This window comes from Streptomyces sp. A0958, assembly GCF_004795035.1.
Taxonomy (GTDB): Bacteria; Actinomycetota; Actinomycetes; order Streptomycetales; family Streptomycetaceae; genus Streptomyces.
Genome location: NZ_SSBK01000037.1, coordinates 1 through 57,671 on the forward strand (window position 1 = coordinate 1; position 57,671 = coordinate 57,671).

Consider the following 57,671-nt stretch of genomic DNA (forward strand, 5'->3'; position numbering starts at 1 on the left):
CGGTCTCGTAGGACTTTCAAAGGAACCTCCAACCTGCCGAAGCAGGCCGGGGTATCAACATATCTGGCGTTGACTTTTGGCACGCTGTTGAGTTCTCAAGGAACGGACGCTTCCTTTGTACTCACCCCTGCGGGCTTTCCTCCGGGCGCTTCCCTTCGGTCTTGCGTTTCCGACTCTATCAGACTCTTTCGTGTCCGATTCCCGGTCGAAGCGGGCCCTGCTTTTTCGCCTTCCAGTTCTTCGCTTTCGCGTTTCCCTTTCCGGCGAGTCCGACTCTATCAGATCCTTTCGGGCCTGATTCCCAGTCAGTGGGGCTTGTCCTCGCGGCTGTTGGGCCGTTCCGACGTCCAAAACTCTAGCGGATTCTCCCGGCGACTCATAATCGAGCCTTCGAAATGAATTCCGGCATGCCGAAATTTACCCGAGTGGGAGATCGTGCTGAGTTTTGGTTGCCGCATCCGCGGCGGGATCGTTTGCCGCAGAACCGTTCGGGCTCCGTGGCAACCCGGAGAACCATACGGATACCGACGGGCCGTGTCAACCCCCTCCTGGTCAGTCCAGGTCGGTGAGGCGGCCGCCCGCGTCCGGCTGGGCGTGCTCCACCCGGCGCAGCAGGCGGGTCAGCATCTCGCCGAGCACTCCGCGCTCGTCGCTTCCGAGGTCCTGGAGCAGGTCCTCCTCGAAGTCGGTGGCCATCCGCATCGCCTCCAGCCACTTCGTACGGCCCTCGTCCGTGAGCTCGACGATGACGCGCACGCGGTTGTTCTCGTCGCGGTCGCGGGTCACCAGGCCCTCGCCGGCCATGCGGTCGATGCGGTGCGTCATCGCGGCCGGGGTGAGGCCGAGCCGTTTGGCCAGCTCGCCCGGGCCGAGCCGGTACGGCTCCCCGCCCAGGACGAGGGTCTTGAGGACCTCCCACTCCGCGTTGCTGATGCCGAGAGCGGCGAGCTGTCTTCCGTACGCCACGTTCATCCGGCGGTTCAGCCGGCCGAGGGCGGAGACGACCTGTTCCACCTGTGGGTCCAGGTCGCGGTACTCGCGCTGGTAGGCGGCGATCTGCTCGTCGAGGCTCGGCTCCTGGAGTCCGGGCTCGGTGGTGTCAGACATGGCGCGCAGTATGGCACGCCCCTCGTAGCTGTCGAAGTCCTTCGGCCTGTAGTGTTGAGCTCCTAAGTTTAGTGCTAAAGTCTTCGGGTTCGAGTCGTTCGATCCACGACGACGCGGGGCTTCGAGAGCTTGAGGTAGGTGAGTGTGACCAGGGAAATGGGCGCAGCGCTGCGGCGAATCCAGCTGGGGAGCGCGCTGAGCGCGTTCGGGCTCGGGTTCACCGTTCCGTATCTGTACGTCTACGTGGCGCAGGTGCGGGATCTGGGTGCCGGTACGGCGGGAATCGTGCTGGCGGTCTTCGCCATGGCGGCGCTCGCCGTGCTGCCGTTCACCGGCCGGGCCATCGACCGTCGCGGGCCGTTGCCCGTGCTGATCGTCGCCTCGGTCGTCGCCTCCCTGGGCGCAGTCGCGCTCGGTCTGTCCTCGCAGGTCACCGCTGCCGTGCTGTCGGCGGCGGTGCTCGGCGCGGGTACGGCCGTGATGCAGCCGGCGCTCGCCACGATGCTCGTCCGGTGCACCGGCGCGAGTACGCGGACGCGGGCGTTCGCCATGCAGTTCTTCCTGCAGAACCTGGGCCTCGGCATCGGCGGGCTGGTCGGCGGGCAGATCGTCGACACGAGCCGGCCGGCCTCGTTCACCCTGTTGTTCCTGATCGAAGCGGTGATGTTCCTGGTGCTCGGCGCCATCGCGGCGACCGTGCGGATGCCCCGTACCCCCGTGCCCGCGCCGGGCGCGGTGACGGCGGAGGCGGCTCCGCGTGGCGGGCTGCGGGCGCTGCTCTCGCACCGGGCCATGGTGCAGCTGTGCGTGCTGGGCTTCGTGGTGTTCTTCGCCTGCTACGGGCAGTTCGAGTCCGGGCTCGCGGCCTACGGCACCGAGGCGGCCGGGATCGAGCCCTCGACGCTCGGCATCGCCCTGGCCGCCAATACCGCCGTCATCGTCGTCGCCCAGTTCGTGGTGCTGCGTCTCGTGGAGCGCCGTCGGCGCACCCGGGTCATCGCCGCGGTCGGTCTGATCTGGGCGTTCGCCTGGATCGTGGCCGGTTACGCGGGCCTCGGGCACGGCAGCCAGACCATGGCGACGGCCGCGATGATCTCGACGTACGCGCTGTTCGGGCTCGGTGAGTCGATGCTGTCGCCGACGGTCGCGCCGCTGGTCGCGGACCTGGCGCCGGAGTCGATGGTCGGCCAGTACAACTCGGCGTTCGCCCTGTGCAAGCAGCTCGCGCTGGCGGTCGGTCCTGCCGTGGGCGGGCCGATGGGGGCCTCGCTGCACGGCCCGTACATCGTGACGTTCGTCCTGTTCTCTCTGGGCATCACCGCGCTGGCGCTGCGGCTCGGCCGGCGGCTCACCCCCGTACAGGACCAGCCCTCGCTCGCGAATGTGCCGTCGCGGGTGGTGGCCGTGTCGGTGCCGCAGGAGGCACCGGCCGAGGTGCCGGCTCCGGTTGCCGCCGTGCACTGACGGCGGGTACTACCGCGGCAGGGCGAATTCGCACCACACCGCCTTGCCGCCGTCCGGGGTGCGGCGGCTTCCCCATGAGGTGGCGATCGAGGCGACGATGGAGATGCCCCGGCCCGCCTCGTCCGCCGGGTCGGCGCGGCGGCGGCGCGGCAGGTGGTCGTCGCCGTCGGTCACCTCGATGATCAGCCGGCGGTCGGTGCGGCGCAGGCCCAGGCGCATGGGCGGGGTTCCGTGCTGCAGGGAGTTGGCGACCAGTTCGCCGGCGGCGAGGACGCCGAGATCGCACAGTTCCACCGGGAAACGCCATGACGTGAGCACGCCCGTCGCGAAGGCGCGGGCGCGGGGGGCCGCCTCGGTGCCGCCGAGCAGATCGAGCGAGGCGTTGTGGAAGAGCTCCGCGGCGGCGCCCACGCGGGCGGGGTGCTGCACGACCAGGACCGCCACGTCGTCATCGTGTTCGGCGGTGACGTTGAGGGAACGGATCAGGCGGTCGCAGACCACCTGCGGTGCGCCCTTCGCACCGGACAGCGCCCTCTCCAGCGCGGCCACGCCCTCGTCGATGTCCTCGCTGCGGCGCTCGACGAGCCCGTCCGTGTAGAGGACGGCGGTGGAACCGGGCGGCAGGGGAATCGTGCCCGAGGTGTGCATCCAGCCGCCGGTGCCGAGCGGCGGGCCGATCGGGTCCTCCGCGCGGTGGACCGTGCCCTCCTCGTCGCGCACCAGGATCGGCAGATGGCCGGCGGAGGCGTAGACGAGCAGTCCCTCGTTGGGGTCGTGGACGGCGTAGGCACAGGTGGCGATCTGGCTGGCGTCGATCTCGGCGGCGAGCCCGTCGAGCAGCTGGAGCACCTCGTGCGGCGGGAGGTCCAGACGGGCGTAGGCCCGTACGGCCGTGCGCAGCTGGCCCATGACGGCGGCGGCGCGCACTCCTCGGCCCATCACGTCCCCGATGACGAGCGCGGTGCGGCCCGCGCCAAGGGTGATGACGTCGTACCAGTCGCCGCCGACCGCGGCGTCCGTGCCACCCGGCTGGTAGGTGGCGGCGATCCGCAGGTCGTCCGGCTGCTCCAGCTCCTGCGGGAGCAGTGAGCGCTGGAGCGTGACGGCGGTTTCGCGGTGGCGGCCCTCGCTGGCGCGCAGCCGTTCGGCCGCTTCGGCGTGGTCGGTGACGTCGGCCGCGTAGACGAGGACTCCGCCGTCGCGCCCCTTCTCCACGTCCTGGCGCACAGGGGAGCAGGTCACGGTGTACGAGCGGCCGTCGGCGGCCTTGCGGGACTTGACCGTGCGCGGGGTGCCGCTGCGCAGGACCTGGTCCATGAGGGGGAGCAGGCTGAGGTCGGTGAGCTCGGGCATGGCCTCGGCGGCGGGGGCTCCGCAGGGGCGGGGGCCGAAGGCGGCGGTATAGGCGTCGTTGACGTACGCGATGCGGTGGTCGGGGCCGTGCACCAGGGCGACGAGGGCGGGCAGCCGGCCCAGGATGTCGCGGGCGGAGAGGTCCTCCAGATCGGGCGCCGAGGGCAGGGGGACGGCGCCGGGCCCGTCCTGCGGCGGGCCGGCCCCGGGCTCGGCCCGGGCGTACTCGGCGCGGGCCGCCGGTACGGAGCTGTGGTCCTCCCGGGCGGCGCGACGCTGCGTACCGGGGAGGCGGGCGCTCCAACGCGTGAAGTTCACGGAATTTCTGGCCTCGTGTGTCGGTCTGGTCCGCTCGGGCGGGCTGCTTCCTCTGCCGGGGCGTCCCACCTGTCGGGGGCGTTCGTCGCCCCTGGGACGGTCTTCGCTGGTCACTGTCGGTTGCGGCAGGCCGGGTCACTCTGTGCCGATGTGGGCCCACCCATGGTCACACGTCCAGTGTGTCGGACCCTACTGACAGTCGTCCCCGTCGGGCCGTGGGCGCCTGCCCGCGGCGAGTTCGAACTCGGCTCTGGGGTGTTCCAGGGAGCCCAGGGAGACGATTTCGCGTTTGAAGAGGCCGGCGAGGGTCCATTCGGCCAGGACGCGTGCCTTCCGGTTGAAGGTGGGAACCCGGCTCAGGTGGTACATGCGGTGTATCAGCCAGGCCGGGTAGCCCTTGAGCCTGCGTCCGTAGATGTGCGCGACGCCCTTGTGGAGGCCGAGCGAGGCGACGGAGCCCGCGTAGCTGTGGCGGTATTCGGTCAGCGGTCCGCCGTCGAGCGCGGCGGCGACGTTGTCCGCGAGGACCTTGGCCTGGCGGACCGCGTGCTGGGCGTTGGGGGCGGTCGTGCGGCCCGGTTCGGCGGCGGTGAGGTCGGGGACGGCTGCGGCGTCCCCCGCGGCCCAGGCGTGTTCGGTGCCCTCGACGGTGAGCCGGGCGGTGCAGAGGAGCCTGCCGCGTTCGTCGAGGGGCAGGCCGGTGGCGGCGAGGAGCGGGGCGGGTTTGACGCCGGCGGTCCACACGAGGGTGCGGGTGGGGAAGCGGGAGCCGTCGCTGAGCACGGCGATCCGGTCCTCGCAGGAGTCGAGCCGGGTGTCGAGGCGTACGTCGATGTTGCGGCCGCGCAGTTCCCGTACGGCGTACCGGCCCAGCGATTCACCGACCTCGGGCAGGATGCGGCCGGTGGCCTCGACGAGAATCCATTTCAGGTCCTCGGCCTTGATGTTGTGGTAATACCGCGAGGTGTAGCGGGCCATGTCCTCCAACTCGGCGAGCGCCTCCACGCCGGCGTAGCCACCGCCGACGAAGACGAAGGTCAGGGCGGCGTCGCGGACGGCGGGGTCGCGGGTGGCGGAGGCGATGTCCATCTGTTCGATGACGTGGTTGCGCAGTCCGATGGCCTCCTCGATCGTCTTGAAACCGACGCCATGGTCGGCGAGGCCGGGGACGGGCAGGGTGCGCGAGACGGAGCCGGGGGCGAGGACGAGTTCGTCGTACTCGATCTCCAGGGCGCCGGTGCCGTCCTCGCCGCTGGCGAGTGTGGTGACGGTGGCGGTGCGCTTGGTGTGGTCGATGCTCCGGGCCTCGCCGACGACGATGGTGCAGTGCGGCAGAACGCGGCGCAGCGGTACGACGACGTGGCGCGGTGAGATCGAGCCGGCGGCGGCTTCCGGGAGGAAGGGCTGATACGTCATATAGGGCTCGGGCGCGACGACGACGATCTCGGTGTCGCCGCTTCTCAGTCTCTGCTTCAGCTTCCGCTGGAGGCGCAGCGCTGTGTACATCCCGACGTAGCCTCCGCCGACGACGAGAATGCGCGTGCCCGGCGGGGGGCCGGGGGGTGTTCCCCCGGAAGTTGAAGCCATCACCACCCCATGACGCAACGTGCACCGGAGTTTGTCCACAGGCCCGGCAAATTGTGTGACCGGAGGTTCCGGGCGGGCCGGTGGTGCGGGTCGGTCGCGTGGTGGGCCAGTCCCGCAGGTCAGGCATTGCGGTGCGGGGCAGGGTGGGGGGCCAATCGGTGACCAACCGGTCCTTGCTCCGATCGGGGGGCGCTCCGGGCGGAACTGCCCCCTTCTGAATTGACCCTGGCTCAACTATGTTCGTATGTCGTCGGGGTGCCGGACGGTGACCATCGGTCCACCCTCGACTGACACGGCGGGAGTCTCCGGGGGGAGACGTCATAACCGGGGGAACTGTTATGGACATTCAGGAATCGCATTGGCCGGCTACTGCTGTCGCGCCTGAAGAAGCCGGGCGCATGGGGGCAGTTGGCACCCTCAGCGGGGTGGGGACCACCACGGCCGCCCCGCCTGCGTCGGCGGTGGGCGCGCTGGGCAGCGCGCTCGGCGCCGCCTCCGCACATGCCCGGTCGGCCCCGCTGAGGGTGGACGCGCAGCGCAATCTGGAGCACGTACTGCGGGCCGCGCGTGAGGTGTTCGGGGAGCTGGGGTACGGCGCCCCGATGGAGGACGTGGCACGCCGGGCCAGGGTCGGTGTCGGCACGGTGTACCGGCGCTTCCCGAGCAAGGACGTGCTGGTGCGCCGGATAGCCGAGGAGGAGACCTCCCGGCTGACCGATCAGGCTCGGTCCGCGCTGGGGCAGGAGGACGAGCCGTGGTCGGCGCTCTCGCGCTTCCTGCGGACCTCGGTGGCCTCGGGGGCGGGGCGGCTGCTGCCCCCGCAGATACTGCGGGTGGGCGTGGAGTCCGATGACTCGACGGTCGTCGGTGAGGCGGGCGCCGTTCCGGCGGCGGAGCCGGGGGATGCGCGGGACGAGCCCCGGGTGCCCCAGCAGCGGCAGGAAGCGGGCGCGTCCGCGCCGCGGGTGGCCGGTCCCCGGTCCGACCGGGAGGTCGGTGGCGAGGATCTGGGTGCCGGTGCGGCCGAGCTGCTGGAGGTCGTGGGCCGGCTGGTCGACCGGGCGCGGACCTCGGGCGAGCTGCGCCGCGATGTGACGGTGTCGGACGTGCTGCTGGTCATCGCGACGGCGGCTCCTGCGCTTCCGGACGCGGCTCAGCAGGCGGCGGCCTCTTCCCGGCTGCTGGACATCCTGCTGGAGGGGCTGCGCTCCCGGCCCGAGTGAGGGAGAGGGACGGGATGACCCGAGTGAGGCAGAGGGACGAGGTGAGGGCCCGGCGAGGGCTTCGGCCTTCGACCGGGTGGCCAGGGCTTCGGCCGTCGACCGGGTGAGGAGTGCCCTGCCCTCCTCGCTGTCGCGTCAACCCAGCCGGTTGTTTCTTCCCGATTGAGTGCCCGCTAGTGCTCATATTCGGGAGGAGGCCCCGGATGAGTGGTTGGCGGGGCTGAGAGCCCGCCGCCTCGGCGCTCTGTGGCACGCTTGCCCGGTATTGGGTCCGATGGCGCATACGGGGGCGTCCGCGATGAGCGGTGAAGGGCAGAGGGAAGAGCCGTCCGACGGTGTGTCCACCACGGGCGACGGTACGGAGCCGGGCGGATCGCCCGGGTACCAGGTGCCGAGCCAGGCCGCCCGCGGACACCAGGCCGCCGCCCCCGGGCACCAGGCCGTTCCCGGACACCAGGCCGCCCCCGGACATGAGGCCGTCTCCGAACATCAGGGCGTCTCCGAACATCAGGGCGTCGGTGAGGGCGGCGGTGGCGGAACGGTCCTGCCCGGTCCGTGGCCGCCCGTGCCGGACGAGAGCGCGGGCCCGGCCGGGGCGGCGGAGGCGGGGCCTTCGTGTGCGGAAGCGGTCGACGTGGCGGCTTCCGTCCCGATGCAGCGGGCGGGGCGGGGCTCGGGTACTGCGGAGGGCTCCGTGCCGGGGCCGTCCGACGCGCAGTTGATCGCGCGGATGCGTGAGGGCGACGACCTCGCCTACGACGAGCTGTTCCGCCGCCACTCGCAGGCCGTGCGCCGTTACGCCCGCACCTGTTGCCGGGACGGGCACACCGCCGACGACCTGACGGCCGAGGTCTTCGCCCGGACCCTGCAAGCAGTCCGGGGCGGCAAAGGACCGGAAGAGGCGGTGCGCGCCTACTTGATGACGGCGGTGCGGCATGTCGCCGCCGCGTGGACGAAGACCGCCAAGCGCGAGCAACTGGTGGACGACTTCGCCGCGTTCGCCGCTCAGGCCGCGCGCACGTCGGAGGTGTCGGACGCGGACACCCTCGACCTCGGCGCCGATGTGCTCGCGATGCACGAGGCCGAGCAGTCGATGGCGATGCAGGCCTTCCGCAGTCTCCCGGAGCGCTGGCAGGCCGTCCTGTGGCACACCACCGTCGAGGAGGAGTCACCCAGCGCCATCGCCCCGCTCTTCGGGCTGACCGCGAACGCCACGTCGGTCCTGGCCAGCCGGGCCCGCGAAGGCCTCAAGCAGGCGTACCTACAGGCCCATGTGAGCCAGGCGCTCACCTCCGGCGGCGACTGCGCGCGGTACGCCGACCGGCTCGGCGCCTACGCCCGGGGCGGGCTGCGGATGCGGGCCGAGCGCGGGCTGCGGGGGCACCTGGACGAGTGCGCGAAGTGCCGGGTCGCGGCGGGCGAGCTGGCCCACGTCAACGCCGGCATCCCCGCGCTGCTCCCGGTCGCGGTCATCGGCTGGTTCGCCGCCGGGTACGCCCTCAAGGCGGCCGGAATCGTGGCGGGCGGCGCCGCCGGTGCCGCCGGTGCGGGTGCTGCCGCCGCGGCGACCGGAGGGGGTTCGTCCGCAGGCTCGGCCGGTGGAGCGGTGGCCTCCGAGGGGCTCGGCGCGCCGGCGAAGGCGGGGATCGCGGCGGCGGTCGTCGTCGCGGCGGCCGCCGGGCTCGTCTGGGCGCTGGTGGGCGACGACCAGCCCCGGCCCGAGGCGAAGCCGGTCCCCAAGCCCCCGGCCGTGGCGCCCGCGGTGCCCTCGCCCACACCCCCGAAGCCCGAGCCGACGCCGCCGAAGCCCGCGCCGCCGGCCCCCACGCCGCCGACGCCCACTCCCACCCCGACCGCGTCGCCTACGCCTACGCCGAAACCCAGGCCTACCCCTACGCCGACTCTCCCACCGGCGCCGAAGCCCACACCGACCCACACGCCCACGCCTACTCACACCCCGACTCCCCCGCCGCCTCCGGCGCCTGAGGTCTACCGGGTCAGCGAGCTGGCTTACACCCTGTTCGGCGACCACAGCGTCCCCGAGGTGGTGCTCGGCGAGAGCAGCTGGGTCTGGCAGCGTTCCGGCATGTCGATCGGCGGCTCGCGGTACGCACACGGGGTGACCGTCCACAGCCGTTCCTCGGTGGTCATCCAGCTGAACCGCCAGTGCACCCGCTACGAGGCGATGGCCGGCGTCGACGACCTCACCATGGGGCTCGGCGCCGTGCGGTTCTCGGTGTTCAACGGGGACGGGGCGCGGTTGTGGCAGTCCCCGGTGATGCGCGGCGACGACCCCGCCGTGCCCGTCGGGGTGAACGTCGAGGGCCAGAAGCGGATTCGGCTCGTCGTGGAGCCGGAGCATCCGTTCGGCAGGGTGGCCCTCGCCGACTGGGCCGAGTCGCGGATCAGCTGCCGCTGAGAGGCGTTGCGGGGCGTTGCGAGGCGTTGCGGAGCGGCTGGTTGTCGGTTGTCGATGCCGCTGAGGGGCGTTGCGGAGGGTGGGCGTCGGGCGTCGCTGCCGGTGGGCCTTGGGGCGGGGCCCCGGGCCTTTTACAGCACCGGGAGGTCCGCGACGATGCCCTCCAGGAGGTCGATGACGTCGTCGAGGGTCAGCTCGTGGCCCGCGGCGCGCTCCTCCTCGTAGCGCCGGGCACCCAGCTCCTCGCGGCACAGCCGCTCGACCGCGTCGATCTCGGCCTGCTCCCCCTCGGTCCTCGGACTCGACAGGTGCCGCCAGTTGTCGGCGGCTGCGACGATGCGGACGGCCGTGGCGTGGTGGCCCAGCGCCGACACGACGGTGACCGCGCCATCGGCCAGGTGCCCCGTGACGATCTCGGCGCACTGCGCTTCCTTCGCCGCGACCAGGGACGCGGTCAGCCCGCGCGCCCCGGCGCCGAGACCGCCGTCGGGCCCGGGCTCGTACACGGTGATCCGGGCCGAGAGGCCGCTCATCGCCACGGTGAAGTGCGACGGCGGGCCGCCACGCCCCGCCTGCTCCTGGGCGACGGCGAGCAACCGCCGGGCGTCTGCGATGTCGCGTCGGTGGAACGCCATGGTGGCGCGCAGGTAGTGGGTGTAAGCGGTGGCGTCGTGCGCCTGTTGGCGTTCCGCCTCGGCCTCCGAGCTGTCCAGCCTCTGCTGGGCGGCGGTCAGGTCGCCCGTGCGGTAGGAGAGTTCGGCGAGCCGTGCCAGGAGGAACGGGGCCTCGGCGTGTGCGCCGACCTCGCGGGCGAGCAGCAGCGCCTCCTCGTAGGCGGTACTCGCCTCGTCGTAGCGTCCGCGCATCATGCCCGCCTCGGCTGCGGCGCTCGCGACCTGGGCGCGCATCCACCGGTCGCCGACGCGGCGGCTCAGGGCGCGCAGCTCGGCGAGGTCGTCATCGATGCCGGGCATGCCGCCCGGCATGTCGACCAGCATGTGCGCGCGGAACATCAGGATGACGCCGTACTCCCAGGCGCCACCGTGTTTGCGGGCGTTGTCGACTGCCGCGTCGATCTTCGCCCGGGTGCCCTCCGTGGTCCCCGTGAGGTACGAGGTCATCGGCCAGAGCAGCCCGGGGAAGCGGACGCTCTGTGAGCTGGAGGCGGCGAAGGCGTCGGCCACCCGGTGCACGAGCGCATGGAGCTCGGCGTCGTCATGGGCCATCCCGGACTGCCCGCTCTCCGCCGCGAAGAAGAACCACAGCAGGTGGAGGTTCATCCGGGGCCAGTACCGGGGGTCCGACTCGTCGGTAGGTTCGGGGCCGAACGAGCGGGCCTTCCGGGTCCAGGCCAGGCCCTCCGAGCGGTAGTTGCGCAGCCACCAGAACCAGCCCATGCCCAGCACCAGGCGTGCCGCCTCCGGCTCGGAGGGATCGGAGGGCGCGGTGGTGCGCTGGAGGGCGGCGCGAATGTTGTCGAGGTCCGTCTCCAGGCGCTGAATCCAGGGGAGCTGGTCGCCGGAGCGCAGGCGCGGTTCGGCCTCCTCCACGAGCGCGAGGAAGTACGCGGTGTGCGCGCTCTCTGCGGCGGCGCGCACCTGCGGGGTCTCGGCACACCGCTCGACGGCGTACTCGTGGATCGTCTCCAGGAGGCGGTAGCGCATCTCACCGTCCACGGCCGGCGCGGCGACGACCAGGGACTTGTCGACCAGCGCGCCGAGCAGGTCGGCAGTGTCGGCGGCGGGGCGGCCGTCGCCGGCCGGTGTCCTGATGACGGCCTCGGCGGCGTTCAGGTCCCAGCCGCCCGCGAACACGGAGACCTGCCGCAGGGCGGTGCGTTCGTCCTCGTCGAGGAGGTCCCAGGACCAGTCGACAACGGCCCGCAGGGTCTGCTGCCGAGGCAACACCGTCCGGCTGCCGCCCGTCAGCAGACGGAACCGGTCGTCCAGCCGGTCCGCGATCTGACGTGGTCCGAGCAGACGCAGCCGGGCGGCGGCCAGCTCGATGGCGAGCGGCAGCCCGTCCAACCGGCGGCAGATCTCCGCGACGGCGTCAGGATCGTGCGCGGGCTCATGGTCGGGGTCGAATCCCGGGCGTACGGCCCTGGCGCGTTCGGTGAACAGGCGGTGGGCGGGGTCGGCGGGCAGCGGGTCGACCGGTCGTACGGACTCGCCGGGGACAGCGAGGGGTTCCCGGCTGGTGGCGAGGATACGCAGCTGCGGGCAGCGGGTGAGCAGGGTCTCGGCCAGCTCTGCGGCGGCACCGATGACGTGCTCGCAGTTGTCGAGGATGAGGAGCACGGGCGTGGAGCGTGAACCGTGGCCCAGGCGGTCGACGAGCAGATCGACCGGGTCGGTGCGCGGGAGGGTTCCGTCGAGGCTGTTGTCCCGCAGCAGCGCGGTCTCGCGTAGCCCGAGCGCGGAGAGCACGGCGCCCGGGACGGCGTCGGGGACCTCCACGGGGGCGAGTTCGGCGATCCAGACGTCCGGCGGAGTGGTGCCGGCGGGGTCCTGGCGTCCTGCGGACTCCTCGGCGAGGCGGGTCTTCCCGGAGCCGCCGGGGCCGGTGAGGGTGACCAGCCGTGACCGGGTCAGGTCGTCGTGGATGGCGCGGAGTTCGGGCTCGCGCCCTACGAAGGAGGTGAGCCGGGGGCGCAGGTTGCCCCGGGCGGGTTTCACGTGAAACAAGCTGGTTTCAGCGGGTGCTGGAGGTGCGGGGGCGAGGAGTTCGCGATGCAGGGCGGTCAGTTCGGGGCCGGGGTCGGTGCCGAGCCCGTCGGCGAGGGCGCGGCGCGCGTCCTCGTACGCGGCGAGCGCGTCGGCCTGCCGGCCGTCGGCGCGCAGGGCCCGTATGAGCTGGGCCCGGAAGCGTTCGTCGTAGGGGTGGGCGGCGGTCAGCTCCGTCAGCTCGGCAACGAGCGCGGCGGGGCGCGGGGCGGTAGGCGTGGCGTCCCCGTTGGGGGTGGTGCCCCCGTTGGGGGTGGCGTGGGCGTTGGCGGTGGCGTGGGCGTTGGCGGTGGCGTGCGCGTTGCTGGGCGCCCCACCCGGACTCGGGTCAGCCCCGGCCGCCGCCACGGACGCGCCCGTAAGGTGCGCATCGCCGGAAACGGCAGCGCCAGTGGGGTATCCAGCACCCCAAGCGCCACCGCCCGTCGGGCGCGCAACCCCGGAAACGGCACCGCCCGCGGGGCTCGCACCGCCAGAAACACCACCGCCTTCGGGGCGCCCAGCACCAGAACCGCCAGCGCCCAGGGGATGCCCAGCACCAGAAACGGCAGCACCCCTGGGATACTCACCGCCGAAAGCGGCCTCGCCCGCGGCCCCCTCCGGGCCGCCTCGTCTCTCCCCCGCCCCCGCCCCCGTCGCGCGGCGCAGGTCGGCCTCGATGCGGCGTTCCAGGGCGGCCAGGCGGTGGGCTTCGGGGCGGAGGGCGTGGCCGTGGTCGCGGTCGGGCAGGTCGGCCAGGGCGGGGCCGCGCCACAGGGCGAGGGCGGTCCGCAGGGTGCGGGCGGCCGCGTCCGGGGTGCCGGCGTCCAGCTCGGCCCCGCCCTGCCGGGCCAGCCGCTCGAACACGTACAGGTCGACGTCGTCCGGGTCGGCGGTGAGGCGGTAGCCGCCCGGGGTGCTGGCCAGCGCGTCCCTGCCGAGCACCCGGCGCAGCCGACCGACGAGGGCCTGGAGCGCGGCGGGGGCGTCGGCGGGTGGGTCGTCCGCCCAGACGTCGTCGATGAGCTCGGCGACGGTGACGGGGCGCCCCGGCCGCAGAGCGAGGGCGGCGAGAAGGGCCCGCAGCCGACTGCCGCCGAGGGGCAGCGTGCCGCCGTTCTCGTCTCGCGCCTCGGTGGCGCCCAGGATCAGATACCGCACGCCACCATTGTGTCCCGCCCGCCCCCCGGTGAGCAGCGGCCGGGCGGACCGGACCGTCTCCTTACGGCCCCGCCGGTTCCGCAGGGCCCCGCCGGTTCCGCAGGGCGTACGGCGGGACAGTGCAGGCAGGTCCAGGACCCGGCGGGACAGTGCGAGCAGGCCCATGACTCGGCGGGACCGGGCGGACGAGGGCCTGGCTACCTGTCCACCCCCGCTCCGCCGGTCACGCGCCCGGTGGGTCAGCCCTGGAGGGAGCGGCGCGCCGGGACGACCCCGCCGGCGACCGCGCGCTGGCGGGGGGCCGCCGTGCCTGTCCAGCAGGTGCCGCGCCGCGAGACGAGGCGGCGCAGCCACAGTTCGGTGGAGGCGAGGTCGGCGAGCCCGTCCAGGGGGAGCGGCTCGCCCTCGGAGGCCGCGCGCAGGGCCTTGCGTACGACGCGGGCCTCGACCAGGCCCGCGTCGGCGAGCAGCGGGGCGTCGAAGAGGGCGATCAGCTCGGGAAGGGCGGCGCCCAGACCGGTCCGGGTGACCTCGGTCGAGCCGGCCTGGGAGGGGGCGCCCCAGCCGGGCGGCAGCTCGTGGATGCCCGCACCGGCCAGGACGCGGCGCAGGATCGCCGCGCGGGCTCCCGGCTGGACCCGCAGGGACTCGGGAAGCGCGCGGGCGGCGCGTACGACCTGGTTGTCGAGGAAGGGGGCGTGCAGCCGCTGGCTGCGGATCTCGGCGGCCTGCTCCAGGACGCGGTGGTCGGCGGCACTGCGGGCGAGGGCGGCTCTGGCGCGGGCCTCGCCGGGGCGCTGGACGGAGGAGGGGCGGATCGCCGCCTCCTGGAGGCGAACCGATACTTCAGCGAGTGCCTCTCCTGTGAGCCACCGGGCGGCGGGCCCCGGCCTGGACCAGGCGAGCGCGGCGAGCGAGGCGTCGGCCGGGGTGTCGAGGCCGGGCGCGAGACGGTTGGCATCGGGCAGCCGGACCGCCGCCGTTTCGAGGCCGGTGCGGTAGGAGGTACGGGCGAGCCGCCGGGCCGCCCGGTAGACGGTCAGCGGGACGAACAGGGAGTGGGCGGAGGGTCCTTCGGCCTTGGCGAGAGCGGCGACCGGGCGCAGCAGGTGGCGTCGGCGCCGGTCCATCAGCAGGTCGGCGAGACGGGCCGGGTGGGCGTCGAGCACCTGCCGGGCGCCGGCCCCGACGAAGTGGTCGGCGCTGCCCGCGGAGAGCCGGCGCCGGTGGCGTTCGGCGAGGACGAGGGAGGGGGCCGGTTCGTCGGTGAGCGCACCGGCGCCCAGTTCGGCGTAGGGCAGGGCCTCTTCGCCCGCTGCGACGACGACGTGGTGCAGGCGGGGGTTGGCCGCGATGGCACGGGCACGTTCGAGTTCGGCCTCATGGGCGCGGGTCGTCAGGTCGTTGAAGGTGACGGCGAGCAGCCGCTCCCCCGCGCCGGTGCCGTGGCCCAGGATCGTGCCGGGCAGCCCGGGGAGGCCGGCGGCCAGCAGGGCGAGGGTCGCCGACGCGCTGCCGCCGGAGAGGTCGGCGCCGATGCCGGGCACGGGCGCGCCCCGGGCGGCGCGGCGTTCGGCCGGGCCCATGCCGGGGACCGGGCCCGGGTCGGGCGGCAGGGTCTCCGGGGCGTGGCGCGGGGCCAGCAGCCGGGCGCGCACCGCTTCGACCAGGGCGTCGCGCACGCCTTCGACTGCGCTCACCGGGTCGAGCTCGGGCGCGGCCACGGCGAGGGAGGCCACGGCCTCGTACCCGGTGATCTCCCGCGAGCCCTCGCGGAGGATCAGGGCGTGGCCGGGCGGGATGCGCTTCACGCCCGCGTAAGGGGTGCCGTCGCGCAGCGCCTCCGGGGTCTCGGGGCAGGCGAGCAGCGCGGCCAGGTGGCCGATGTCCAGCTGCGCCTCGATGAGGTCGGCGAGGGGGAGGGCGGCGGTGGCGTAGGCCGTGCCGCCGGCCCAGGGCGTGTAGAAGACGGGGCGGGCTCCGGCGAGGTCGCCGACGACGGTGATCCGGCGGCCGATCTGGACGACTGCCGTGTAGCTGCCGGTCCATGCGGTGAGGTGGCGCAGGGCTCCGCCACGGGCGGCGAGCAGGCCGACGCGGAGCTGTTCGTCGGTGGCGCCGCAGCAGCCGAGCACGGCGAGCCGGACGGTGGGGGCGCCCTCCACGGTGTCCACCCGGACGATGCGGATCTCGTCGGGCCGCCAGTCGCCGACCGCCCAGAGCGGATCGGGGTCTGCCCAAAGGAGTTGGGAGCCCACGGGGTGCATCGTGCGCCCGTCGTCACTGCCGCCCACCGCCCCGGCCGTGCCGAAGCTCGCGGCGATACTGCTCCAACCCACCAACCAACGCATCGCCGCCTCCACAGGCTGTGGACAAAAACGGCGCGGCAGGGAAGCACCCGGAGAACTCCGGTGACGGTCGGCGCCGTTGCGGACATGCTGCCACGACAAGGGCGCACAGGAGTGACTACGGACGGCGCACGTCGTGAGCGCATGCGCCCCTGGCAAAGGCCACAGGGCGGCCGCCGGAACAACCGGGCCGCGAACGGCCCGCGCGCGTCGGGCGCGCCGTCAACGGAGTTTCGGATTCCGGGCGTTGCGTTCCCCGCACCCACTGCGCGCGAACGGCCCGGTTCCGGCCACCTCCCGCAGCCGGCGTCGGCGGTCGCGGAGATGTCCGCGCACCCCTCGGCTCAACCGCGACCGACCGTCGACATCCGGCCAATCTTTGAAGGGGAGGGAACCGACGGGGAGGCGGCGAGTCGCCCCGTTCATCCGTATATCTCCATATTCGTGTGACGCTTTGCCGGGCGGCGCCCCCGATCCCCCGCACGCCCGGCAAACGCCTGTGGAACGTCCCCGCGGAACCCGGAACACACGGCCCGGGAGGCGGGCTTCGCCCCCCGGACCGGTCCACCGCCCGCGGGGAATGGGGCGGTGATATCCCCCAGCCCCTGTGTCCTGCACAGCGGGCCGATCCACGCAGCACCCATGCAAGCGCCGGCTCCGGGGCCGGGCCAGAGCGCACGTACGGGCGCACGGCCACACACCGGGGTGCACGCGCGGGCACCCCCGGACCGGCCTCGGCAAAGCGGCCCGGAGCGCCGGGAACACGGCCTCGCCCGTACGCCCCCGATGCCCGTCCGCGCTGGTCGGCGGGCAGGACGCAGCCGGGCTTCCGGACCTCGGCGGCCACCGAAGGCCGGGCTTCCGGACCTCGGCGGCCACCGAGGGACCGCCGCACGCGCCACCAGCGGCCCCAGATGGGCAGGCCGGCGCGCCGACCCGGAAACCTCCACTCGCCCTCCCCCTCACCCCCGCAATTCCCCCGCCCCTCCTCCGCCCTTCCTCCGCCTCGCGTTCGCCCCTGCCACCCCGTACGCCTCTCGCGTGCTCATCCGCCACATGACTCCCCGCGAGCGGCCGCGACGGACAACAATCCCGCCATACGGACGTCCAGCCCTTAACGGTAGGGATGCGACGAACTACGCTGGGTTTACTGATGTTCTCAGCAGGGCGGCATATTCCCCGGGGCACGGCCAAATGCGTGTGCGGGCGGAGTGACGGGGTTCGTCCCTGGGGAGAACACGGTACGAATGCCGCGCGCCGTGACGGTGACGCGGCTGCCGTCTGTGTGTCGAGGGGTGGCCCATGTCCAGGGAGCAACGCGGACCGAACGAGAAGCTCGGCACCGTTCTCGCCCTCGCGGGAATCAGCAACGCCGGGCTCGCCCGGCGTGTCAACGACCTCGGGGCGCAGCGCGGTCTGACCCTCCGGTACGACAAGACGTCGGTCGCCCGGTGGGTCTCCAAGGGCATGGTGCCGCAGGGCGCCGCGCCCCATCTCATCGCCGCGGCGATCGGTGCCAAGCTCGGCCGGCCCGTTCCGCTGCACGAGATCGGGCTCGCCGACGCCGACCCGGCGCCGGAGGTCGGGCTCGCCTTCCCGCGCAACGTGAGTGAGGCGGTGCGGTCGGCCACGGAGCTGTACCGGCTGGATCTGGCCGGACGGCGCGCGGGCGGCGGCGGGATCTGGCAGTCGCTGGCGGGCTCGTTCTCCGTGAGCGCGTACGCCACCCCCGCGTCCCGCTGGCTGATATCCCCCGCCGACGCGTCGGTGGCACGCACGTCCGCGACCGTCGCGGAGCCGCCGCCCGGCACACAGGGCGCGCGGGGCGCATCGGGGGCGCACGGCGCATCGGCGACGGCCGGGGCGCAGGGCCAGCAGGGCCTGCCCGGCGCGGCCCTCGCCCCGCCGGCACCACCCGCCCAGGGCGGCGGCACGCTGTCGGCCCCCGGACGCAGTCTGATGATCCCGGCCCAGCCCGGTCCCGAGTCCGGGCCCGACGCCTCCTCGCTGCGCGTCGGCCACAGCGATGTGTCCAAGCTGCGCGAGGCCGCCCAGGACGCGCGCCGCTGGGACTCCAAATACGGCGGCGGGGACTGGCGTTCGTCGATGGTTCCGGAGTGCTTACGCGTCGACGCGGCACCGCTGCTGCTCGGTTCGTACAGCGACGAGGTCGGCCGGGCGCTGTTCGGCGCGGCCGCCGAGCTGACCCGGCTCGCCGGCTGGATGGCCTTCGACACCGGTCAGCAGGAGGCGGCCCAGCGGTACTACATCCAGGCGCTGCGCCTGGCGCGGGCGGCGGCCGACGTGCCGCTCGGCGGTTACGTACTGGCGTCGATGTCGCTGCAGGCGACGTACCGCGGCTTCGCCGACGAGGGCGTCGACCTCGCGCAGGCCGCCGTCGAGCGCAACCGTGGCCTCGCGACGGCCCGCACGATGAGCTTCTTCCGCCTGGTGGAGGCCCGGGCCCACGCGAAGGCGAACGACGCGCCGGCTGCGGGGGCCGCGCTCAAGGCGTCCGAGAGCTGGCTGGAACGTTCCCGTGACGGCGACGCGGACCCCGCGTGGCTGGGCTTCTACTCGTACGACAGATTCGCGGCCGACGCCGCGGAGTGCCACCTCGACCTGAAGGCACCCCGCCAGGTGCGGCGCTTCACCGAGCAGGCGCTGTCCCGGCCCACCGAGGAGTTCGTCCGCTCGCACGGGCTGCGGCTCGTGGTGTCGGCGGTCGCCGAGCTGGAGTCGGGCAATCTGGACGCGGCCTGCGCGGCGGGCACCCGGGCCGTGGAGGTGGCGGGCCGCATCTCGTCGGCGCGGACCACCGAGTACGTGCGCGACCTGCTGCACCGGCTGGAGCCGTACGGGGACGAGCCGCGCGTCGTCGAGCTGCGCGAGCGGGCCCGCCCCCTGCTGGTCGCCCCGGCGTAGACCTCCCGCCCCTCGGGGAGCGCCGCGCTCGCCCGCACTGGTTTGAAGGCGTTGTCAGTGGGTCAGTGCACTATCGGGGTGGGAGGTGGCGTGATGATGACGCACGCGGCGTACGACTGCGATGTGCTGGTGATCGGCGGCGGGATCGTCGGCCTGTCGACCGCGTACGCGCTCACGCGGACCGCACCGGGCACGCGGGTGACCGTGCTGGAGAAGGAGCGGGCTCCGGCGCGCCACCAGACGGGCCGCAACAGCGGGGTGATCCACAGCGGGATCTACTACCCGCCGGGCTCCCTCAAGGCCCGGTACGCGCTCCGCGGCGCCGCCGAGATTGTCGACTTCTGCCGGGAACACGACATCGCGCACGCGGTGACCGGCAAGCTGATCGTCGCGACGGACCGCGCCGAGCTGCCCCGGCTGCACGCCCTGGTTCAGCGCGGCCGCGAGCACGGCCTGCCGGTGCGCGAGCTGGGGCCCGCGCAGATCGCCGAGTACGAGCCGAGAGTGCGGGGCCTCGCCGCGATCCGGGTGGGCACGACGGGGGTGTGCGACTTCCGGGCGGTGGCCGGGCGGCTCGCCGAAGAGGTGCGCGGCGCGGGCGGCCTGATCCGGCTCGGTGCCGAGGTCACCGCGATAGACCGGCGCCCTTGGGGCGTGGCCGTGCGCACGGCCGACGGCCTGGTGGTGCGGGCCCGGGTGCTGGTCAACTGCGCGGGGCTGCACTGCGACCGCATCGCGCGGCTTGCCGGCGACGATCCGGGGATGCGGATCGTGCCGTTCCGGGGGGAGTACTACGAGCTGGCCCGACCGGAGCTGGTGCGCGGCCTGGTCTATCCGGTGCCCGACCCGGCGTTCCCGTTCCTCGGTGTGCACCTGACCCGCGGCCACGACGGCGGCGTCCACGTCGGGCCCAACGCGGTTCCGGCGGCGGCCCGCGAGGGATACGGCTGGCCCGTCGTCCACCCCCGCGAGCTGCTGTCCACGCTGAGCTGGCCGGGCTCCTGGCGGATCGCCCGAAACCACTGGCGGTACGGGGTGGGCGAGGTGCACCGCTCGTTGTCGAAGCGCGCGTTCACCCAGGCCGTGCGGCGGCTCCTGCCCGAGGTGACGGAGGACGACCTGCGCCCCTCGCCGGCCGGCGTCCGGGCCCAGGCCGTGCTGCGGGACGGCACCCTCGTGGACGACTTCCTGATCCGCGAGGCCCCGCACACCGTGCACGTGCTGAACGCCCCGTCGCCCGCCGCCACCGCGTCCCTGCCCATCGGCCGGGAGGTGGCCCGCCGGGCGCTGCTCCGGGCCGGGGCGGCGGGGTGGAAGCCGCCCGCACCGGCGGCCGTCGAATAGCCGAGTAGGGGCGCTGGAGGCCGCCGGACAAGGAGCGCCGGAGCCCATGGGGAGTCCCGTGCCCGTGGTCGCCGAGTGACCCGTGCCGGAGCCCGTGGGGGCCCCGGGCCCGTGGTCGCCGAGTGACCCACGCGCGGGCGGCCCCGTAGAATCAGGGCATTGTGTCTGAGCCCTTGAACCCCTCCCGCCCGACGCCCGGCGACGCCGCCGCGCCGGACGGCACCGCGTCCACCACCGCCGGAATCCCGGACGATCTGCGTGCCGCGTCCCTGGACCGCGCGCGCCGGCTGCGCCAGGAGCCCCGCTTCCCCGGCGGCCCCGCCGCCGACCCGGCCGGCTCGCACCACGAGCGCCGCATCCGCAGCTTCCAGCCGCGCCGCAGCCGGGTCACGCCCGGCCAGCAGGACGCCCTGGAGCGGCTGTGGCCGAAGTGGGGCCTGGACATCGACGGGCTGCGCGTCCTCGACCTGCCCACCATGTTCGACGGGCTCCCGGTGGTCCTGGAGATCGGCTTCGGCATGGGTGAGGCCACCGCGCAGATGGCGGCCGACGACCCCGGCACCGGCATCCTCGCCGTCGACGTGCACACGCCCGGCCAGGGCAACCTGCTCGGTCTCGCCGACCGGAACGGGTCGTCCAACATCCGGGTCGCCAACGGGGACGCGATCATCCTGCTGCGCGAGATGCTGGAGCCGGACTCGCTGGACGGGCTGCGGGTGTACTTCCCCGACCCGTGGCCCAAGACCCGCCACCACAAGCGCCGGCTGATCCAGCCGGAGTTCCTCGACCTGGTGGCGGGGCGGCTGAAGCCGGCGGCGGTCCTGCACTGCGCGACCGACTGGGAGCCGTACGCCGAGCAGATGCTGGAGGTGCTGACCGCGCACCCCCGCTTCGAGAACACCGCGGCCGACGGCGGCTACGCCCCGCGTCCCGCGTTCCGGCCGCTGACCCGGTTCGAGGGGCAGGGCCTGGACAAGGGCCATGTGGTGCACGACCTGCTCTTCGCCCGCCGCTGATCCGGGCACCTCGCACGCCCCGGGCCGCGTCCCGCGCCATGGCCGTTGTCAGTCGCGCTCGTTAGGGTCATGGGGTGTCCGACGGGTCTGTTCAGCGACAACGGCAGGATCAGCCGGCCGTCCCGGTGCTCGAGGAGCAGCGGGTCGGCGAGATCCTGGCCGCCGTGCCGGAGCGGGGCCAGTGGCGTTACCGGCCCCGCCGCGTCGGCGTGCTGTGGCGGAATCGGACGTTCCGCGTGTTCGCCGTCTTCACGCTGCTGGCGCTCTGCGGTGCGGTGATCCTGGCCCTGGTCCGCGACGAGACCGGGACCGAGGGGTTCCTCGTCGGTCTGGGGCTGGCCGTGCTGCCGGTCCCGGTGCTGATGACGGCCTTCCGCTGGCTGGACCGGGTCGACCCCGCTCCGTGGCGCAACCTGCTGTTCGCCTTCGCGTGGGGCGCGTGCGCGGCGGCCCTGGTCGCGATCCTCGCCAACTCCTTCGCGACCCAGTGGATCGCCACCGCCGACCCGGGCAACGCGGACACCCTGGGCGCCACCGTCATAGCCCCCGTGGTCGAGGAGAGCGCCAAGGCGGCGGCGGTCCTGCTGCTCTTTCTGTTCCGCAGACGGCAGTTCACCGGGATCGTCAGCGGCATGGTCGCCGCCGGTTTCACCGCGACGGGTTTCGCCTTCACCGAGAACATCCTCTATCTGGGCAACGCCTTCGGCGAGGACCAGCAGCTGGGCTCCGGCTTCGCGTCGGTGACCGTGATGACGTTCCTCGTACGGGCGGTGATGACGCCGTTCGCGCACCCGCTGTTCACCATCCTGACCGGCATAGGCCTCGGGATCGCCGCGAGCAGCGCGCCGCGCCAACGGGTCAGGCGCATCGCGGCCCCGCTGCTGGGCCTGCTCCTCGCGATGGGCATGCACGCCCTGTGGAACGGCTCGGCGACCTTCGGCCGGTACGGCTTCTACGTGGTGTACGGGGTCTTCATGGTCCCGGTCTTCGGCCTGGTGACCTGGCTGGCCGTCTGGTCGCGCCGCAGCGAGCTGCGCACCCTCGCCGTGGAACTCCCGGTGTACGCGGAGGCCGGCTGGCTGTCCGCCGCCGAACCCCTCACCCTCGCCTCGATGCGGGCCCGCGCCCTGGCCAGGAACGCGGCGCGCCGACGGTACGAGGCGGCGCCCGGCCCGTACGGCCGGTACCACCCGGCGCACGCCTCCTCGTACACACGGGCCGGGTCCAGGGAACACGGCAGGGCGGCGGCCCGTACGGTCGCCGAGTACGAGGCGTTCGCGACGTCCCTGGCCTTTCTGCGCCGGCAGGTCCGCCGGGGCACGGCCGACCCGGACTTCGCCGTCCGCGAGCTGGAGCTGCTGCACCACCTGTGGCAGCGCAGGGACGTCGCGGGCCCCGCCCTGGCCTACGCGGCCCAGGTCACGCACCGGGTACGCGCCCACCGCGTCGCTCCGCCGCCGGGCCCGTACCCGTGGTACGGGACGCGCGGACCAACCGGCCCGTACGGCCCCTCGCCGTACGCATACCCCTCGCCGTACGCACACCCCGCACAGCCGCATACCGCCCGGACGACCTACGGCCAACAGCCCTACGGCCAACAGCCCTACGGGCACCAGCCGCCAGCACACCAGCAGCCGTACGCGCAGCCGCCGTACACCGCCCCGCAGCAGACCGGCAGCCCTGACGTCGGGGGGTGAGCGTCAGGACTGCCGGGGCTCGGGAGGTGGAGGAGGAGGTTGTCAGACGGTCAGGCCGCGGGCTCGCAGCCAGGCCATCGGGTCGATGCCGGTGCCGTCCGGGGTGTGGACCTCCAGGTGGAGGTGCGGGCCGGTGACGTTGCCGGTCGCGCCGACGCGGCCGATGGTGTCGCCGGTGGTGACCTTCTGGCCGACGGTGACGCCGATCGAGGACTGGTGGCAGAACCACAGCTCCGTACCGTCCTCCAGCTCCAGCACCGTGCGGTAGCCATAGGCGCCGGACCAGCCGGCCGACTTGATGGTGCCGGTGTGGATGGCCTTGATCGGGGTACCGGTCGGCGCCGCGAAGTCGAGGCCCGTGTGGTAGCCGGAGGACCACATCGAACCGGCCTCGCCGAACGTCGAGGTGATCGTGTACGAGGAGGTCGGAATGGCGTAGCTGGCGGCGAGCTTGGCGAGGCGCAGGGCCTCGGCCTTCTTCTTCGCCTCCTCCTCCGCCTTCTTCTTCTCGGCGGCGGCCTTGGCCTCGGCCTCGTCCTGCTGTTTCTTCGCCTCGGCGGCGGCCTTCTCGGCGGCGGCCTTCTCCTCGGCCGCCTTGGCCTCGGCGTCGGCGGCGCCCTGCTGCTGCTCGGCCTGCTGGAGGATGCGGGCGCGCAGTGCCTCACCGGCGTCCGTGGTGCCCTGTTCGGCCTCGGCCGCGGTGATGCCGGCGGTCGTCAGCGGGGCGGCAGCGGTCGCGGTGGCCGGGGTTTCGGCCTCGGCCTTTCCGGAGAACAACGGGCCCACACCGGGGAGGGACTTGGCGTCGGGGAGATTGTCCGCGATGGAATCGGGAAGAGAGATGGAGACCGGCGGTTTGCTCTGTGCGGTGGCCATGCCTCCCGCGCCGACGGCCGCGATGACACCGACGCCGAGGACGGTGGAACTACGGGCCAGACCATTGCGCTGCTTGGCGACACGGTGCTTGCCGCGGACGGGGCGGACGGACTCCTCGGTGGGGTTCCATTCCTCCCAGGCCCGGTCGGAGTCGGCCTCATCGGCGCGGAAGCCGGTGCCGAAATCAGAGCCGGAGCCGTTCGCGAAGTCGGCGCCGTTCGCGAAGTCAGCACCGGACACAAAGCCGGTGCCGTTGGCGAAGCCGGTGCCCCGATCGGTCGCGTAGCCCGCGTAGTCGCTTCCCTGCTCCGGGACGTACGCGGTGCCGGGAGCAGATCCGAAGTCGGGGCCGTACTCGGGCACGAACCGGGAAGGGGATTCGGGGGCAGGCTTGTTGGACGCCACGCGGGCGCACTCCTTTCCTTCCTTCTCGCCTACCGGGTTAGCTGACGGGTTCGGAGCAGGAAGGTCTCCTACGGGTTCCTCCGCCTCTCGTGAAGACAGAGATGCCCGATTCACCCCATGTAGGTGGTTCCCCGGTTCCCTTGCGGAATTCGGCGCTCGCGCACGGTGCCGCCACTGACGGCGGCTGGGACAACCGCGCTGCGTTATCGAACGTTAATAGACAGACGGGTCCGATTCCAAGCTGTTCCCACTGATCGTTCACGTCCTTGGCCTGGACTTTACGGGACACAACCGGGTGGAATCGGGCGAGTTGATCGGCGCTCCGCCACTACCCGTTTTCTGACGTTGCGTCAAATGTTATGCGGAACGAGGCCCTTCAGTCACGCAGGGTGGTGCCGCGCCTGACGATCCTGACCGTCCTGCGCCGACCGGGCTGCCCCTTCGCCGGCCGCATGACCGCGAGCAGCGCCATGTCGTCGGTCGACTTGCCCCCCGTATACAGCCGTACGTCGTCGCTGAGCGCGGACAGCAGCTCCTCGGGCTCCGGGAAGAGCCGTCCGCGCAGCCGTTCCACCGGGTCGTAGAAGACACCTTCGGCGTTACGGGCCTCCGACAGGCCGTCCGTGTAGAACAGGAGCGTCCCCCCGTCCGGCAGCTCCCACTCGTCCGCCCGGTCCGGACGCACGCCCAGCTCCATGCCCAGCGGCAACGCGGCCTCCGAGGGCGTCAGTGTCTCCACCGCCCCGTCCCCGTGCAGCAGCAGCGGGTCCGGGTGCCCCCGGTTCACGATCCGGACCAGCTGTCCGCCCGGCGGGATCTCCGCGAGCACGGCGGTGACGAACTCCTCGAACGCGTCGAAGCTGCCGCCCCGGGTCGACTCGCGCGCCAGCGCTCGTTCCAGCCGCTGCGCCACCCCCTCCAGCGACTTCTCCTGCTCGGCCGCCTCCCGGAACGCGCCGATCACCACCGCGACGGCGGCCACCGCGCCCAGCCCCTTCCCGCGCACGTCCCCGAGCACCAGCCGCACGCCGTACGGGGTGTCGACCGCCGAGAACAGGTCGCCCCCGACGAACTCGTCCGCCTGGGCCGCCTCGTAGCGCGCGGCCACGTGCAGCCCGCCGATCCGGTCGGCCGGCGTCGGCAGCACGGCCCGCATCGCGGTCTCCGCGATGACCCGGGCGGAGGCCAGCCGCTCGTTGCTCCGCTGCACGACCCGGTTGATCGCGCACGCCTGGACGGCGACCGTGAGCACGGTGAGCAGTTCGATGAACGGGACGACGCCCGGCAGCGTCCCCCTGTACAGCCGCATCCCGACGATGGCGAGCATCGCGGCGACCCCGATCCGGATGGTCCCGCGCAGACTGAAGAAGGGTGCGGCGAGCAGCGGGGCGGCCGCGAACATCGGGACGGCCGTGAAGGCGGGCGGGGTGTAGAAGTCGAACACCACCCCCACGACGATCATCGCGGCGGGCAGCGCACGGACGAACCGGCGGCTCCGCACGCCGCTGCCGCTCCCCCGCAACCGTCGCTCCCACTTCCGCACCTGCGGTCTCCTGCCCGGCGCCACCACGGCCGCGGACGGTACCGCGCACCACTCACAGCCTCGCTGGTGGCCGCCCCCGGGGCGACTCCTCGTCGGCCGATGGGGCTAAGGACACCCGGGAAACGCATCAGGCCCGGCACGCTGCATGCGTGCCGGGCCTGATCCTTCAGTAGCGGGGACAGGATTTGAACCTGCGACCTCTGGGTTATGAGCCCAGCGAGCTACCGAGCTGCTCCACCCCGCGTCGGTAAACACAACTCTACGCCATGTTCGCGGCCCTCATGACCACCCGACGACCGCTCCGCCTCCGTACGCCGTTCCAGCGGCCCGCATCGACAAGCAATGGGGTGAATGCGGTGATATGACTGTCCTGAATACAGCCATTCGGTGCGGCTCCGGGAGCAGACGATAAACGACTATCCGGCACATCCATGGGCAAGCGCGATGTCCAGGAGGAGAAGAATCGCGAGGAGGCGTTCAAGGCGTACGTGAGAGAGGCAGCCGGTACGGGCGGCCAAGACGGCACCCGCAGGGGCAGCCGCGTCGACGACCTGTCGAAGCTCTGCGACCTCCCGGACAAGGGCGCGCTCACGGAGGAGGAGTACCAGCGGGCGAAGTCGAGGCTCCTGGTATGACGCCCGGCCGCCGCACGGCGCGCACGGCCGACGCCCACTCCTCCCGCCCCGGGCCGTCGAACCCGGGGATGACGTCCGGGAGGCCCGCCGGCCAGACCGTCGGCCGGGGGCACTGTGCGTTCCCGTACGGGCGGACTGTCGGTGGCCTCCGCTGCCGTTGATGCGCAACACGGCGTTGAGGGGGACCGCAGCAGAGCGCCCCGACCGGCAGAAACCGATCGGGGCGCTCCGCCGCAGGTCAGAGGGTCGCCCCTCCCCTGCGGCCGGTAGGCCGTGTGGGACTCGAACCCACAACCAACGGATTAAAAGTCCGCTGCTCTGACCAATTGAGCTAACGGCCCTCGGCGAATCACCCCCGAGCATAGCCCGCCCCGGCCGTGCAGCCGATCGGGTATCGGCTGCACGGCCCCGTCACCGGGGTGGGGGCGGGCTCAGGGGCTCAGAAGATGCCCCTTCTACGTCTGCCGGCCGGTGGCGATCTGCGTGCGGGCTCCGAAGCCCCCTTGCTGTTGCCGTTGTTGCGGAGCAGCTTGCCCGCCTTGTCGCGTACGACGGTGGTCGCCACGGTGGCCGGGGCTGGGCCAGCGGCCGTCGCCGCCACGGCGGGCCGGGGCGAGGACGGTCGCCCTCGCCCCCGCGCCCACGGGCGGCGTCAGAAGAGGTACTGGTACATCTGCCAGCTGCCGCCGACCTTCACCCGCGCGGCCAGGGCGCCCTTGCCGTCGCCGCGGTAGCTCCACAGCACCCCGGACGTGTCGCGCGCGAGCAGGTCCGCCATGCCGTCGCCGTTCAGGTCGCCGGAGCCGACCATCGTGTCGTACATGGACCAGCCGTAACCGACCTTGACGCGGGCACCGAGCGTGCCCTTGCCGGTGGACGGGTAGCGCCAGACCACGTCCGAGCGGTCCCGGGCCAGCAGGTCGCCGTTGCCGTCGCCGTCGAGGTCGCCCATGCCGGCCAGGAGGTATCCCTGCCAGCTGTAGCCGATCTTCACCCGGGGCTCGAAGAGGCCGTTGCCCTTGCCGCGGTAGAAGTACAGGTCGCCCGCGGGCGTCCGGCCGAGCAGGTCCGCGCGGCCGTCGCCCGTCATGTCGCCGGGCGAGGTCAGGGCGTCGAACATGTTCCAGCCGGTGCCGATCTTCGTGTACGGCGTGGAGGGCTTGAGCGCGGCGCCGCAGGCCGGCTTGTACGCGCGCAGCTCGCCGGCCTTCGTACGGACCAGCACGTCGTTGCAGCGGTCGCCGTCGACGTCCTCGAACGGCACGGCGGCGGTCACGGTGTCGTCGCCCGTCCAGCCGGTGGCCGACACCTTGTCCTCGACCCGCCCGGCCCCGGTCCCCGTGCCGGCCCGCCAGTCGGCCTTGCCGGCCGAGGTGAAGGCGAGGAGGTCACCGAACCCGTCGTTCCCGACGAAGTCCCGCGCCACGGCTGCCCCACCGGTCACCTCGACGGTCCCGGAGGTGGTCAGGGCGGCGCCCACGCCGTCGGCGGGCTCGGCGGTGAGCGTCCAGGTGTAGGCCCCGTTGGGGGCGTACGCGCCGGTGGCGGTCCTGCCGTCCCACGACGCCGTCACCAGGCCGCGCGCCTCACCGCCGGAGAGCGTGCGCACGGTGGCTCCCGACGCCTTGTTCTTCACCGTCAACTGCCAGGAGGCGGCGGGCTTGGACAGCCACCACGAGCCCTGCCAGTTCGGAGCGGACGCCCGCAGATCGAGCGAGCCACCCGGTGCCTCGGTATCGATCACGGTCAGGGCCGAGGCCGGGATGCCCGTGGGAACGATACGCACCCGCCGGTCGTCCCCGGTGTACGCGACGTGGCCGCCGAAGCGGTCCACGGTCCAGCCGGAACGGCGCACGGTGTTCCGGCCCAGGTCCGCCGCGTCCACCAGTGTCCGCTGAGGCAGATCGGCGTACGTCCCGCTCGCCGGCAGGCCGTTGTGCAGGTCGAAGAGGGTGAGTCCGGCACCGTCGGTGTGCGTGACGAAGTAGCCGTCGGCGAGGAGGGTCTTGGCGTCCGGCGCGGTCATGAATCGACCGGTCTGCCGGTCGTAGACGCCATCACCCATGGGCCGGCTGTAGCCCCGGCATGCCCAGTGGACCCAGCGGCCCACGGCCTGCAGCTCGGTGGGGACGCACTTGTTCGGGGTGGTGAAGGACGTACCGGCCGCGCCTGTCGTCAGGGACTTCGAGGTCACGGTGGGCGAGTCGGGAAGGTTGCTCCACAGCGTGTCGCCCCACAGGGCCGCAGCCGCCTGCGACCGGCTCTCCAGCACCTTGCCGGAGTCGTTGGACTCCTGGAACTCGACGACCTTCTTGAAGTCGCCCGACGCCTCGTTCACCACCGCGAACCGGCCCGACACGTCGACGAGCTGAGGTGATGCCAGGCCCGTGGTGAGCTGTGGGCCCCACTCCTCCGCGCCGTTGCGGAAGAGCATCGTCTGACCGCGCTCGGTGCCTTCCTTGCGGCCGTGGAACCCGTCGCCGCTCGCGAACATGGTCACGCAGTACGGCTCGTCGCCGCCCCAGCCGCAGTCCGCGTCCCGCCCGCTGGTGAGGCCGTCCACGCTCGTGCGGACCTCGTCGGGGCGGCCGGACGTCTTGAGCCACGTACTCCGGTACGCGCCGATGTACGTGGCCGGCTGGAACAGGCGGGAGTCGTCCGCCGTGGTGAGGATGCCGCTGCCCAGGGAGATGCCCGCGGGCTGGGCGGGCATGTCCTCGATGTCCGCGACGCGCGTGTGCTTCACGGTTCCGTCTGCGGCTTCCGTGAACCGGTAGTAGCCCCAGTCGAGGGCGCCCTCGTAGGTGCGGGTCTCGGCGCCCGCGACCAGGAGGGAGCCGTCCGGCGTCCGGACCATGTCGGTGTGGGCGACGGCCAGCAGTTCTCCGGTGGTCCTGCCGTCGGCGGAGATACGGATCAGGTTGTCGCCGCGGTATTCGTTGTTGCCCCCGCTCACGGGCGCGACTCCGACGAGGGTGTTCCCGAGCATCCGGTAGCTCGTGTCGTGCCCGTACCTCCGCAGGTCGAACGACCGGGGTTCGGCCGACAGATCGTCGCGGTCGAACAGCTGGGCGGCGTAGGAGCCCACTTGCAGCACGGTGTCCGTGCCCAGAGTGACGTCCGAGGCGTGCTCGTCCAGGGTCTGGAGCTTCCCGCTCGCCAGGTCCACGAGCCACCAGCCCTGCGTCATGGTGGTGTCTTCCCAGAGGATTCCCCGGACGACGATCGAACGGGCGTCACCGTCGGAGACCGACAGGTTCCAGCCATCGGGAAGACCCTCCAGCTGCTGGTCCTCGACCTGGCCGCCCACCGCCCGCAGCAGGTGAAGACTGGTCACGGCCCTCTCGGCGCCGGTGCGGGTGACGACGGTCGTCCCGTACGTCCCGACATAGGTCTGGCCCTGCGGGATCGCGATGCTGGTGGTCGGCCCGCCCCCCGCGCGCTGCTGCAACGTCACGTGCGGGCTCGGGCTCTCCGCGTAGACGGCCACGGTGTCGGAGCCGTGCCCGAATCCGGTGGGCCAGTCGCCACGGGGGCGGACTTCCTCGGGGTCGTACTCGGGCGGCTTCGCGAGCCGGTCGGGCAGCACGGTGGCCGCTCCGGTCTCGTAGTCGATCCAGCGCAGGCGGTCGTCGCCCTCACGCGCCGTCAGGAAGCCCGTCTCGCCGGCGTTCAGCACGCTCGTCTCGCGCGGCACGAAGCGGGCGCCCGGCTTCACGATCACGGTCTCCGCGGCCGTGGCGGCTGCCGTACCGGCGACGGCCGTGCCCGTGGTCGCCGCCCCTGCCCCGGCGGTCACCGCCAAGGTGACCAGAAGAGCGATGCGTCCGGACGCGCGTCGGCGTCTCCACCCGCCGGATGAGTGGGTCACTTGAAGGTCCCTCCCCAGGAACTAGGCGCGGGGAGAGGCCGACAGACAACCCATACGGCCTTCGCGGTGCGGCGGTTGCCGCTCGCACCCACCCCCGAGCAGATGCGGCGACCATAGCAGCAGTCGCGGACACGCCAACGCGCATTTCGAACTCGTTCAAAGAGGCGGACCGCGCAGGTCGGCGAACCCTTTCCCGGCCCATGCGAAAGCGAGTTCCCGGCCCATGCGAAAGCGGGCCCGTCCATGGAGGACGGGCCCGCTCCCAGCAGACCTTCAGCAGGTCTTCGACTCACTCAGCCGTTGCGCTTCCAGCGCGGCTTGTCGTCACGGCGGCCGAAGGAGCCGGTGCTCGTGCCGGTGGAGCGGTGGTCGTCGCGGCGGCCGGTCGGGCGGTCGCTGCCACCGGAGCGGAAGCCGCCGGAGGGGCGGTCGTCGCGACGGTCGCGGTTGAACGGACGGTCGCCGCCGCCGGAGCGGAAGCCGCCCGAGGGACGGTCGTCACGACGGTCACGGTTGAACGACGGACGGTCGTCGCGACGCTCGAAGGAACGGCCGCCACGGTCGTCACGACGGTCACCGCCGCCCGAGCGGAAGCCGCCCGAGGGACGGTCGTCACGACGGTCGCCGCTGCTGCGGAACGAAGGACGGTCGCTGCTGCCCCGGTAGCCGCTCTGGCCGGCGGGACGGCCGCTGCGCTCGCCGACACGGTCGTCGCGGCGGTCGTTGCCCCGGTAGCCACCGCGGTTGTCACGGCGCTCGTAGTTGCCCCGCTCGTCGCGGCGCTCCTCGCGCGCGGCCGGCTGCTCCGGCACGGCGGCGGCCGCGAGGGCGGCCTCGGCCTCGGCAGTGACCTCGGCCACGGCGGCCTCGGGGTCGTCGCCCCGCTCGCGCGCGGCACGGGCGACCAGGCGGCCGGCCTCCTCGCGGAGCTCCACTGCGCGGCGCTGGACGCGCTCCAGCTGCTTGCTCAGCTCGGCGGCCTCGCGCTCGGCCTGCTTGGCGGCGTTGTTCGCGGAGTCGGCCTGGACCTCGGTGAGCGAGCGGGCGCCGGTGATCTCGGCGACCTCCGGCTCGAAGACGCCCGCGCCCTGCACGATGTGGCGCGAGGCGTCGACGCCCGCGTCCTCCATCAGGCGGAAGATCTGGCGGCGCTGGTGCGGCAGGGCCAGCGAGACGACGACACCGGACTTGCCGGCCCGGGCGGTACGGCCCGAGCGGTGCAGGTAGTCCTTGTGGTCACCGGCCGGGTCCACGTTCAGGACCAGGTCGATGCCGTCGACGTGGATACCGCGCGCGGCGACGTCGGTCGCGACGAGCGCGTTGACGTAGCCCTTCTTGAAGTCCTCCAGGACGCGGGTGCGCGCGCCCTGGGTCATGCCGCCGTGCAGCGCGTCCGCCTTGACGCCCGCGTCGACGAGCTGCTCGGCGATGCGGTCGGCGCCCAGCTGGGTGCGGACGAAGATGATGGTGCGGCCCTTGCGGGCGGCGATGGCGGAGGTGACCGGCGCCTTGTCCTTCGGCTTCACGACGAGGACGTGGTGCGACATGGTCGAGACGTTGCCCTGGGCGGAGTCGACCTCGTGGGTGACCGGGTTGGTCAGATAGCGCTTGACCAGGGTGCCGATCTCGTTCTCCATGGTGGCGGAGAAGAGCATGCGCTGGCCGCCGCCGGGGATCTGGTCCAGCAGCTCGGTGACCTCGGGCAGGAAGCCCAGGTCGGACATCTGGTCGGCCTCGTCGAGGACGGCGACCTGGACGTTCTCCAGGGAGCAGGCGCCCCGGTTGATGACGTCGCGCAGCCGGCCCGGGGTGGCGACGAGGACGTCGACGCCGCGCTCCAGCGCGTAGATCTGGTTGCCCATCGACGTACCGCCGCAGACGACCTTCATCTTCAGGCCGAGCACGTCGCCGTACGGCTGCAGCGCGTCCGCGACCTGCATCGCGAGCTCGCGGGTCGGGGTGAGGATGATCGCGCGGGGCTTCTTCTTCTCGGTGTGCCCGCCGGCCAGGGCGGCAAGGGCCGGCAGACCGAAGGAGAGGGTCTTGCCGGAGCCGGTACGGCCGCGGCCGAGGATGTCCTTGCCGGCCAGGGCGTCCGGGATGGTCGCCGCCTGGATCGGGAAGGGCGCGGTCACACCGTTCTGCGCGAGCTTGCGGACGATGCCCTCGGGCAGGCCCAGGTCGGCGAAGGTGATGGTCGGCTCGGCGTCCGCCGCTTCGGCGGACTCGACGACGGCCTCCGCGACTGCGGTGACCTCGGTGAGCTCGTCGTTCTCGACGTGCTCGGGCATGACGGTGTGGTCAGAACTGGAAATTGACATGCGAAATGCGAAACCTTCCGGAGTCTCGGCACGCGCCCGTAACTCCGTGATTCGCAATTTCGACCGCCTCAATGCGGTCCAGCCACGGCAAGGGAGAGTACGCGCCACACGGCGCTCTTCTGTGTCGGCGCCGGGCAATGGGATCAAACGATCTACCACCATACGCACTCTCACCCACATCGCGCAAACCGCCCCCCGGCGGCAGCCCCCTCAAGCCGGTCCCGCCTGCGGTGATGCCTCCGGCGTCCGCGTCACATCCACCTCGTCCGGCCACCCCATCGCGTCGGTACGGAACTGAGCGGCCGGAGACGCCGACGGCGCCGGCGGATCGGGCTCGGAGGGCTTCGAGGGCTCCGGCTCGGGCTCCGGCGGGTCGGGCGGCCGAGGCGTCTCCTGCGGGTCCGGCCCCGGGTCCGGGTCGGACGGGGCCGGCGGCTCCGGCCGCTCGGGTGCCCCGGGAGCGGCCGAGAGCTCCGGCGCGGACGCGCGGCCGGCCCGGTCCCGGTCCCCGTCCGGCAGGGGCTCGTCGGCGGCGGGGCTCCCCGAGGGGGAGGCGGAGGCGCTCGGGGCGTCCGGACCGGCGCTCCGCCGCTGCGACTGCGCTCCGGCGCCGCCGGTACCGGAGCGGCCGGTGCCCGTCACTGTGGCGCCGTTCGGCTCGACCGCCGCGCCCTTCTGGTCGGCGGACCGCGAGGGCGCGGGCTCCGCATCGTCGGAGCCGACGCTCATACAGCCGGTGGCCGTGGCGAGCGTCACAGCGGTGACGGCCGCCCAGCGGACGGGGACGGGCAACTGGCGCACGGGGCACCTCCGGGGGCGCGGGGGAGGACGGGGCCCGACCGGCCTGGCATTCCTGACATGAACGAGCCGGGTGTGCCGTGCACAACTCCCGCCACCCCGCCGGGGACACGCCCACCCGGCCGGTCCGCACACCTCGTTCACACGTGATGGCCCCGTCGGGTCAGCCGTAACCCAGCGCGTGCAGCCTCTCGTCGTCGATGCCGAAGTGGTGGGCGATCTCATGGACCACCGTGATCTCGGTCTCGGCCACGACGTCCTCGCGCGTCTCACACATCCGCAGCGTCGGCCCCCGGTAGATGGTGATCCGGTCCGGCAGCACGCCCGCGTACCACTCACCGCGCTCGGTCAGCGGCGTGCCCTCGTACAGACCGAGCAGTTCCGGATCGTTGGATTCCGGTTCGTCCTCGACGAAGACCGCGACGTTGTCCATCAGCCGGGTCAGCTCCGGCGGAATCCGGTCCAGCGCCTCGGCGACCAGTTCCTCGAACGCTTCCCGCGTCATCTCCAGCACCCGGTCATTGTCCCGTACGGCCGCCGGACGTGCCCCGGACCTGGGCGGGGCATATCTGCTCCGGGCCCGGGGCACAGGCACCCAATGGCCCGCGCCCGTCACCTCCTCCGCCGCCGCCCGCCGCCCCGCCTCGGCGTCGGTGGTCCACTCGCCTCGCCCCGCCCGTTCGTCCGGGCGCTCGGCCTGGTCGTCGTCGTGCTGTTCGGCGCCTGGCTGGGGCTGCTGGCCGTCGGCAGTGTCCGGACGCCCGTGGGCCCGATGGACACGACGATGACCCTGCGGCCCTCGCTCAGCGGCGGAACCAAGATCAACGTGTCGCCGCTCGGCGCCCTGGAGCTCGACTCGCACCACGCCCCGGTGCGGCTCGACGTCGATGTGGACCGGCTCGACCCGGTCCGCTCCCAGGCCCTGGTCCAGCACCCCGAACGGCTGGCGGGGCTGGAGGACGAGGTCACCACGGACGTCGCCTCCGGCACCCGCGAACTCGCCCTGCGTTCCTGCGTGGCGGTCGTCACCGGGGCCACCGCGCTCGGCCTCGCCGTCTACCGCAGGCCGCGCCGGGCCCTGGCGGCCGGCGGCCTCGCGCTCGTGCTGCTGGCCGCGTCCGGCGTCGGCGTGTACGCCACCTGGAACCCGAAATCGGTGCTGGAACCCCGGTTCTCCGGGCTGCTCTCCAGCGCCCCGTCCGTCGTCGGCGACGCCCGTTCGATCGTCACGGACTTCGACGTCTACCAGCAGGAGCTGGCCCGGCTGGTCACCAACGTCACCAAGCTGTACGACGCCACCTCGACGCTCCCCGTGTACAGCCCGAACCCGGCGACCCTGCGCGTCCTGCACGTCTCCGACATCCACCTCAACCCGGCCGCGTGGCACATCATCGGCTCGCTCGTCGAGCAGTACGACATCGACGTGATCATCGACTCGGGCGACACGATGGACCACGGCGCCGCCGTCGAGAACAGCTTCCTGGACCCCATCGCCGACCTCGGCGCCCCGTACATCTGGGCGCGCGGGAACCACGACTCGGCGGTGACGCAGAAGTACCTGGAGAACAAGAAGCGCTTCAAGAACGTGCACGTCCTGGACCAGGGCAGGGCCGTCACCGTCGGCGGGCTGCGGGTGGCCGGGATCGGGGACCCGCAGTTCACCCCGGACCGGACGGGGCCCGAGCAGGCCGAGGACGCCCAGGGCGTGGCGGGCCGCACGCTCGCCGCCGCCCTGCGCGAGCAGCAGCGCTCCGGTACGCCGGTCGACGTCGCCGTCGCCCACGAGCCGGAGGCGGCGAAGGAGACGGACGGGGAGGTTCCGCTGGTCCTGGCCGGCCACGTGCACCACCGGCAGAACGAGGTCCTGAAGGGCGGCACCCGGCTGATGGTGGAGGGGTCCACGGGCGGCGGCGGGCTGCGAGCCGTGCAGAACAAGAAGCCGGAACAGGTGCTCGCATCGGTGCTCTACCTGGACCGCTCAACGCACCGGCTGCAGGCCTGGGACGAGATCACGCTGGGCGGTCTCGGGCTGACGACGGCCGAGGTCAGCCGCCATCTGCCGCAGGAGGAGCCGGCCCTCACGACCCCGTCCCCGACCGCTCCCACCCACTCCCCGTAAACCGTTTTGGCGATAGCTGCCGCCATCCCATATGCTTCTCACGTCCCCGACGCGCTGGAAAGCGCGCAGGTGGGCCCTTAGCCCTCATCGTCTAGTGGCCCAGGACGCCGCCCTTTCAAGGCGGTAGCACGGGTTCGAATCCCGTTGGGGGCACGCTTGAACGTGTGCGAGACTTGTTCTCGCACATTGCTTGGTCCTGTGGAGCAGTTAGGAGTGCTCGCCACCCTGTCAAGGTGGAGGCCGCGGGTTCAAATCCCGTCAGGACCGCTGCAGCCCGTATGAGCTGCGTGGCTGGGTAGCTCAGTTGGTACGAGCGATCGCCTGAAAAGCGATAGGTCGCCGGTTCGATCCCGGCCCCAGCCACCACCCGAAGGCCCCGTCCGGTGGACGGGGCCTTCGCCGTGTCAGGCGGCCTCCCCCTCCGTGGTGTTCGGCTCGTCCTCGTCCACCGTGGGGCGCCTGCGCACGGCCCGTACCGCGAGCACCAGCAGCACCACCGCCACCACCGCGACGAGCAGCGCCGCGTCCGGCACATGCCGGCCGACGCCCTGGGCCCACTGCTCGACGGCGAACGACTGGTCCACGTCCAGCAGGCCGGGCAGCGCGGTCGTCCCGTCGTACGCCAGGAACAGGGCGCCGAGCGCGACGAAGAAGAGGCCCGAGAGCAGGGTCGTGGTGTGGAGCTCGAAGCGCCCCAGCCGCAGGACCCGGCCCCGCAGCCAGGCGCGGCGGCCCAGCTCGAACCGCTCCCAGAGCAGGGCGAGCACGAAGAGGGGCACCGCCATGCCCAGGGCGTAGACGGCGAGCAGCAGTCCCCCGTACGCCGGGCTGCCGCTGACCGCCGCCACGGTCAGCACGCTGCCCAGGATCGGGCCCGCGCAGAATCCGGCGAGGCCGTACACCGCTCCGAGCGCGTAGACGGACAGGGCGGTCGTGGGGCGGATGCGGCCGCTCAGTGCGGCGATCCGGCGCGAGGCGAAGCCCAGCCCGACGATCTGGGCGACGCCCAGCGCGATGATCAGCCAGCCGGCGCCGAGGACGAGGGCGTCGCGGTGGCGGTAGAACAGCCGCCCGGCGTACGAGCCGGCGGCGCCCAGCGGGACCAGGGTGGTGGCCAGGCCCGCGTAGAAGATGCCGGTCCGGGCGAGCAGCCGGGAGGTGGAGTCGATGGAGTACGCGAAGAAGGCGGGGAGGAGCAGGGCGCTGCACGGGCTGAGCAGGGCGAGCAGTCCGCCGAGGAACGCGGCGAAGTAGCCGACGTCGGCCGTCACTTCGCGGAGCCCTTCGTTCCGGACGCGTCCTCGGTGTCCTGTGTTCCGGCCGCGGCCGCCGCCTGTTCGATGGCGTGGGTGAAGGTCTCGGTGGGCTGGGCGCCGGCGATCGGACGGCCGTTGATCAGGAAGGACGGGGTGGAGGTCGCGCCGATCGAGTACCCCTGCTCCTGGTCCTCGCCGACCGCGGCTGCGGCGGCCGAGCCGTCGGCGTCGCGAGTGAAGCGGTCGAGGTCGGCGACGCCCGCCTGGCGTGCGAGCGTCTTCAGGCGGTCCTTGCCGAACCCCTTCTCCTTGACGCCCTCGGCGTAGGCGGCGCGGTGGAACTCCCAGAAGCGGCCCTGCTGCGCCGCTGCCCAGGAGGCCCGTGCGGCGGCCTCGGACTCGGCGCCGAAGATCGGGAAGTTGCGCCATTCGATGCGCAGGACGCCCTCGTCGACGTACTTCTTCACCAGGGCGGGTTCGGTGTCGCGGGCGAACTTCGCGCAGTAGCCGCACTTGAAGTCTGCGTACTCGATGAGGACGACGGGTGCGTCGGCGCGGCCCAGGGCCAGCTTGTCGCCGGCGTCGCGGCGGGCGAGCTTCGCCAGTTCGGGGTAGACGCCGTCCTGCGGGTCCGCCGTGGCGTCCAAGACCGCGGAGGAGGCGGCGCTGCGGGGCTCGGGGGCGGTGGCGCGGTAGGAGACGTAGCCGAACAGGGCGGCCACGGCGATGACTCCGGCGCCGTACAGCAGCGGCTTGCGGGACCTGCGGGACTTCGGGGACGGCTTGGACGTGGGCGTGGGCATGCGGAACTCCGGGGTGGCGATGCGGGAGAGGGCGGACGGGCGGGTGGGGGCCGCCGTCTACACCCGTAGGACGGAGAGTTCCACCGGTCCCGGCGCGGCCTCGTCCGGTCCGCGCGGCGTCATCGGGGCGGGCGCCCGGACCGGCTCGGTGCCGGGGGCGGCGGGCAGGCCCCACTCGGCGAGGCCGGGCGCCTGGTCGTGGGCGGCCCGGGCCCGTGCGGGGACGGCGGGCTCGCCGCCGTCGCGCTTGCCGCCCTTGCCGCAGCCCGGAAGCCCCTGCCCGCCGTCCGCGGCGGAGACGGCGACGGGCGCGGGGGTCTCAGCCGCCGACGCCCGCACGGCCGGTCCGCAGAACAGCCCGAGCACGACCGCAAGCACCGCCACCAGGCAGCACCACTGCGAACGGGACACGGGACGGGCCTTCCGGCTGGGAATGATCGACTGCCCGGAATCGTACGTCCTGTCATCGCGCCGCTCCCCACCGTGCCGACGCCGTACGCACCCACGGGGGGCCCGTGACCGGGGCCGCGGAAAATGGGTTCGCCGTTCCTCGGGCCCGGGTGAGATCCTGGGGTCCGTATGTCTACTTCCTTCGCCGATCTCCAGTCCCAGCTCGCGCAGCTCTCGCTCCGCGACGCGCACCGGCTCGGCCGCCGCCTCGAGGGCGCCCGCCGCATCCGCAAGCCCGAGGCCCAGCAGGCCGTGCTGGACGAGATCGCCGCCCAGGCCGGCAAGGCCGCCGGGCGGCTCACCCAGCGGGCCGCCCGGGTGCCCGCCGTCTCGTACCCGGAACAGCTCCCGGTCAGCCAGAAGAAGGACGAGATCCTGGAGGCGATACGCGACCACCAGGTCGTGATCGTCGCGGGTGAGACCGGCTCCGGCAAGACCACCCAGATCCCCAAGATCTGCATGGAGCTGGGCCGTGGCGTCCGCGGCATGATCGGGCACACCCAGCCGCGCCGGATCGCCGCGCGCACGGTGGCCGAGCGGATCGCCGACGAGCTGAAGACGCCGCTGGGCGAGGCGGTCGGCTGGAAGGTCCGCTTCACCGACCAGGTGAACCAGGACGCGACCTTCGTCAAGCTGATGACGGACGGCATCCTGCTCGCGGAGATCCAGACGGACCGCGAGCTGCTGGCGTACGACACGATCATCATCGACGAGGCCCACGAGCGGTCGCTGAACATCGACTTCCTGCTCGGCTATCTGGCCCGGCTGCTGCCCAAGCGCCCGGATCTGAAGGTCGTCGTCACCTCGGCGACCATCGACCCGGAGCGCTTCGCGCGCCACTTCGGCGACGCGCCGATCGTCGAGGTCAGCGGCCGTACGTATCCGGTGGAGGTGCGCTACCGGCCGCTCCTGGAGGACGAGGGGGACGACGCCGACCGGGACCAGATCACCGCGATCTGCGACGCGGTGGACGAGCTCCAGTCCGAGGGGCCCGGCGACGTCCTGGTCTTCCTCTCCGGCGAGCGGGAGATCCGCGACACCGCGGACGCGCTCGGCAGACGCAACCTGCGGCACACCGAGGTCCTCCCTCTTTACGCGCGCCTGTCGCACGCCGAGCAGCACCGGGTGTTCCAGCGCCACACCGGCCGCAGGATCGTTCTGGCGACCAACGTCGCCGAGACCTCGCTGACCGTCCCCGGCATCAAGTACGTGATCGACCCGGGCACCGCCCGTATCTCCCGCTACAGCCACCGCACCAAGGTCCAGCGGCTGCCGATCGAGCGGATCTCGCAGGCCAGCGCCAACCAGCGCAAGGGCCGCTGCGGCCGTACGTCGGACGGCATCTGCATCCGGCTGTACTCCGAGGACGACTTCCTGACCCGCCCGGAGTTCACCGACGCGGAGATCCTGCGGACGAACCTGGCCTCCGTCATCCTCCAGATGACCGCGGCCGGCCTCGGCGACATCGAGAAGTTCCCCTTCATCGACCCGCCGGACCACCGCAACATCCGCGACGGCGTGCAACTGCTCCAGGAGCTGGGCGCGCTCGATCCGCAGGAGAAGGACTCCAGGAAGCGGCTCACCCCGCTCGGCCGCAAGCTCTCGCAGCTTCCGGTGGACCCGCGTCTGGCCCGCATGGTCATCGAGGCCGAGCGCAACGGCTGTGTCCGAGAGGTCATGGTCATCGCCGCCGCGCTCTCCATCCAGGACCCGCGCGAGCGGCCCTCCGAGAAGCAGACGCAGGCCGACCAGCAGCACGCCCGGTTCAAGGACGAGACGTCCGACTTCCTGGCGTTCCTGAACCTGTGGCGCTACGTCCGCGAGCAGCAGAAGGAGCGCGGCTCCTCCAGCTTCCGCCGGATGTGCAAGCAGGAGTACCTGAACTTCCTGCGCATCCGCGAATGGCAGGACATCTACGCCCAGCTGCGCGCGGTCGCCAAGCAGATGGGCATCGAGCTCAACGACGAGGACGCGCCCGAGCAGTCCGTGCACACCTCGCTGCTGGCCGGGCTGCTGTCGCACATCGGGCTGAAGGACACCGAGAAGAACGAGTACCTGGGCGCGCGCAGCGCCAAGTTCGCGATCTTCCCCGGTTCGGCACTGTTCAAGAAGCAGCCGCGGTTCGTGATGTCGGCCGAGCTGGTGGAGACGTCCCGGCTGTGGGCGCGGGTCAACGCCCGGGTCGAGCCGGAGTGGATCGAGCCGGTGGCCCAGCACCTGCTGAAGCGCACCTACAGCGAGCCGCACTGGGAGAAGGACCAGGCGGCGGTCATGGCGTACGAGCGGGTCACGCTGTACGGCGTACCGATCGTGGCCCAGCGCAAGATCAATTTCGGCCGTATCGACCAGGAGGCCTCGCGGGACCTCTTCATCCGCAACGCCCTGGTCGAGGGCGACTGGCGCACGCACCACCAGTTCTTCCACGACAACCGCAAGCTGCTCGGCGAGGTCGAGGAGCTGGAGCACCGGGCCCGGCGCCGCGACATCCTCGTGGACGACGAGACGCTGTTCGACTTCTACGACCAGCGCATCCCGGAGCACGTCGTCTCCGGGGCGCACTTCGACTCGTGGTGGAAGCACAAGCGCCGGGACGAGCCGGACGCGCTCGACTTCGAGCGCTCGATGCTCATCAACGAGAAGGCCGGGGCCGTCACCAAGGACGACTACCCGGACTCCTGGCGGCAGGGGAAGCTCAAGTTCCGGGTGACGTACCAGTTCGAGCCGGGGGCTGACGCCGACGGGGTGACCGTCCACATCCCGCTCCAGGTGCTCAACCAGGTCACGTCCGAGGGCTTCGACTGGCAGATCCCGGGGCTGCGCGAGGAGGTGGTCACCGAACTGATCCGCTCCCTGCCGAAGCCGATCCGCCGGCACTACGTCCCCGCGCCGAACTACGCGGACAGGTTCCTGGACCGGGCCGTGCCGCTCCAGGAACCGCTGCCGGTGACGCTGGCCCGTGAACTCCAGCGGATGGTCGGGGTGCCGGTCACCGCGGACGACTTCGACCTGGGCCGGGTACCGGACCACCTCAAGATCACCTTCCGGATCGTGGACGAACGGCGCCGCAGGGTCGCCGAGGACAAGGACCTGGAGGCGCTGAAGCTCCGGCTGCGCCCGAAGGCCCGCCAGGCGCTCTCCAAGGCCGCGGCGGCCACCGCGGGGCCCTCGGGCGAGTCCATCGAGCGTTCGGGCCTGACGGACTGGACGATCGGGACGCTGAACAAGGTCTTCGAGACCCGCAGGGCGGGCCAGCCGGTCAAGGCGTACCCGGCCCTCGTCGACCAGGGCGAGACGGTCGCCGTACGCCTCTTCGACACCGAGGCGGAGCAGCAGCAGGCGATGTGGCGCGGGACCCGGAAGCTGATCCTGCTGAACATCCCGGTGAACCCGGCGAAGTTCGCGTCGGACAAGCTGACGAACCAGCAGAAGCTGGCCCTGTCCCGCAATCCGCACGGCTCCATCCAGGCGCTGTTCGACGACTGCGCGACCGCGGCCGCCGACCGGCTGATCGCGGCGCACGGCGGCCCCGCCTGGGACGAGGCGTCGTTCCGGAAGCTGTACGACAAGGTGCGCGCGGACCTGGTGGACCTGACCGTCCGCACGATCGGCCAGGTGCAGCAGATCCTGGCGGCGTGGCAGGCGTGCGAGCGCCGGCTGAAGGCCACCAACAGCCTGGTCCTGATCAACAACGTCACGGACGTACGCGATCACCTGGCGCGCCTGGTGCCTCCCGGCTTCGTCACCGCGACCGGGCTGCGCAGGCTGCCCGACCTGATGCGCTACCTGGTCGCGGAGGACCGCAGGCTCCAGCAGATGCCGACCAACGTCCAGCGCGACACCACGCGCATGGAGAAGGTCCACGAGATGCAGGACGAGTACGCCTGGCTGCTGGAGCAGCTGCCGAAGGGCAGGCCGGTCCCGCAGGAGGTGCTGGACATCCGGTGGATGATCGAGGAGCTGCGGGTGAGCTACTTCGCGCACGCCCTGGGCACCGCGTTCCCCGTCTCGGACAAGCGGATCGTCAAGGCGATCGACGCGGCGGCGCCGTAGGGGCCGGAAGCGGGTGCGGGTGACGGCTCCGCAACCAGGAGTGAGTTCGACCGCACCCGCTGACCTCCTGTACAGTCTGTCTTCGCAGCAGGCCGCAAGGCAGCCGCGAAAACCTGGTCCTGTGGAGCAGTTAGGAGTGCTCGCCACCCTGTCAAGGTGGAGGCCGCGGGTTCAAATCCCGTCAGGACCGCAGTAACGAAAGCCCGGATCTCTTCGATCCGGGCTTTCGCGCGTCTTGACTCCGGTGTCCGCCGACGAGTACTCAGAGTCCAGGGGCTGCCCCGGATTGGCGGGGCGGCGCGCATCCACCGGGAGGTGGCGCGATGAGGGCATCCGCGGACGAGGGGTACCGCGAGCCGGCGCAGGGCCCTGGCAGGGCGCCCCGGCACAAGGTCCGCGCGCTGCTGCGCGCGCATCTGGCGGCCGCGTCCGGCTACCGCCACCTCACCCGGCACTGCGCGGTCTGCGCCCGGCTGCTGCGGCTCGCCATGGAGCCTGTGGCGGCCTCCCGGCCCACCCGGGCGGCCGATGAGCCCTCCGGGGCGCCCGACGCCCCCACGGAGCGGCGACGGGCCGCCGTACGGGCCTCGCGAGCCGGGGACGTAAGTCCTCCCACGACGTGACCTTCGGCGCGACCGTCGGCTTCCTCACAGTGGCAGGCTGGTGGTTGGCAATACCTGTGCGGTGTGACGGGTGTCACTGAACCAGTTTCGAGAAGGGGTGGCTTTACACCCTTCCTACAACTGGCGAATTTAATATGTGCAATTGCACCACTCGGGAGGGCGCCTCCCGAACCTTCAGGGAGTGGCCCCGGCAGGGGCCCCGGGACGCTGCGACGGGGGCACCGGGCGGCGCTGCGGGGGCACGGGAACACTCCCGCACAGTCCCCCGCAGGCTCGCACGGGGCCGGGGCGGGGCGCACAGGGTGGGGTGACTGCGTACGAGGCCCGGGCCTGCGCGCACACAAAAAATCGCGCTGGACCCGGCGGAGTCCAGCGCGATCGGATGACATGACCCGTATGGCACAGGTATGGCGCCCGTTGGGGCGGGCGCCCGTCATGTGGAGCTATGGGTGAGCAAGTGGGTTGGGGGACCCAAAAGCCCAGCTGTGGCGCGGTGACAGGGGGTTTGTCAGGCCTCGCTGCGCTGCTGCGGGATACCCGCAAGCAGTGCGCGGACCTCTGCCTCGCGGTACCGGCGATGTCCGCCGAGCGTGCGGATGGACGTGAGCTTGCCAGCCTTCGCCCAACGGGTAACCGTCTTCGGGTCCACGCGGAACATCGTGGCGACCTCAGCCGGGGTCAGCAGCGGCTCGGCATCAGGGGTGCGAGCGGTCATGAGCGGCCTCCTCGGGAGAACCGAACCATCTCGGTTCTTTCCTCTAAATTCTGCACCTTGACCCACGTTGCCCGAAATGGCGGACGCGGGCCGAGTCGGTTATAGGACGAACGGCTTGTCCTCGGCACTACAACTACACCATCCGTCCAGCCACGTCGGCCAAACCGATGGAATTGCCCTCCCAGGTGTTCATCAGCGACGGAAAGCCGATGGACCATGCCATAGCGGACAGTCACACCCCCGTGACGATCAGTCACAGAGCGATTAGGGGTCACCAGACCCCCCATAGCGTGCAATGCTGAGCAATCCGCCCATACATGGACGGATGGAGTCCTCCCCGGACTCCTTGTCCTATTTTGGCACGAGGAGTAGGGAAGGGCGCAAGGGCCCCGTAAGTGCTATCCGTCACGGTTGAGGCAAAGGCCCGGTTCGGGACGTAGGTCCTGGGCCCTGTCGTAGCGCCCCCTGAGACGCTTCCGCCCCTTCACCCTCACGTGTCACACACGAAACAGGTTCATCGCCCGTCAGTTGGCGAACTGACGATCCCTTACGGCCCGCCACCGATCCGCGAGACGCCCGTACGCCTCGGCCGCCTTCTCGGCGTCGCCCGCACGCAGCGCGGCGATGCCCTCGGCCACATCGGCGGCGCTCCGGTCCTCCGCGAGCTGCCGCTCCGGCAACGCGTGCACGAGCCCGCCGTAGTCCAACTCGACGAGCGCGCGCGGATGGAACTCCTCCAGCCACCGCCCGACGTCCACCAGGCCCGCGGTCAGCGGCCCCTCGTCCATCGTCTCCCGCAGCGTCCTGAGCGACCTGGCCAGCCGGCGCCGCGCCTGGACCATCGGCGTGCGGTACCGGAAGACGGGCGGCTCCCCGTCCTTCCCGGCCGTCACGTGCTCCCGCTCCTCGTCCACGAACAGCACGAACCAGCGCACCGGCACCTGCCACACCGCCGTCCTGATCCACGGCCGGGCGTCCGGATTGCGCTCCGCCCACCGCTCGTGGTCGGCCAGCGCCTGGCCGCGCACCACCGGGGGAAGCACCGCGTCGAGCACCGGCCCGGGGAACATGTCCGCCAGCCCGTCCAGGGCCAGCCAGCCGCGCAGCCGGGTCCGCCACGGGCACACGCACACCACGCCGTCCACCTCCGCGACGAAGGCGTCCGCGCTCTCGTGCACGGGCACCCCGGCGGGCGGGGTCGCCGCCAAATCGGCCAGCGAGCGCCGCAGTTCGTCCTGGGCGGTGGGAACCCGGTCCCGGGCCGCATAGCGGGCCCAGTGCGCGCGCTCGGCCTCCGGGAAGGCCGCCAGTGGCTCGTAGACCCGGAGGTAGGACGCGTAAGGGACGAGCACCGAAGACACCACCGACATGCGGTGATCGTGTCACGCCTGTCCCCCGGTAGGGGGTGATCCTCGGCACTGGACCGGATCTACGCGCGCGTAGGACTTACGCTCTTGCCCAGTCGGACCGTCCGTGGGGTCGGTCCGGGGGCCCTCCCCACCTTCAGGAGGGTCTTTCCGCCGCTTCGTACTTGGGAGTCACCACAGTGACCGATGTGACCGGCGTGCCTGTCGATGTCCTGCACACCCTGTTCCACTCGGACCAGGGCGGACACGAACAAGTCGTCCTCTGCCAGGACCGTGCCAGCGGCCTCAAGGCCGTCATCGCGCTCCACTCCACCGCCCTGGGCCCGGCCCTCGGCGGCACCCGCTTCTATCCGTACGCCTCCGAGGCGGAGGCCGTCGCCGACGCGCTGAACCTCGCGCGCGGCATGTCGTACAAGAACGCCCTGGCCGGTCTCGACCACGGGGGCGGCAAGGCCGTCATCATCGGCGACCCGGAGCAGATCAAGAGCGAGGAACTGCTGCTGGCCTACGGCCGGTTCGTGGCCTCGCTCGGCGGCCGCTACGTGACGGCCTGCGACGTCGGCACGTATGTCGCCGACATGGACGTGGTGGCCCGCGAGTGCCGCTGGACCACCGGCCGCTCCCCCGAGAACGGCGGCGCCGGCGACTCCTCCGTGCTCACCGCGTTCGGCGTCTTCCAGGGCATGCGCGCCTCGGCCGAGCACCTGTGGGGCGAGGCGACGCTGCGTGGCCGAAAAGTGGGGGTCGCGGGGGTCGGCAAGGTCGGCCACCACCTCGTCGAGCACCTGCTCGCGGACGGCGCCGAGGTCGTGATCACCGATGTGCGGGATGAATCCGTGCGCCGGATCACCGAGAAGCACCCCGAGGTCGCCGTGGCGGTCGACACCGAGGCGCTGATCCGCACCGAGGGCCTGGACGTCTACGCCCCGTGCGCGCTGGGCGGCGCCCTCAACGACGACACCGTGCCGGTGCTCACCGCCAAGGTGGTGTGCGGCGCGGCCAACAACCAGCTCGCGCACCCGGGCGTCGAGAAGGACCTCGCGGACCGCGCCATCCTGTACGCGCCCGACTACGTGGTGAACGCGGGCGGGGTCATCCAGGTCGCCGACGAGCTGCACGGCTTCGACTTCGACCGGTGCAAGGCCAAGGCCGCGAAGATCTTCGACACGACGCTGGCCATATTCGCACGTGCGAAGGAAGACGGCATCCCGCCGGCCGCCGCGGCCGACCGGATCGCCGAGCAGCGGATGGCCGAGGCCCGCCGCCGCTGATCCCCGCGGTCCCGGGGGCCGCCGGCCACGGCCGGTGGCCCTCTTTCGCGCGCGCCGGACCGCCGACGGGGGAGACAAGACTCACGCCGGTCGGCGGGTCGCCTGCCGATAAGAGGTTAAAATCGCAGTTGACCAGCGAGGACGGGGCGTCTCGCGGGTCCTCTTCCGGGGCGCGTGATGCGGGCGGCGTACCGTATGGCCGCAGAAGCAGGTACCGTTAAAGCTCTACAGGCACGGTCTCTCTGCCGAGAGTCCGTCCTGAAACATGAACGCGTGTCAAGACTCTGGGGCCGTCGAGCCCCGTCACCGAGGGGGTCGAGCCATGGGGCGCGGCCGGGCAAAGGCCAAGCAGACCAAGGTCGCCCGCCAGCTGAAGTACAGCACCGGCGGGACTGACCTGTCGCGTCTGGCCAATGAGCTGGGCGCATCGCCTTCGAGTCAACCACCGAACGCGGAGCCGTTCGAGGACGACGACGAGGAAGATGACCCGTACGCACAGTACGCGGATCTCTACAACAACGACGAGGACGAGGACGGGGACCAGCAGTCCGGTCCGTCGTCCAAGCGCCGCGGCGCTTGACCTCGCGCTGACACATCGACCCGGTCCGGGCCTGTCCCGGACCGGGTTCTGTGCTGTCCCGGTCCGGAGCGGGCGAGGCGGCCGGTGACCGGGCGGGCCCGAGGGGCCGCCCGGCGTTCCGTGCGTGTTCCTGCGGTGCGGAAGCGACCGCCGGTCCTCACTCAGCGCGCGTACGCGCCCACGAGCTCAGCGCCCGTCGTGTGGGCGCCTCGGTCGGTGATCTCGCCGGCGACCCAGGAGTCGACGCCGCGGTCGGCCAGGGTGGTCAGCGCCGCGTCCACCGATTCGGCGGGGACGATCGCGATCATGCCGACGCCCATGTTGAGCGTCTTCTCCAGCTCCAGCTGCTCGACCTGACCGGCCTTGCCGACGAGGTCGAAGACCGCGCCAGGGGTCCAGGTGGAGCGGTCCACCGTCGCGTGCAGGCCGTCCGGAATGACCCGGGCCAGGTTGTTGGCGAGGCCGCCGCCGGTGACGTGGCTGAAGCCGTGCACCTCGGTCGTACGGGTGAGGGCCAGGCAGTCCAGCGAGTAGATCCGCGTGGGCTCCAGGAGCTCCTCGCCGAGGGTCCGGCCGAACTCCTCGACCTGGCGGTCCAGCGTCCAGCCGGCCCGGTCGAAGACCACGTGGCGGACGAGCGAGTACCCGTTGGAGTGAAGACCGGAGGACGCCATCGCGATCACGGCATCACCCTTGCGGATGCGGTCGGGGCCCAGCAGGCGGTCGGCCTCGACCACGCCCGTACCGGCACCGGCCACGTCGAAGTCGTCCGCGCCCAGCAGGCCCGGGTGCTCGGCGGTCTCCCCGCCGACCAGGGCGCAGCCGGCCAGGACACAGCCCTCGGCGATGCCCTTGACGATGGCCGCGACACGCTCGGGGTGCACCTTGCCGACGCAGATGTAGTCGGTCATGAACAGCGGCTCGGCGCCGCAGACGACGAGGTCGTCCACGACCATGCCGACGAGGTCGTGGCCGATGGTGTCGTACACGCCCATCTGGCGGGCGAGGTCCACCTTGGTGCCGACGCCGTCCGTGGCGGAGGCGAGGAGCGGACGCTCGTAGCGCTTGAGCGCCGAGGCGTCGAAGAGGCCGGCGAAGCCGCCGAGACCGCCGAGGCCCGCGACCTCGGGGCGCTGCGTCTTCTTCACCCACTCCTTCATCAGCTCGACGGCGCGGTCGCCGGCCTCGATGTCGACGCCCGCTGCCGCGTAGGAAGCACCTGTTGTCTCAGACATTGCCTGGGATCTTTCGTGTGGAAATACGGGGCTGGGGGAAGGGCTGCCGGGCGGTCCGGGTCACGGACGGCGCAGCGCGTCGGCCGCGGCCGTCGCCGCAGGGCCTGCCGCCAGCTCGGTCTCCAGCAGCTGCTTGCCGAGCAGCTCCGGGTCCGGAAGCTCCATCGGGTACTCGCCGTCGAAGCAGGCGCGGCACAGGTTCGGCTTGTCGATCGTCGTCGCCTCGATCATCGAGTCGATCGAGATGTACGCGAGCGAGTCGGCGCCCATGGAGGTGCCGATCTCCTCGACGGACATGCCGTTGGCGATCAGCTCGGCGCGGGTCGCGAAGTCGATGCCGAAGAAGCAGGGCCACTTCACCGGCGGGGAGGAGATCCGGATGTGGATCTCGGCCGCACCGGCCTCGCGGAGCATCCGGACCAGGGCGCGCTGGGTGTTGCCACGGACGATCGAGTCGTCCACGACCACCAGGCGCTTGCCCTTGATGACTTCCTTGAGGGGGTTCAGCTTGAGGCGGATGCCCAGCTGGCGAATCGTCTGGGACGGCTGGATGAAGGTCCGGCCGACGTAGGCGTTCTTCACCAGTCCGGCGCCGAACGGAATCCCGCTGGCCTCCGCGTAGCCGATGGCCGCGGGGGTGCCGGATTCCGGGGTCGCTATGACCAGATCGGCCTCGACGGGCGCCTCGGCGGCCAGCCTGCGGCCCATCTCCACGCGGGAGAGGTACACGTTGCGCCCGGCGATGTCGGTGTCGGGGCGGGCCAGGTAGACGTACTCGAAGACGCAGCCCTTGGGCTTCGCTTCCGCGAATCGGGAGGTACGCAGACCGTTCTCGTCGATGGCGACGAGCTCGCCCGGCTCGATCTCGCGGACGAAGCTGGCGCCGCAGATGTCGAGGGCGGCGGACTCGGACGCGACCACCCAGCCGCGCTCCAGGCGGCCGAGGACCAGCGGGCGGATGCCCTGCGGGTCACGGGCGGCGTAGAGCGTGTTCTCGTCCATGAAGACGAGGGAGAAGGCACCCCGCACCTCGGGAAGCACCTTGGTGGCGGCCTCCTCGATGGTGAGCGGCTTGCCGTCCTCGTCGGTCTGGCCGGCGAGCAGCGCGGTCACCAGGTCGGTGTCGTTGGTCGCGGCGACCTGGGTGGCGCGGCCGTCCTTGCGCGGGAGGTCGGCGACCATCTCGGCGAGCTGGGCCGTGTTGACCAGGTTCCCGTTGTGTCCGAGGGCGATCGAGCCGTGCGCGGTCGCACGGAACGTCGGCTGCGCGTTCTCCCACACCGAGGCACCGGTGGTGGAGTAGCGGGCATGACCGACCGCGATATGGCCCTGGAGCGATCCCAGGGAGGTTTCGTCGAAGACCTGCGAGACCAGTCCCATGTCCTTGAAGACCAGGATCTGGGACCCGTTGCTCACTGCGATGCCCGCGGACTCCTGTCCACGGTGCTGCAGGGCATACAGTCCGAAATAGGTGAGCTTGGCGACCTCTTCGCCCGGAGCCCAGACACCGAAGACGCCGCAAGCGTCCTGGGGGCCTTTCTCTCCGGGGAGCAGGTCGTGGTTGAGTCGTCCATCACCACGAGGCACGCCACCGAGTGTAGGGGAGATCGACCACTGGTCCGAATTGGGGATGCCCCGCCGGACCGCCGGGGAGGGGCCCCCGAAACGCCCTCCCGGGACCACCGGAACGGTCACCCGCAGTGACCGCCGTCCCGTCCTGGTCTACGCGCGGCGACCGCCGCAGGGCAGGCGACGCCCGGATCACCGGCCGGTTACCGACAGGTTCCGGCCATGCGGTCGACCGCATCCGCAGGCCCGTTCGTGGCGCTCCGTGAGGCGGCTCGTGGCGGCCGCGCCGGGAAGGCCCGAACGGTCGTTTCGTGGCGAGCCTCACACCGGCGCCGCCCGGTATGCGGCATCTCGGGGCGTCCGGCGGCCGGTCGCGGTCAGCCGTTCCCGTCGGCAGCCGAGGCGCCGAGCCCCTTGGTGCCGTCCTCGGTGGTGAGGGTCAGGGTGCGCTGGTCGATGCCGAAGGTCGTCCGAGTGCCGTCGAGCACCGCCCGTACGGCACGCTCCAGCCGCATGTCGGGGTCCGGGCACGTCTTCCGGGTGGTGGTGAGCGGGCCGAAGGCGATGGTGGAGCCGGAGACCTCCGCCGTCCCCCGGAAGGTGTTGCAGCCGAGGGTGCCGTGGACGGTGCCGTCCCGGCCGAAGGCGATCCGTGCCTTGTCCTGCGTACCGCTGGGCACGGACGAGGCGCTGGAGCCGGTGGCCAGGGTGGTGACCCGCCAGTCGGTGCCGGCGAGTGGGACCGGGCGCCGTGCGGTGAGGGCGATGGTGTCGCCCTCGGCGGTGGTCAGGGTGAGGGTCCTGTTCTTCACGGTGGCGGTGAGCTTGCCGCTGAAGGCGCCGGCCAGGAGCGATTCGAAGCGCTGGATGGCCGGTTCGCAGCCCATCTGGGTGGTCGTTCCCGGCTCGACGGTGAGGATGTGGCCGTCGAGCCGTGCCTGCGCGGTGAACCGGTTGCAGCCGTAACTGCCGCTCGCCCGCCCCTTCGCGTCGATCTCCACGTACGCGCCGGTCGGGGCGTCGGTGCGCCGCCCGCCGACCGTCATCGAGTCGACGCTCCAGCGCACGCCGGTGAGGGACTGGGCGGGCTGTACGGAGCCGCTGTCGCCGGCGGGGGCCGACCGGGGACCCGAGCCGGGCCCGTCGGCCGGCTCCGTGCCGCAGGCGGTGAGGGCGAGCAGGGCCAGAAGGCCGACAGCCAGAGGTCGCCGCCGCGTGGAGAGCTGCGTGGTGAGCTGCATGGGGGTGAGACGGCCGGCACGGGCGACCCGGTTCCCGGGCTCGGCCATCGGGGGCCGGGCCCAGATCCCTTTTCAGGTCCCGGGTCCGGTGCTCCTCGGCAGGTCCAGGTCCCGGGCCGCCTACATCCGTTCCAGGTCCCGGGCCGCGTCGACCGGTCCCGGGCCGCCAAGACCCGCTCCGGGCCCCGCTCCAGGTCCCGGTCCAGGTCCCGGTCAGCCCATGAGGGGCAGCAGGGCGGACAGGTCGGCCCGCTCGCCGCTGGCACCGACCTTCGCCGCGTCGACCTCCCGCGCCCACTTCGTGCGCCCGGTCGCCAGCCGTATCCAGGTCAGCGGATCGGTCTCCACGACGTTGGGCGGGGTGCCCCGGGTGTGGCGCGGGCCCTCGACGCACTGCACCACGGCGAACGGCGGGACACGCACCTCGACCGCACCGCCGGGCGCCTTCCGGGCCAGGGCGTCGGCGAGCAGCCGGGTGCAGGCGGCGAGCGCCTGCCGGTCGTACGGGATGGAGAGCCCGGTCGCCTCGTTGAGGTCGTACGTGTGGACGACCAGCTCCACGGTGCGGGTGACCAGGAAGTCGCCGAGGCGCATCGCCCCGACCCGGGTCGCCAGCAGCCGGTCCTCGGACGCCGTCGGCACCAGCGCCTCGAAGCGGGCGGCGACCTCCGCGTACAGCGCGCCCAGGTCCGGCGCGTCCGCGGCCCGTGCGGCGGTGTCGTCCGCGATCCGCGGGGCGCGCGCCGCCGTGGTGAACGGCCACTCCAGGAGGGAGACCTCGGGCCCGGCCAGGGCCGGGGCGGGGAGCTCCAGGGTCTGGCTGACGTGCGAAAGCGCCATGGTGACGTGGGCGGCGAGCTCGCGCACCGTCCAGTCCCCGAGGCCGCTCGGGGAGGCGAGCTGCTGCGGGGTCAGGGTGCGGACGGCGTCCCGTACGTGGGCGAACTGGGCGAGGACCGCGGTGCGGGTCCTGACCGGGTCGTAGCGACGGGCGCGCTTCTGCGAGGGCGGCATGGTGCGGAGCCTACGACGCGGCACTGACAGACCGGCCGGGGACGGGATGCGGGACGCGGGATGCGGGCCGGGATACGTCCCGGGCCGGGGACGCGGCGCCGGGATCGGGAGGCGGCTCCCGGCCCGGGAGCGGGAGGCGGCGCCGGGGCCCACGTCGCGGCGCCGGGGCCCACTACGCGAGCAGGCCCTTCTCCAGCAGGTCGAAGCCCCGGCCGGCGAGGACGACGGCGTCCGCCGCGACCGCGTCGGCGGATTCACCGGCCAGCAGGCGCCGGTGGTTCTCGGTGAGCAGCGCGTTGCGGGTACCGAGCAGCTGGGAGGCGACGACGCGGGCGATGACCGGCTCCTCGCCCTCCTCGATCAGGACGTCGGTGAGCTGGTCGAAGGTGCGGACGAAGAAGGCGTGGGCGCGGGTGAGCAAGGACGGCGTCTCCTGGATCAGCCGGACCAGACCGAGCGCCACCGGGGAGTCGCACATCCCCACCGATGCGTCCCGGCGTTCGACGGCCTCCAGGAACTGCCGGCGCAAGGCCGCGACCGCGGATTCGCCGGGCGCGCGGTCCCTCACGATCTGGGCGGTGTCGCCGATGTGCTCCTCCATCGGCGCGAAGACCAGGTCTTCCTTGCTGTCGAAGTAGTTGAAGACGGTCATCTTCGACACGTCGGCCGCCTCGGCGATCTCCGCGACCGAGACCTGGTCGAAGCCGCGATCCGCGAAGAGCTTCGTGGCCTGTGCCAGCAGACGGCGTCGGGTCTCGATCTTCTTGCGCTCGCGCAGGCCCATCCCCTCGGTCATGGCTTCACTGTACCAGGATGAAAAATAATCCCGGATGAAAATTTGACTGAGTACATTACTGCCCCGGACAGTGAGGCGACCACGGCGTGCGCTGTCCGCGCCGCCCAGGAGGGGAGCCCCGCCATGCCCGAAGCGAAGACCACGGCCGAAGCGAAGACCACGGCCGAGACGCAGACCACGGCCGAAGCGGCGAAGACCGGGCCGGAGACAGAAACCGCCGCCGGACCGGGGACGGCGGCCGAACCGGGCGCCGTTGCCGACCGGCCGCCCGGCACCCGAGGCGTCACCATCGCGGTGGCCCTCTGCATCGTCACGATCCTGCTGGCCGTCCTGGACTCGAACATCGTGTCCTCGGCGACCGTGCCGATCGTCCGCGACCTCGACCCCGTCCACGGCGTCGACCGGATTCCCTGGCTGATCGCCGCCTACCAGCTCGCCGCGACCGCCGCGCTGCCGCTGTACGGGAAGCTCTGCGACTCCCTCGGCTCGAAGATCGTCTTCATCGGGGCGCTCGCCACCTTCCTGACCGGATCGGCGCTGTGCGGGATGGCCCAGTCCATGGGCGAGCTGATCGCCGCGCGCGCCTTCCAGGGCATCGGCGGCGGCGGGCTGATGAGCGTCACCATGGTCGTCCTGCACCAGCTCGGTCCGGCAGACGAAGCGAAGGACGGTGCGGCGGCCGGGAACGGAGACGCCCAGGGCGAGCCCGGCAGGAAGCGCGGCGGCGACTCGAAAGGCAGCATCGGCGGGATCATCGCCGGCGCGGGCATGGCGCTCGGCCCCTGGCTGGGCGGCGCCCTCGCCGACCACGCCGGGTGGCGGTGGATCTTCTACGTCAACCTGCCCGTCGGCATCGCCGTCCTCGTGGCCGCGATCACCTTCGTGAAGCTCCCCGTGCGCACCACGCGCCACCGCATCGACTTCCTCGGCGCCGGTCTCGCGGCCGCCTTCTCCACCGCGCTGCTCCTGGTCGCCGAGTGGGGCGGCGAGGAGTACCCCTGGACCTCCCCCACCATCGTGGGCCTGGTCGTCGCCGCCGTCGCCGCCCTCGGCCTGTTCCTGTGGCGCCAGGCCACGGCCGCCGAACCGATCCTGCCCCTCTCCCTCTTCGCACTCCGGCCGATGCGGTACGGCTTCGCCGTCCAGGGCCTGGTCGGCGTCGCGATGATGGGGTCGATCGTCTACGTGATGATCTACCTCCAGGTCGTACGGGGTGTCGCGGCGACCTCGGCCGGACTCTTCCTGGTCCCGATGGCGATCGGCATGACCGTCGTCGGCCTCGTCTCGGGACGTCTCGTGGCGGCCGGCTGGTCGCAGAAGACGTTCGTCCTCAGCGGCACGGTCTTCGCCTCGGCCGCCCTCGCCCTGCTGACCACGCTCGGCACGGACACCGGCCTGTGGACGGTGCGCGGCGCGATGCTGCTGATGGGTATCGGGTTCGGCCAGCTCATCGGGCAGCTCATCCAGCTGGTCCAGGAGACCGCCCCGCCCGGTCAGCTGGGTGTGGCGACCACCGGGGTCCGCTTCTTCCAGACCCTCGGCAGCGCGCTCGGCGCCTCCGTCTTCGGGGCCGTACTCAGCAGGGTCTACGCGGACAGGGGCCCCGGCGGGACCACCAGCGACATCGACGGGCTCACGGGCGCGGCCCGCCGGCAGGCCCTGGACGCCTTCGTCTCCTCGACCGACGTGGTCTTCGCCTGCGCCACCGGCGTCATGATCCTCGCCCTGCTCCTGGCCACCCGACTGCCGGGCACCCGTACAAGGACCTGAGTTTCCCGTACGCACGCACGTGCAGGCGATCCCCGTACACACATCCCGCCGTTCCCGTACGCACATGCCGATGATCCCCGTGCGCATCGCGAAAGCCCCCGACCGGTCGGACCGGTCGGGGGCTTCGGCTGAGGCGTACCTCTGAGGCGTACCTGCCCGCGGGCTACGCGAGCAGCGCGGGGATCGTGTCCTCGTGCGCCGTACGCAGCTCGCTCAGCGGGATGCTGAACTCGCCCTGGACCTCGATCTCGTCGCCGTCCACGACACCGATGCGGGTCACGGGCAGACCGCGCGCCCCGCACATGTCGTTGAACCGCAGCTCCTCGCTGCGCGGCACCGAGACGACCGCGCGGCCCGCGGACTCCGAGAACAGCAGCGTGAACGCGTCCAGGCCGTCCGGCACGACCAGCCGGGCACCCTTCCCGCCGCGCAGGCAGGACTCGGTGACCGCCTGGATCAAGCCGCCGTCGGACAGGTCGTGCGCCGCGTCGATCATGCCGTCGCGGGACGCCGAGATCAGGATCTCGGCGAGCAGCTTCTCGCGGCCCAGGTCCACCTTGGGCGGCATACCGCCGAGGTGGTTGTGGACGACCTCGGACCAGGCCGAGCCGCCGAACTCCTCGCGCGTGTCGCCCAGCAGGTAGAGGAGCTGGCCCTCTTCCGCGAAGGCGACCGGCGTGCGCCGCGTGACGTCGTCGATCACACCGAGCACGGCCACGACCGGCGTCGGGTGGATCGCCGTCTCACCGGTCTGGTTGTACAGCGACACGTTGCCGCCGGTGACCGGGGTGCCCAGCTCCAGGCAGCCGTCCGCGAGACCGCGGGTGGCCTCGGCGAACTGCCACATGACGTCCGGGTCCTCGGGCGAGCCGAAGTTCAGGCAGTCCGAGATGGCGAGCGGCTTGGCGCCGGAGGCGGCGACGTTGCGGTACGACTCCGCCAGCGCGAGCTGCGCGCCGGTGTACGGGTCGAGCTTCGCGTACCGGCCGTTGCCGTCGGTCGCCATGGCCACGCCGAGGTTGGACTCCTCGTCGATGCGGACCATGCCGGCGTCCTCGGGCATCGCGAGCACGGTGTTGCCCTGCACGAACCGGTCGTACTGGTCCGTGATCCAGGACTTCGACGCCTGGTTCGGCGAGGAGACCAGCTTGAGGACCTGCTCGCGCAGCTCGGCGCCGTTCGCCGGGCGGGCCAGCTTGCCGGCGTCGTCGGCCTGAAGCGCGTCCTGCCAGGACGGGCGGGCGTAGGGGCGGTGGTAGGTCGGGCCCTCGTGGGCGACGGACCGCGGCGGCACGTCCACGATCTGCTCGCCGTGCCAGAAGATCTCCAGCTGCGAGCCCTCGGTCACCTCACCGATGACGGTGGCGATGACGTCCCACTTCTCGCAGATCTCCAGGAAGCGGTCCACGTGCTGCGGCTCGACGATGGCGCACATGCGCTCCTGCGACTCGCTCATGAGGATTTCCTCGGGCGAGAGGGAGGAGTCGCGCAGCGGCACGGTGTCCAGCTCGACGCGCATGCCGCCGGAGCCGGCGGAGGCCAGCTCGGACGTGGCGCAGGAGAGCCCGGCGCCGCCGAGGTCCTGGATGCCCGCGACGAGCTTCTCCTTGAAGATCTCCAGGGTGCACTCGATGAGGAGCTTCTCCTGGAACGGGTCGCCGACCTGCACGGCGGGGCGCTTGGCCGGGCCGGTCGACTCGAAGGTCTCCGAGGCCAGCACGGAGACGCCGCCGATGCCGTCGCCGCCGGTGCGGGCGCCGTACAGGATGACCTTGTTGCCGGGGCCCGAGGCCTGCGCGAGGTGGATGTCCTCGTGCTTCATCACGCCGATGCAGCCGGCGTTGACCAGCGGGTTGCCCTGGTAGCAGGCGTCGAAGACGACCTCGCCGCCGATGTTCGGCAGGCCCAGGCAGTTGCCGTAGCCGCCGATGCCCGCGACGACGCCCGGCAGGACGCGCTTGGTGTCGGGGTGGTCGGCCGCGCCGAAGCGCAGCGGGTCGACGACGGCGACCGGGCGGGCGCCCATGGCGAGGATGTCGCGGACGATGCCGCCGACGCCGGTGGCCGCGCCCTGGTAGGGCTCGATGTACGAGGGGTGGTTGTGCGACTCGACCTTGAAGGTGACCGCGTACCCCTGGCCGACGTCGACCACACCGGCGTTCTCACCGATGCCGACGAGCATGGCGTCGTTGGCGGGGACCTTCTCGCCGAACTGCTTGAGGTGGACCTTGCTGCTCTTGTACGAGCAGTGCTCGGACCACATCACGGAGTACATGGCGAGCTCGGCGCCGGTGGGACGGCGGCCCAGGATCTCGCGGATGCGGGCGTACTCGTCCTCCTTGAGGCCGAGTTCCTTCCAGGGCTGCTCGGTGTCCGGGGTTTCGGCCGCGTGCTTGACCGTGTCCAGGCTCATGCGTTGACCAGCTTCTTGATGATCGAGGTGAAGAAACCGAGACCGTCGGTGCGGCCGGTGCCGATCAGCGGCTCCACGGCGTGCTCCGGGTGCGGCATCAGGCCGACGACGTTGCCCGCGGCGTTGGTGATGCCGGCGATGTCACGCAGCGAGCCGTTGGGGTTGCCGCCGAGGTAGCGGAACGCGACGCGGCCCTCGGCCTCCAGCTCGTCGAGCGTGTGCTCGTCGGCGGTGTAGCGGCCGTCCATGTTCTTGAGCGGTACGGAGATCTCCTGGCCCGCGGAGTAGTCCGAGGTCCAGGCGGTCTCCGCGTTCTCGACGCGCAGGGTCTGGTCGCGGCAGATGAAGTGCAGGTGGTTGTTGCGCAGCATCGCGCCGGGCAGCAGATGCGCCTCGGTCAGGATCTGGAAGCCGTTGCAGATGCCGAGGACCGGCATGCCCGCCTTCGCCTGCTCGATCACCGTCTCCATGACCGGCGAGAACCGGGAGATGGCTCCGGCGCGCAGATAGTCGCCGTAGGAGAAACCGCCCGCGAGGATGACCGCGTCGACCTGGTGCAGGTCCTTGTCGCGGTGCCACAGCGATACGGGTTCGGCGCCCGCGACCCGTACGGCCCGAAGGGCGTCCTGGTCGTCGAGCGTGCCCGGAAAGGTGACGACTCCGATACGAGCAGTCACTTCGACTCCTCGGCCTTCTCCACCTTCACGGTGAAGTCCTCGATCACGGTGTTGGCGAGGAACGTCTCCGCCATCTCGTGAATACGGGCGAGGGCGGCGTCATCGACCGGCCCCTCGACCTGCAGCTCGAAACGCTTTCCCTGACGTACGTCCGCGATTCCCTCGAAGCCGAGACGGGGCAGTGCGCGCTGCACCGCCTGTCCCTGCGGGTCGAGGATCTCGGGCTTGAGCATGACGTCGACTACGACGCGTGCCACTGGCACTCCCGGTGTGGTGGTGTGGTGCGGCTGTTTCTCCGGGGGGTTCCCCAGACCCCCGCGGGTCCACTCAGCCTACCTGCCCGGAAATTCTACGCGGGTAGATATCAAACGGGGCAGATCACACCGAGATATCGGCCGATCACCGGACCACGGAAATCCGGCGAAACAAATGATCGCCGACGGCACACATAGCGGGCGGACACGCGCAGGTAATTGCCTGGGCTTCACAATGCGGCACCAGTCGCTGTACAAATGATTACCGGGGAAAGCAGGATTGCCCCTGCAGCACCGACAACAGTCGGCCCGCATCCGCGCTCACAGCCGGAAGGCCGGCATCGGCGCATGT

General features: G+C 72.1%; 38 protein-coding genes, 6 tRNA genes and 1 riboswitch. Of the genes, 18 read left to right on the plus strand and 26 right to left on the minus strand.

Annotated elements, in window-relative coordinates; all coding sequences use genetic code 11:
- Nucleotides 1-552: 552 nt before the first annotated feature.
- Nucleotides 553-1,107: a MarR family transcriptional regulator gene (locus E6P78_RS27105; protein ID WP_018554149.1), complete on the minus strand. Its 555-nt coding sequence runs from the start codon at nt 1,105-1,107 to the stop codon at nt 553-555.
- 156 nt (nt 1,108-1,263) lie between these two features.
- Here E6P78_RS27105 and E6P78_RS27110 point away from each other — a divergent pair, with 156 nt between their 5' ends.
- Nucleotides 1,264-2,571, plus strand: a complete 1,308-nt coding sequence (locus E6P78_RS27110; RefSeq protein ID WP_136206322.1) for an MFS transporter — start codon at nt 1,264-1,266, stop codon at nt 2,569-2,571.
- Nucleotides 2,572-2,580: 9 nt separating this feature from the next.
- Here the strand turns inward: E6P78_RS27110 and E6P78_RS27115 are convergent, their stop codons facing one another.
- Both E6P78_RS27115 and E6P78_RS27120 read right to left on the minus strand, forming a co-directional pair.
- On the minus strand, nt 2,581-4,242 hold the full coding sequence (locus E6P78_RS27115) for a SpoIIE family protein phosphatase (protein ID WP_136206290.1): 1,662 nt from the start codon (nt 4,240-4,242) through the stop codon (nt 2,581-2,583).
- Between the two features lie 189 nt (nt 4,243-4,431).
- Nucleotides 4,432-5,829 (minus strand): NAD(P)/FAD-dependent oxidoreductase, encoded by a 1,398-nt coding sequence (locus E6P78_RS27120; protein WP_136206291.1) that lies wholly within the window; start codon nt 5,827-5,829, stop codon nt 4,432-4,434.
- Nucleotides 5,830-6,167: 338 nt separating this feature from the next.
- On the opposite strand from E6P78_RS27120, the gene E6P78_RS27125 reads away from it, so the two are divergent.
- A complete protein-coding gene (locus tag E6P78_RS27125) occupies nt 6,168-7,052 on the plus strand; it encodes a helix-turn-helix domain-containing protein (protein WP_168712713.1) in 885 nt (294 codons plus the stop codon).
- A 298-nt stretch (nt 7,053-7,350) separates the two neighbouring features.
- Nucleotides 7,351-9,471, plus strand: a complete 2,121-nt coding sequence (locus tag E6P78_RS27130) for a sigma-70 family RNA polymerase sigma factor (RefSeq protein WP_136206292.1) — start codon at nt 7,351-7,353, stop codon at nt 9,469-9,471.
- A gap of 131 nt (nt 9,472-9,602) precedes the next feature.
- Here E6P78_RS27130 and E6P78_RS27135 read toward each other — a convergent pair whose 3' ends face one another.
- Together E6P78_RS27135 and E6P78_RS27140 are read right to left on the minus strand one after the other, a co-directional pair.
- On the minus strand, nt 9,603-13,337 hold the full coding sequence (locus tag E6P78_RS27135; protein ID WP_136206293.1) for a BTAD domain-containing putative transcriptional regulator: 3,735 nt from the start codon (nt 13,335-13,337) through the stop codon (nt 9,603-9,605).
- Nucleotides 13,338-13,576: 239 nt separating this feature from the next.
- Nucleotides 13,577-15,688: an asparagine synthase-related protein gene (locus tag E6P78_RS27140; RefSeq protein ID WP_136206294.1), complete on the minus strand. Its 2,112-nt coding sequence runs from the start codon at nt 15,686-15,688 to the stop codon at nt 13,577-13,579.
- 1,299 nt (nt 15,689-16,987) lie between these two features.
- On the opposite strand from E6P78_RS27140, the gene E6P78_RS27145 reads away from it, so the two are divergent.
- From E6P78_RS27145 to E6P78_RS27160, 4 genes are all read left to right on the plus strand, one after another.
- Nucleotides 16,988-18,610 carry a sporulation protein gene (locus E6P78_RS27145; protein ID WP_136206295.1) on the plus strand — a complete coding sequence of 541 codons (1,623 nt, stop codon included), beginning with the start codon at nt 16,988-16,990 and terminating at the stop codon, nt 18,608-18,610.
- Nucleotides 18,611-18,703: 93 nt separating this feature from the next.
- A complete protein-coding gene (gene lhgO, locus E6P78_RS27150; protein ID WP_136206296.1) occupies nt 18,704-19,954 on the plus strand; it encodes an L-2-hydroxyglutarate oxidase in 1,251 nt (416 codons plus the stop codon).
- Nucleotides 19,955-20,127: 173 nt separating this feature from the next.
- Nucleotides 20,128-20,970 carry a tRNA (guanosine(46)-N7)-methyltransferase TrmB gene (gene trmB, locus E6P78_RS27155; RefSeq protein WP_136206324.1) on the plus strand — a complete coding sequence of 281 codons (843 nt, stop codon included), beginning with the start codon at nt 20,128-20,130 and terminating at the stop codon, nt 20,968-20,970.
- Nucleotides 20,971-21,044: 74 nt separating this feature from the next.
- A complete protein-coding gene (locus E6P78_RS27160; protein WP_136206297.1) occupies nt 21,045-22,667 on the plus strand; it encodes a PrsW family glutamic-type intramembrane protease in 1,623 nt (540 codons plus the stop codon).
- A gap of 42 nt (nt 22,668-22,709) precedes the next feature.
- Here E6P78_RS27160 and E6P78_RS27165 read toward each other — a convergent pair whose 3' ends face one another.
- From E6P78_RS27165 to E6P78_RS27175, 3 genes are all read right to left on the minus strand, one after another.
- Nucleotides 22,710-23,948, minus strand: a complete 1,239-nt coding sequence (locus E6P78_RS27165; protein ID WP_136206298.1) for a M23 family metallopeptidase — start codon at nt 23,946-23,948, stop codon at nt 22,710-22,712.
- An 11-nt stretch (nt 23,949-23,959) separates the two neighbouring features.
- Nucleotides 23,960-24,113: riboswitch (cyclic di-AMP (ydaO/yuaA leader) on the minus strand.
- A gap of 211 nt (nt 24,114-24,324) precedes the next feature.
- Nucleotides 24,325-25,410, minus strand: a complete 1,086-nt coding sequence (locus tag E6P78_RS27170) for a PP2C family protein-serine/threonine phosphatase (RefSeq protein WP_136206325.1) — start codon at nt 25,408-25,410, stop codon at nt 24,325-24,327.
- 251 nt (nt 25,411-25,661) lie between these two features.
- Nucleotides 25,662-25,735 (minus strand) — tRNA-Met (locus E6P78_RS27175).
- A gap of 187 nt (nt 25,736-25,922) precedes the next feature.
- Between E6P78_RS27175 and E6P78_RS27180 the strand changes: the two genes are divergently transcribed.
- Complete coding sequence (locus tag E6P78_RS27180) at nt 25,923-26,126, plus strand: hypothetical protein (RefSeq protein WP_240799387.1); 204 nt, start codon at nt 25,923-25,925, stop codon at nt 26,124-26,126.
- A 267-nt stretch (nt 26,127-26,393) separates the two neighbouring features.
- Here the strand turns inward: E6P78_RS27180 and E6P78_RS27185 are convergent.
- The 5 genes from E6P78_RS27185 to E6P78_RS27205 form a co-directional block, all read right to left on the minus strand.
- Nucleotides 26,394-26,467, minus strand: a tRNA-Lys gene (locus E6P78_RS27185).
- 311 nt (nt 26,468-26,778) lie between these two features.
- Nucleotides 26,779-29,925 (minus strand): FG-GAP-like repeat-containing protein, encoded by a 3,147-nt coding sequence (locus E6P78_RS27190; protein WP_240799388.1) that lies wholly within the window; start codon nt 29,923-29,925, stop codon nt 26,779-26,781.
- A 365-nt stretch (nt 29,926-30,290) separates the two neighbouring features.
- Nucleotides 30,291-32,288, minus strand: coding sequence for a DEAD/DEAH box helicase (locus E6P78_RS27195; RefSeq protein ID WP_136206299.1), 1,998 nt, complete (start codon nt 32,286-32,288; stop codon nt 30,291-30,293).
- A 240-nt stretch (nt 32,289-32,528) separates the two neighbouring features.
- The gene (locus E6P78_RS27200; protein ID WP_136206300.1) at nt 32,529-33,119 is read right to left on the minus strand and encodes a hypothetical protein; all 591 of its coding nucleotides are present in this window, start codon (nt 33,117-33,119) and stop codon (nt 32,529-32,531) included.
- A gap of 160 nt (nt 33,120-33,279) precedes the next feature.
- Nucleotides 33,280-33,630 (minus strand): metallopeptidase family protein, encoded by a 351-nt coding sequence (locus E6P78_RS27205; protein ID WP_206307927.1) that lies wholly within the window; start codon nt 33,628-33,630, stop codon nt 33,280-33,282.
- Between the two features lie 84 nt (nt 33,631-33,714).
- On the opposite strand from E6P78_RS27205, the gene E6P78_RS27210 reads away from it, so the two are divergent.
- The 4 genes from E6P78_RS27210 to E6P78_RS27225 all read left to right on the plus strand — a co-directional run bounded on the left by E6P78_RS27210 (nt 33,715) and on the right by E6P78_RS27225 (nt 35,601).
- A complete protein-coding gene (locus tag E6P78_RS27210) occupies nt 33,715-35,235 on the plus strand; it encodes a metallophosphoesterase (protein ID WP_136206301.1) in 1,521 nt (506 codons plus the stop codon).
- 80 nt (nt 35,236-35,315) lie between these two features.
- Nucleotides 35,316-35,388 (plus strand) — tRNA-Glu (locus tag E6P78_RS27215).
- A 39-nt stretch (nt 35,389-35,427) separates the two neighbouring features.
- Nucleotides 35,428-35,502: transfer RNA gene (locus E6P78_RS27220), tRNA-Asp, on the plus strand.
- A gap of 22 nt (nt 35,503-35,524) precedes the next feature.
- A tRNA-Phe gene (locus E6P78_RS27225) sits at nt 35,525-35,601 on the plus strand.
- Nucleotides 35,602-35,639: 38 nt separating this feature from the next.
- Here the strand turns inward: E6P78_RS27225 and E6P78_RS27230 are convergent.
- The 3 genes from E6P78_RS27230 to E6P78_RS27240 are packed head-to-tail and all read right to left on the minus strand — an operon-like array spanning nt 35,640 to nt 37,705.
- Nucleotides 35,640-36,506: a cytochrome c biogenesis CcdA family protein gene (locus tag E6P78_RS27230; protein WP_136206302.1), complete on the minus strand. Its 867-nt coding sequence runs from the start codon at nt 36,504-36,506 to the stop codon at nt 35,640-35,642.
- Nucleotides 36,503-37,294: a DsbA family protein gene (locus tag E6P78_RS27235; RefSeq protein ID WP_136206303.1), complete on the minus strand. Its 792-nt coding sequence runs from the start codon at nt 37,292-37,294 to the stop codon at nt 36,503-36,505. Before E6P78_RS27235 ends, E6P78_RS27230 begins: the two co-directional genes overlap by 4 nt.
- Before the next feature lie 57 nt (nt 37,295-37,351).
- On the minus strand, nt 37,352-37,705 hold the full coding sequence (locus E6P78_RS27240) for a hypothetical protein (RefSeq protein ID WP_168712715.1): 354 nt from the start codon (nt 37,703-37,705) through the stop codon (nt 37,352-37,354).
- 168 nt (nt 37,706-37,873) lie between these two features.
- On the opposite strand from E6P78_RS27240, the gene hrpA reads away from it, so the two are divergent.
- The 3 genes from hrpA (at nt 37,874) to E6P78_RS27255 (ending at nt 42,417) form a co-directional block, all read left to right on the plus strand.
- The gene (gene hrpA / locus E6P78_RS27245; RefSeq protein WP_136206304.1) at nt 37,874-41,794 is read left to right on the plus strand and encodes an ATP-dependent RNA helicase HrpA; all 3,921 of its coding nucleotides are present in this window, start codon (nt 37,874-37,876) and stop codon (nt 41,792-41,794) included.
- A 115-nt stretch (nt 41,795-41,909) separates the two neighbouring features.
- Nucleotides 41,910-41,984: transfer RNA gene (locus E6P78_RS27250), tRNA-Asp, on the plus strand.
- A 133-nt stretch (nt 41,985-42,117) separates the two neighbouring features.
- A complete protein-coding gene (locus E6P78_RS27255) occupies nt 42,118-42,417 on the plus strand; it encodes a DUF6274 family protein (protein WP_136206305.1) in 300 nt (99 codons plus the stop codon).
- Nucleotides 42,418-42,925: 508 nt separating this feature from the next.
- On the opposite strand, the gene bldC is transcribed toward E6P78_RS27255, so the two are convergent.
- Both bldC and E6P78_RS27265 read right to left on the minus strand, forming a co-directional pair.
- On the minus strand, nt 42,926-43,132 hold the full coding sequence (gene bldC, locus E6P78_RS27260) for a developmental transcriptional regulator BldC (RefSeq protein WP_003949541.1): 207 nt from the start codon (nt 43,130-43,132) through the stop codon (nt 42,926-42,928).
- Between the two features lie 524 nt (nt 43,133-43,656).
- The gene (locus tag E6P78_RS27265) at nt 43,657-44,502 is read right to left on the minus strand and encodes a hypothetical protein (protein ID WP_136206306.1); all 846 of its coding nucleotides are present in this window, start codon (nt 44,500-44,502) and stop codon (nt 43,657-43,659) included.
- Between the two features lie 176 nt (nt 44,503-44,678).
- On the opposite strand from E6P78_RS27265, the gene E6P78_RS27270 reads away from it, so the two are divergent.
- Together E6P78_RS27270 and E6P78_RS27275 are read left to right on the plus strand one after the other, a co-directional pair.
- Nucleotides 44,679-45,770, plus strand: a complete 1,092-nt coding sequence (locus E6P78_RS27270) for a Glu/Leu/Phe/Val dehydrogenase dimerization domain-containing protein (protein WP_136206307.1) — start codon at nt 44,679-44,681, stop codon at nt 45,768-45,770.
- A gap of 322 nt (nt 45,771-46,092) precedes the next feature.
- Complete coding sequence (locus E6P78_RS27275; RefSeq protein ID WP_136206308.1) at nt 46,093-46,350, plus strand: DUF3073 domain-containing protein; 258 nt, start codon at nt 46,093-46,095, stop codon at nt 46,348-46,350.
- Nucleotides 46,351-46,511: 161 nt separating this feature from the next.
- Here E6P78_RS27275 and purM read toward each other — a convergent pair whose 3' ends face one another.
- The 5 genes from purM to E6P78_RS27300 all read right to left on the minus strand — a co-directional run bounded on the left by purM (nt 46,512) and on the right by E6P78_RS27300 (nt 52,205).
- Nucleotides 46,512-47,585 (minus strand): phosphoribosylformylglycinamidine cyclo-ligase, encoded by a 1,074-nt coding sequence (purM, locus tag E6P78_RS27280; RefSeq protein ID WP_136206309.1) that lies wholly within the window; start codon nt 47,583-47,585, stop codon nt 46,512-46,514.
- Between the two features lie 60 nt (nt 47,586-47,645).
- Nucleotides 47,646-49,172 (minus strand): amidophosphoribosyltransferase, encoded by a 1,527-nt coding sequence (purF, locus tag E6P78_RS27285; RefSeq protein WP_136206310.1) that lies wholly within the window; start codon nt 49,170-49,172, stop codon nt 47,646-47,648.
- A gap of 359 nt (nt 49,173-49,531) precedes the next feature.
- Complete coding sequence (locus tag E6P78_RS27290; RefSeq protein WP_136206311.1) at nt 49,532-50,395, minus strand: META domain-containing protein; 864 nt, start codon at nt 50,393-50,395, stop codon at nt 49,532-49,534.
- A gap of 213 nt (nt 50,396-50,608) precedes the next feature.
- Nucleotides 50,609-51,409, minus strand: a complete 801-nt coding sequence (locus E6P78_RS27295) for a maleylpyruvate isomerase family mycothiol-dependent enzyme (protein WP_136206312.1) — start codon at nt 51,407-51,409, stop codon at nt 50,609-50,611.
- 172 nt (nt 51,410-51,581) lie between these two features.
- A complete protein-coding gene (locus E6P78_RS27300; protein WP_136206313.1) occupies nt 51,582-52,205 on the minus strand; it encodes a TetR/AcrR family transcriptional regulator in 624 nt (207 codons plus the stop codon).
- A gap of 294 nt (nt 52,206-52,499) precedes the next feature.
- Between E6P78_RS27300 and E6P78_RS27305 the strand changes: the two genes are divergently transcribed.
- Nucleotides 52,500-53,975, plus strand: coding sequence for an MFS transporter (locus E6P78_RS27305; protein ID WP_136206329.1), 1,476 nt, complete (start codon nt 52,500-52,502; stop codon nt 53,973-53,975).
- Between the two features lie 163 nt (nt 53,976-54,138).
- Here E6P78_RS27305 and purL read toward each other — a convergent pair whose 3' ends face one another.
- From purL to purS, 3 genes are read right to left on the minus strand one after another with little or no spacing between them, the layout of a single operon-like run.
- Complete coding sequence (gene purL / locus E6P78_RS27310; RefSeq protein ID WP_136206314.1) at nt 54,139-56,388, minus strand: phosphoribosylformylglycinamidine synthase subunit PurL; 2,250 nt, start codon at nt 56,386-56,388, stop codon at nt 54,139-54,141.
- A complete protein-coding gene (purQ, locus tag E6P78_RS27315; RefSeq protein ID WP_136206315.1) occupies nt 56,385-57,065 on the minus strand; it encodes a phosphoribosylformylglycinamidine synthase subunit PurQ in 681 nt (226 codons plus the stop codon). Before purQ ends, purL begins: the two co-directional genes overlap by 4 nt.
- Nucleotides 57,062-57,322, minus strand: a complete 261-nt coding sequence (gene purS, locus E6P78_RS27320; RefSeq protein WP_018554113.1) for a phosphoribosylformylglycinamidine synthase subunit PurS — start codon at nt 57,320-57,322, stop codon at nt 57,062-57,064. Before purS ends, purQ begins: the two co-directional genes overlap by 4 nt.
- Between the last annotated feature and the right edge of the window lie 349 nt (nt 57,323-57,671).

Coding starts and splice junctions, on each gene's coding strand:
- E6P78_RS27105 (WP_018554149.1), bottom strand. CDS start 1,107: ATGTCTGACACCACCGAGCCCGGACTCCAGGAGCCGAGCCTCGACGAG.
- E6P78_RS27110 (WP_136206322.1), top strand. CDS start 1,264: ATGGGCGCAGCGCTGCGGCGAATCCAGCTGGGGAGCGCGCTGAGCGCG.
- E6P78_RS27120 (WP_136206291.1), bottom strand. CDS start 5,829: ATGGCTTCAACTTCCGGGGGAACACCCCCCGGCCCCCCGCCGGGCACG.
- E6P78_RS27125 (WP_168712713.1), top strand. CDS start 6,168: ATGGACATTCAGGAATCGCATTGGCCGGCTACTGCTGTCGCGCCTGAA.
- E6P78_RS27130 (WP_136206292.1), top strand. CDS start 7,351: ATGAGCGGTGAAGGGCAGAGGGAAGAGCCGTCCGACGGTGTGTCCACC.
- E6P78_RS27140 (WP_136206294.1), bottom strand. CDS start 15,688: ATGCGTTGGTTGGTGGGTTGGAGCAGTATCGCCGCGAGCTTCGGCACG.
- E6P78_RS27145 (WP_136206295.1), top strand. CDS start 16,988: ATGTCCAGGGAGCAACGCGGACCGAACGAGAAGCTCGGCACCGTTCTC.
- lhgO (WP_136206296.1), top strand. CDS start 18,704: ATGATGACGCACGCGGCGTACGACTGCGATGTGCTGGTGATCGGCGGC.
- E6P78_RS27170 (WP_136206325.1), bottom strand. CDS start 25,410: ATGATCGTCGTGGGGGTGGTGTTCGACTTCTACACCCCGCCCGCCTTC.
- E6P78_RS27180 (WP_240799387.1), top strand. CDS start 25,923: ATGGGCAAGCGCGATGTCCAGGAGGAGAAGAATCGCGAGGAGGCGTTC.
- E6P78_RS27195 (WP_136206299.1), bottom strand. CDS start 32,288: ATGCCCGAGCACGTCGAGAACGACGAGCTCACCGAGGTCACCGCAGTC.
- E6P78_RS27210 (WP_136206301.1), top strand. CDS start 33,715: ATGGCCCGCGCCCGTCACCTCCTCCGCCGCCGCCCGCCGCCCCGCCTC.
- E6P78_RS27235 (WP_136206303.1), bottom strand. CDS start 37,294: ATGCCCACGCCCACGTCCAAGCCGTCCCCGAAGTCCCGCAGGTCCCGC.
- hrpA (WP_136206304.1), top strand. CDS start 37,874: ATGTCTACTTCCTTCGCCGATCTCCAGTCCCAGCTCGCGCAGCTCTCG.
- E6P78_RS27255 (WP_136206305.1), top strand. CDS start 42,118: ATGAGGGCATCCGCGGACGAGGGGTACCGCGAGCCGGCGCAGGGCCCT.
- bldC (WP_003949541.1), bottom strand. CDS start 43,132: ATGACCGCTCGCACCCCTGATGCCGAGCCGCTGCTGACCCCGGCTGAG.
- E6P78_RS27265 (WP_136206306.1), bottom strand. CDS start 44,502: ATGTCGGTGGTGTCTTCGGTGCTCGTCCCTTACGCGTCCTACCTCCGG.
- E6P78_RS27275 (WP_136206308.1), top strand. CDS start 46,093: ATGGGGCGCGGCCGGGCAAAGGCCAAGCAGACCAAGGTCGCCCGCCAG.
- purM (WP_136206309.1), bottom strand. CDS start 47,585: ATGTCTGAGACAACAGGTGCTTCCTACGCGGCAGCGGGCGTCGACATC.
- E6P78_RS27290 (WP_136206311.1), bottom strand. CDS start 50,395: ATGCAGCTCACCACGCAGCTCTCCACGCGGCGGCGACCTCTGGCTGTC.
- E6P78_RS27295 (WP_136206312.1), bottom strand. CDS start 51,409: ATGCCGCCCTCGCAGAAGCGCGCCCGTCGCTACGACCCGGTCAGGACC.
- E6P78_RS27300 (WP_136206313.1), bottom strand. CDS start 52,205: ATGACCGAGGGGATGGGCCTGCGCGAGCGCAAGAAGATCGAGACCCGA.
- purL (WP_136206314.1), bottom strand. CDS start 56,388: ATGAGCCTGGACACGGTCAAGCACGCGGCCGAAACCCCGGACACCGAG.